This window comes from Nonomuraea cavernae (assembly GCF_040655715.1).
GTDB lineage: Bacteria > Actinomycetota > Actinomycetes > Streptosporangiales > Streptosporangiaceae > Nonomuraea > Nonomuraea cavernae_A.
In genome coordinates this window covers 56,795-105,906 of record NZ_JBFAKL010000029.1, presented here as the reverse complement: position 1 = coordinate 105,906, position 49,112 = coordinate 56,795, and the positions used below count along the sequence as shown (strand labels likewise).

Below are 49,112 nucleotides of genomic sequence, written 5' to 3'. Positions count from 1 at the left end.
GCGGTCTTGACGACCGGGACCGGCATGGTCCCGTCGCGCGCCCACTTCCAGGCGGTCTGGTAGTGGACGCCGTTCCGCCTGGCCCATTCGGAGAGATTCACACACTGATGGTCGCAGATAAGGACTGAGGAACGCTGATGATTTCGCTAGCAGCTAATAACCCTCGCGGCCATGGCGGCGGACCGGGCCGGAGGACTTATCCGGCCCGGTCCAGCCGGTTGAGGATCTCGGCCAGGATGGGCTCGGTGGTGGCGAAGTTCAGCCGGACGTAGGTGTCGCCGCCGGGGCCGAACAGAGCGCCGTCGTTCAGCAGAACCTTGGCCTCCTGTTCCAGCACCTCCGCCATGCCAGGCCGCCCATAGTCGAGCCAGGCCAGGTAGGTGGCCTCCGGAACGCGGTAGCCGACCGCCCGGGGCAGGCGTTCGGCGATCGTCCGGCGGTTACGGTCGAACAGGGCGAGGGTCTCCCGGAGCCAGGCGTCGCCGTGCCGCCACGCGGCGACCGTCGCCTCAACCCCGAACAGGTTGGCCGACCCGTAGACGAAGGGCGGTTGCCCGTCCAGGGCCTGACGCAGCTCCGGCGAGCCGACATGGGCCACCGAGCAGCGGATCCCGCCGAGATTGAACGCCTTGGTGGCCGAGGTCAGGGTGACGGTCCGGTCCGGCAGGATGGTGGCGAACGGGATGTGCTCGTACGGGTCGTACACCAGGTCGGCGTGGATCTCGTCGGAAAGAACCAGCAGGTCGTGCCGCTCGGCGTGCTCGGCCAGCCCTTCCAACTCCTCGCGGGTGAAGACACGGCCCGTGGGATTGTGCGGGTTGACCAGCAGCAGCACCCGGCAGCCCGACAGGTCGGGCACCTCGAACCGCCACGAGTCGCCCTCGGGTCGCATCTGGATGGCGCGAAGCGGGCGCTCCATGGTGGCCAGGGTGCCGAGGAACGGGTGGTAGGCCGGGGTGTGCACGGCCACGCCGTCGCCCGGCCGGGTCCAGACGTGCAGGAGCACCTGGAGCGCCTGGTTGAGATCGGTGTAGCTGCGCACGTGCAGGGGATCGGCTTCCCAGGCGTACCTGGTCGCCATGCGCTCGGCGAACGCCTCGGCCAGGGGGCCGCATTGCGGGCTCATCAGCCAGGTCGGGTAGCCAAGGTCGCCTTCGGCCCGGCGGCGCAGGGCCTGGATGACTTCGGGGGCGGTCGGCAGGTCCATGTCGGCCACCCAGGCGGGGATGACTCCTGGTCCGGCTTCCGCCCACTTCAATCCATCATGTTGTGACTTGAGGTCGTGTAGATGGATTTCGTCGCTCACCCGCTCAGTTTAGATCTCTTGGGCGAGCCGTCCGAGCCGTCCGAGCCGTCCGAGCCGTCCGAGCCGGAGGGCGCCGGTGCGGCGCGGGCGGGGGACGCCGCGCGCCGCGGGAACGACGGACGATCAGAGGCGGCGCAGCACCGCGACGACCTTGCCCAGGACGCTGGCCTCGTCACCGGGGATCGGGTCGTAGTTGGGGTTGTGGGGGACCAGCCAGACGTGACCGTCCTTGCGCTTGAACGTCTTGACCGTGGCCTCACCGTCGATCATGGCGGCCACGATGTCGCCGCTCTCCGCGACCGGCTGCTGGCGTACGACGACCCAGTCGCCGTCGGCGATGGCGGCCTCGATCATGGAGTCACCGGCGACCTGCAGGAGGAACAGGGTGCCCTCGCCGACCAACTGCTTGGGCAGGGCGAAGACGTCTTCGACGCTCTCCTCGGCGAGGATCGGGCCACCGGCGGCGATCCGGCCGACCAGCGGCACGTAGGCGGCCGTGGGGCGGTTGACCGAGGGCGACTCCTCGCTGCCGGCGTCGGGGTCGACCCAGAGCGCGGGCTCACCAGGCAGACGCACCTCCAGCGCACGCGGCCGGTGGGGGTCACGCCTCAAGTAGCCCTTGCGCTGCAACGCCGTCAACTGGTGCGACACGCTGGACGTGCTGGTCAGCTGCACGGCCTCGCCGATCTCACGCATGGACGGCGGATATCCGCGCTGTTGCACCGAGTCGCGAATCACTTCGAGGATCTTGCGCTGCCTGGGGGTCAGCCCCAGGGAGTCACGCCGCCGCACCGCGAGGTCAGTGACCCCGTTAGCGTCATCCCGCTCGCTCATGCTCTTCCTCCTCGCCCGGCCGCCCGCCTCACCGGCGAACCTTCCGGTCCGTGGTCTCCATGTCGCACACAGCGACCGTATCGCTGTTGAAGATCATCTTCAAACAATTGTTCGAGTCTTCCTCGAAAATGTCGGCAGCGTGGTGTACAACATCGTACGGGAGTTCGATCGACACCGTGTTCGATTCGCCGATCTTTATTTGGCCATTTCCCGGGGCCGCGACGGTGTGGGAGGTCCATCCGTGCGAACCGCCAGGATCACAGACCCGAGCAGAGACCACGTCAAGCAACCGGCCGCTGTCGCCGACGTCACCCAGGGCCGTCACGGCCACACAGGCTTTGGACTACGCACGCACGAATTTTCCGGCGACACGCCGAGCGCCGATCCGGACTTCATGCGGTCGCTCACTCCCCATGCCCGACTTCCGCTCCCTGGCATCCCGAACTCGTCCGGGGAGGAATCGTCCGGCGTGGGCTCGTCCGGGGAGGAATCGTCCGGCGTGGGGTTGTGCGGCGAGGGGTCATTCGGCGTGGGCGTGCTTGGCGTGGGGTCATCCAGCGTGGGCTCGCTTGGCGTGGGCTCGTCCGGCGGGTCCGCATCGCTGGGTGACTCTGAAGATCGCCGTGCCGGTGGCGTCGACGGGGCTGGGGTTTCCGGCGATGGCGGTGGTGGAGTCGCGGCCCGTGGTTGCTCGGGTGAGGTCATCAGGGCCGGGTTGAGTGGGGACGCAGAAATGAGGGGTGACGTCAGAGCGGGAGCGGATCGAGCAGGGGGTGCGGGGCAAGAGGGGAGGGGGAAGCGTGGTTTCGCATGATGGGCGAAGGGCGGGGCGCAGATCGACGGGGCCGGGGAGGCCGCAGTTGTGGCTGGTGCCTCCGCCGCGTCCGGAGCCAGGCAGCGAGGACATCGCGCCACACGCCGGGGGAGGGGCGAATCCTGGCGGCCGTGCCCGTGGAGGGGCGGGGCCCGAGGGTGGCGGTTCGGCACGCGGGGAGGGGCGGCAGCCCGCTGCGCGAGAAGTGACGGGCGCCGAGCCGGCGCGATCCCAGAAAGGACGCAGGGCCGGGCGTAGCGGGGGGCGTGCCGCGGACGCGCTGATGCGTACGAAGCGGGGCCCGGCACGCGGCGGCGAATCCCGGCGGAATCTCATGGATGACCTTTCTTCAGGCGATGTCGGGGGCGCGCCGGTGCGTCAGGGTGGGCAGCGGTCGAAAGGATCGCCGCCTGCGCCTCCACGTCGCTTGGACGGGCAAGCTGTCCGGCGAGAGTCCGCCGGTCAAGGTGGCGCGGCCGGCCAGTACGGTGCGGTCCGCTCAGGAGAACCGGTCCGCGACGGCGAAGCGGTGCTGCAAGGAAAGCAGGGGCGCGGGCGAGGATCCGGTCTGCGAGAGGAGGCGGCGCGCGCGTCCGGCTCTCGTCGGAGAGGTGAGACGGGGGGCCCGTCGGGCGCCGGGAGTCGGACGGAGCCGGTGCAGGGCATTCGGCGTCAAGGCGAACCGGGGCGTGTGATTGGTCCCCGTCGGCGAGACCGATCGGGTCGGGCGGGCGCGGCCGAGAGTGGTGGGCTGGGTCGGGCGGGCGCGGCCGAGAGTGGTGGGCTGGGTCGGGCGGGCGCGGCCGAGAGTGGTGGGCTGAGTCGAAGGGCCGCGGCCGAAAGTTGCGGGCCGGGTCGGGCGGGCGCGGCTGAGAGCGGCGGGCGGCGGTTGGTGTCGGTGCCGACCGGCGCGGACCTCGTGGTGAGCGGGCCGGAGAACGGGCGGGAGGGGCCGCACAAGGAGTCACGCAAGGAGTCACGCACGGGGTCACGCACGGGGTCACGCAAAGGCCGGCGGCCGCAGGAGACGAGCCGACGCGCGCGGAGGAGGGAGCGCGGCGGCGGGGGCGAAGCCGCGACGCGCCCGGCTAAGCGGCAGGCGCCGCCCGTGCGCCTGACGCGACGGGGCCGTGCGGTCCTGGTGGTGGGCATGGCGCTGCTGTCGCTCGGCGGCTTCTGGCTCGGCACCAGGACGGCGAGTCACGCGTCCTCGTTGCCCGTGGTGACGGGGCACTCCTGGCAGGCGGGCCTGCCGTGGGTGGACGTGCGCCGGGGCGACACGCTGTGGTCGATCGCCGAGACGGTGGCGCCCGAGTCCGGTGACCCAGGCGCGGTCGCCGAGGAGATCAGGCGGCTCAACCGCCTGCCCGGCTCGTTAGTCCGGCCGGGCACCCGCCTCTACGTCCCGAGCGGCATCGCGGGCTGAGAGCGGGCGCGGCCCGGTGCGGGTCGGCTGAACGGTGTGCAAGCGGATACCGGTGTGAGAGAAGTTCACGAACGTGATGTGAGCCAAGCGAAGTGACGCGTGAACCGACACGCCCGGGTCAGCGAGATGAGGCTGTGCTGATCAGCGAGTTCGGTTGGATGGGTCTGCTCAACTTGCGTTCATGGTCGCGCGCTTCTACCGTTGGACCACAACATCTAGTAGTTACACCGATGTAGTTCACCACACCTTGTGTTTCTGCGACCGCACCATAGCGTGCTATGGGGCGTGCGCGAGCGTTCCGTCGCACATGCTTTACGCCGGTGGTGACCGCGGGTCTAGGAGGCGAAAGCGTGCATTGTCCGTTCTGTCGTCATCCTGACACCAGGGTCATCGACAGTCGTTCCACGGACGACGGAGCCGCCATCCGGCGTCGCCGGACCTGTCCCGAATGCGGGCGCAGGTTCACCACGCAGGAGACCGTACTCCTCATGGTGAGCAAGCGCAGTGGGGTGACGGAGCCGTTCTCGCGGGACAAGGTCGTCGCGGGCGTGCGGCGGGCCTGTCAGGGCAGACCGGTGAGCGAAGACTCGCTGGCCCAGCTCGGCCAGCGGGTGGAGGAGGCCATCAGGGCCAAAGGCGCGGCGGAGCTCCCCTCCAACGAGGTGGGGCTGGCGATCCTCGGCCCGTTACGGGAGTTGGATGAGGTGGCCTACTTGCGGTTCGCATCGGTATATCGCGGTTTCGAGAGCCTGGCGGACTTCGAAGCCGAGATCGAACAGTTGAAGGCGGAGAAGGGGGAGTCATGACGGAGACGGTCAGCGGTTCAGTCGCACGCGGGGGTAAGCGTCCTCGCAGAGGTTTGAAGATGAAGCGGATCTTCACCAAGCCGGGCGTGCACCCGTACGACGACATCGCGTGGGAGCGCCGTGACGTCGTCATGACCAACTGGCGCGACGGCTCGATCAACTTCGAGCAGCGGGGTGTCGAGTTTCCGGAGTTCTGGTCGGTCAACGCCGCCAACATCGTGACGACCAAGTACTTCCGCGGCGCCGTGGGCACGCCGCAGCGCGAGTGGAGCCTCAAGCAGCTGGTGGACAGGGTCGTCGGCGTCTACACCCGGACGGCGGTCGAGCACGGCTACTTCGCCGGCGACGAGGACGCCGAGATCTTCGACCACGAGCTGAAGTACGCCCTCGTCCACCAGATCTTCGCGTTCAACTCGCCGGTCTGGTTCAACGTGGGCACCCAGTCGCCTCAGCAGGTTTCAGCCTGTTTCATCCTCTCCGTGGACGACCAGATGGAGTCGATCCTGGAGTGGTACAAGGAAGAGGGCGTGATCTTCAAGGGTGGTTCGGGCTCGGGGGTCAACCTCTCGCGCATCCGTTCCTCCAAGGAGCTGCTCTCCAGCGGTGGCACGGCCAGCGGCCCGGTGTCGTTCATGCGCGGCGCCGACGCGAGCGCGGGCACCATCAAGTCGGGTGGCGCCACCCGTAGGGCCGCAAAGATGGTCGTACTCGACATCGACCACCCCGACATCGAGGAGTTCATCGAGACCAAGGCGCGTGAGGAGGACAAGGTCCGCGCGCTGCGCGACGCCGGGTTCGACATGGACCTGGGCGGCAAGGACATCGTCTCCGTCCAGTACCAGAACGCCAACAACTCGGTCCGCGTCTCCGACGAGTTCATGCGGGCCGTGGAGCAGGGCGACGAGTTCGGTCTGCGGGCCCGCCTCACCGGCGAGGTGATCGAGACCGTCGACTCCCGCGACCTGTTCCGCAAGATGGCCAAGGCCGCGTGGGAGTGTGCCGATCCGGGCATCCAGTACGACGACACGATCAACGACTGGCACACCACTCCCGAGACGGGTCGGATCACCGCAAGTAACCCCTGTTTCCCCGCCGATCAGCGCGTGGTGACGGACAAGGGCCTCATCCGCATGGACGACCTGGTGGCCCGTGCCGCAGCGGGTGAGACGTTCTCGGTCTACACCAACGATCTGACCTCGGAGGAGGACCCGCAGGACCGTGTCGTCGCGACGAGCCCGACGCGATACATGGTCACTGGCACGAACGAGATCGTCGAGCTGCGCTTCTCAGATGGTTCGCGGCTGCGCTGCACGCCCAACCACCGGCTGTGGACGAAGAACCGGGGATACGTGCGGGCCGACGAGCTCCACGAGGACGACCGGGTGGCGAAGTCCTTCCAGTACGCGCCGCGTTCAATGGCTTCCTGGAACATCCCGTCGCGCGCGCGGGAGAACGGCCGGACGTCACAGCGCGGTCTCAGCGTGCCGGAGAAATGGGACGGGGATCTTGCCCACTACCTTGGGTGGCTGATCGGTGACGGCTGCCTGACCGACAAGGCCACTGTCACGGTTTATGGATCTGCGGAGGAGCAGGCGGAGATCCTGCCTCGGCACAGCCGCCTGCTCAAGCGCATGACAGGCTTCGACTACAAGCCCAGCGTCCAGGACAACGGAACCATGCAGCTCCGTCCTGCGGGTGCGGCGCTTCGCGAGTTCTGTGCCGCCCTGGGGGTGTCCACGGGCAGGTCCGCCGAGAAGTCGATCCCCGATGCCGTATGGGAGATGCCAGACGAGATGCTCGTCGACTTCCTGCAGGGGCTTTTCGACGCTGACGGATGCGTCGTCAACCAAAAGTCCAACGAAAGCCGCTACGTGGGTCTGGGCAGCAGGTCGGAGGAGCTTCTCCTCGGCGTCCAGGAGTTGCTGGCCTCATTCGGCATTGCCAGCAAGATCTACAGAACCGGCACGAAGAAGGACTCGTTCAACTACACCCGCAAGGACGGCACCGAAGTCACGTACGGGTCCGACGGGCCTTCCTACGATCTTCGGATCACCGCCTGGTCCATCAGGGAGTTCGCGGCGCAGATCGGGTTCAGCGTGCCTGGAAAGCAGGCGCGCCTGGAGGAGGTCATCGACACCACGGGCTACTACCGGAAGGACCTCAGTGTCCGGATGGTCTCCCGTGAGCCGAAGGGTTTCGAGACCACCTACAACCTCACCGAGCCGCGTAACCACTCCTACATCGTCGGCGGGGTGGTCGTGGCCAACTGCTCCGAGTACGTGCACCTCGACAATTCATCGTGCAACCTGGCCAGCATCAACCTGCTGAAGTTCCTGAAGGACGACAACTCCTTCGACATCCAGGGCTTCGTCAAGCTGACCGAGCTCATCATCACCGCGATGGACGTGTCGATCACGTTCGCCGACTTCCCGACCGAGAAGATCGGCGAGACGACCCGCGCCTACCGTCAGCTCGGCATCGGCTACGCCAACCTGGGCGCGCTGCTCATGGCGACCGGCCACGCCTACGACTCCGACGGCGGTCGCGCCGTGGCCGGGGCGATCACCTCGCTGATGACCGGCACGTCCTACCGCCGCAGCGCGGAGCTGGCCGGCGCCGTCGGCCCGTACGACGGCTACGCCCGCAACGCCGAGCCGCACAAGCGGGTCATGCGCAAGCACGCCGCCGCCAACGACAACCTGCGCACGATCGGCTCGATGGACGGCAAGATCCACGCCGAGGCGTCCCGGCAGTGGTCGGAGTGCCTGCGCATCGGCGAGAAGAACGGCTACCGCAACGCCCAGGCCAGTCTGCTCGCGCCCACTGGCACCATCGGCTTGATGATGGACTGTGACACGACCGGCATCGAGCCCGACCTGGCGCTGGTCAAGTTCAAGAAGCTGGTGGGCGGCGGTTCCATGCAGATCGTCAACCAGACGATCCCGCGGGCGCTCCGGCAGCTCGGCTACCAGCAGGAGCAGACCGAGGCGATCGTCGAGTACATCGCTGAGCACGGTCACGTCGTCGACGCTCCCGGGTTGCGCGGGGAGCACTACGAGGTGTTCGACTGCGCGATGGGCGAGCGCGCGATCGCTCCGATGGGCCACGTGCGCATGATGGCCGCGGCCCAGCCGTTCCTGTCGGGCGCCATCTCCAAGACGGTCAACCTGCCCGAGTCGGCGACCATCGACGACATCGAGCAGGTCTACATGGAGGGCTGGAGGCTGGGCCTCAAGGCGCTGGCGGTCTACCGCGACAACTGCAAGGTCGGCCAGCCGCTGTCGGCCGGCGGCAAGAAGAAGGAGGAGACCAAGACCGAGGCGCAGCCCGAGGTCAAGGTCGTCGAGATCAACCGCCCGACCAGGCGGCGGATGCCCAACCAGCGGCCCAGCACGACCACCCGTTTCACGGTGGGCGGGGCCAAGGGCTACATGACCGCGTCGTCCTACCCCGACGACGGGCTCGGCGAGGTCTTCCTCAAGATGTCCAAGCAGGGCTCGACGCTGGCGGGCGTCATGGACGCCTTCTCGGTGGCGATCTCGATAGGGCTCCAGTACGGCGTGCCGCTCGAGACGTACATGAGCAAGTTCGTCAACATGCGGTTCGAGCCGGCCGGGATGACCGACGACCCGGACATCCGGATGGCCACCTCGGTGATGGACTACATCTTCCGGCGTCTGGCGCTCGACCACCTGCCCTACGACGAGCGGGCGGCGCTGGGCATCTTCTCGGCGGCCGAGCGCGCCGCGCAGCAGCGCGGCGAGGACCCGGCGGTGCTGCAGGAGCCGGTCGACCGCGAGGCGCTCGCGCAGTCGGCGCCGATCGAGGAGAAGCCGGAGCTGGAGCCGGCCAAGGAGCTGACGCTGGAGAACCACCGGCGCATCACCGCCGACGCGCCGCTCTGCATGACGTGCGGCACCAAGATGCGGCCGGCGGGCAGCTGCTACGTCTGCGAGGGCTGCGGCTCGACCAGCGGCTGCAGCTAGTTTTGGGCTCCAGCTAGATGTGAAATGCCTGGTCGGCAACGGGGTGTCGGTGACATGCTGACGCCCCGTTCACACATCTGGTGCCAGTTGTTGCGCTTGGCGCAACTGTACGGTCGGCCGTGCCGTTGACTGATCAGTACGCGACGTACTTGACGTACCTAAAGTGACGTGGCACCGTGGAGGTGCGTCTCGCTGGGAGGTTCGTCATGACCGCTGTCCACTTCGACAGCTATACAGAAGCTCGTGCACATCTCAAGGCGCTTTTGGATGCGGCCGAGAGAGGTCGCGTGGCAACGGTGCGTCGTGAGTCGGCCGTGACCGCCTTCGTGGATGTTGAAAGACTCCGGCACTACCTCGCGGTGGTCACCCCTTCTCGAGCGCAGGTGCTTCCTGAAGCCGGCGGCTGGTCGGTTTTCATTCCGGGGCTACCTGTCGCCGCGGACGGTGCGACCTTTGATCAAGCCATTGCGGAGATGATCGAGGGCCTCCGTGAGTACGCGGAGGATTGGCAGGGCCATCTGCTCGACGCGCCGAACCACCGCGAGAACTGGGGGCTTGTGCAGTTGATCAGCCTCAGTGATGACGAGCAACTGCGCGAATGGCTGGTAGGGAAGGGCCGGTGAGCTGGCCCCAGCCTGCCCGTGAGCATCACGACCGGTTCTGTCGGATCGAGGGCTGGCGTCTGGTGCGGAACGCCCGGGGAGGAACGGGGACGCACCATGTCACCTACGAGCTGGATCTTTTTGATGGCAGGATTCTGAGAACCCGGATCTCTCATCCGGTCGACCGAAGCACCTACGGCCCAGGCATCTGGAGTCACATACTCCGCGATCAACTTCAGGTGGACGAGGTGACCTTCTGGGCGTGCGTTCAGAACGAGGTGAGACCCGATCGCGGAGCCCCCGAGTTGCCATCGGAGGCCCTGCCCGCAGACCTCGTGTTCATGTTGATCTCCAGGGTGGGTCTTGACGAGACGACCGTGGCGGGGATGAGCAAGGAGGAGGCCATCACGCGACTCCAGAAGTACTGGATCGACGGGGTCTGATCCTGAGGAATACCGCACCTCTCGAATAAGTGCACTGCCCCGTACAGAGCGCGGGATCGCATCTGATGCGTCATTCGACCTGATCCACTGAGGGCGTAGCCGCAGGTCATGGAGGGAGTCCGGCGTCGGCCTGGCTCCCCTCTTCCGATGTGAGGGGGCTTGTCCGGCATAGGCCGACTAACTGAGCAGGCCGCGACGGTAACCCTCACCGACGGCGGCGGCTCGGTCGCGGACGCCGAGTTTGTCGTAGATGTGCAGCAGGTGGGTCTTGATGCTGGCCTCGCTGATGAAGAGTTTGGCGGCGGCCTGGCGGTTGGAGGCGCCGTCGGCGACGAGGGCGAGGACCTGCAGTTCGCGGTCGGTGAGGGCGGCCTTGACCGGTCGGCGTACCTGGCCCATCAGGCGGCCCGCGACCGAGGGCGACAGCACCGGCTCGCCGGCGGCGGCGGCGCGGACGGCGCGCAGCAGTTCGTCGGTGGGGGCGTCCTTGAGGAGGTAGCCGGTGGCGCCGGCTTCGATGGCGGGCAGGACGTCGGAGTCGCCGTCGAAGGTGGTCAGGACGAGGGTCTTGATGTAGGGGTGGGTCTGGCGGAGGGCGGTGATGGCGGTGACGCCGTCCATCTCGGGCATGCGCAGGTCCATGAGGACGATGTCCACGTCGAGGGCGGCGGCGCGTTCGATGCCTTCGCGGCCGTTGGCGGCTTCGCCGGCGACGTCGATGTCGGGTTCGGCTTCGAAGGCGGCGCGCAGGCCGTCGCGGACGATGGGGTGATCGTCGACGATGAGGAGGCGGATCACTGGGGGCCTATCTGGAGGGCGGGGACGGTGGCGCTGACGGCGGTGCCTTCGCCGGGTGTGCTTTCGATTTCGAGGGTGCCGCCGACGCCGCGGACGCGTTGCCTCATGCTGCTGAACCCGAACCCTTTGCCGTTGGGGCTGTCGATGCCTTTGCCGTCGTCGCGGATGTCGAGGAGGACGACGGTGCCGGTGTAGGAGAGGGTGAGGCCGGCGCGGGTGGCGTCGGCGTGCTTGGCGACGTTGGTGAGGGCTTCCTGGGCGACGCGGAAAAGGGTGACTTCGATGGCGGGGCTGAGGGGGACGCGTTCGCCGGTGACTTCGACGTTGAGATCGACGCCGGAGGTCTGAGTCCAGGTGCGGGCGAGGGCGGTCATGGCTTCGGGGAGGTGGGCGTCTTCGAGCTGGTGGGGGCGGAGGGCGTCGACGGAGCGGCGGGCTTCGGCGAGGCTGTCCTGGGCGAGGGTGAGGGCGCGGTCGATGCGGGCGTCGCGGTCTTGGACGCGTTGGGCGGCGCGAAGCTGGGTGATGATGCCGGTGAGGCCCTGGGCGAGGGTGTCGTGGATTTCGCGGGCCATGCGCTGTCGTTCGTCGAGGATGCCGGCGTCGCGGGCTTGGGCGAGGAGGTGGGCGTGAAGCTCGGCGTTCTCCTCCAGGGCTTTTTGCAGGTCGGTGAGTGCTTGGCGGTATTTGCGCTGCCGTTCCTCGATTCTGATGCCGAAGATGTGGCCGCCGCCGATGGTGACGGTCTGGACGGCGATGATCGCGATGTGCAGGACGACGAGCTGGGCGTTCGCCTGGGACCAGTCGAGCGAGGTTCCGTACAGGACGGTGGAGGTGGCGGCGACGGCGGCGAAGGTCCACTTGGAGGGGGCGAAGGAGCTGGCGAGGAAGAAGCCGGAAATGCAGTAGATGAGGAAGATCGGGTGGTGGAAGGACAGGAGCGCGGAGGTGGCCAGGACGCCGCAGAAGTAGGTGATGGTGGTGGCGCGGCGGTTGCGGAGGTCGGCGGGCAGGAGGGTATGGGCGCCGAGGATCCAGGCCAGGGCCAGGGCGGTGAGGGCGAGGGTGCGGGGGATCCCGCCCGCGGGCTGCTCGGGTGAGGTGACGCTGATGGCCAGGGCGGTGGCCAGGGTGAGGTAGGGAACGACCTCGACGAAGATCCCGAAACGTCGTTCCCAGGTGGAGGGCGGGAAGGGGTCGTTCATGGCGCTGAGCTTATGCGCATGGGGATGAGGATCGCGTAGCCGTACATGAGGAGCCCTAGGGTGATCATGAAGATGATGGTCGGCCACTGCCAGACGGGTGGCAGGTGGAGGGCGAGGAACCAGACGGGGTCCTGGACGCCGACGATCTTGAAGATCATGGGGACGATGCCCTGGGGGAAGGTGGGCAGCCAGGCCACGCAGTAGCAGAGGATGACGGCGATGCGATGCTTGAGGGGCAGGTCGGCGGTGGCCTCCTTGCCGGTGGGCTGAGGTGCGGGGCCGTGCTTCATGAGGGTGAGCAGTTCGGTCCCATGGCTTTCGAGCCTGCGGTGGGCGATCTTGCCGAAGCCCCAGACGCTGAGAGCGCCGGTGAGCAGGCCGACGGGGACGCCTGCCCAGGGATGGAGCAGGATGACGGCGGCGGTGGGGAGTCCCATGACGGGGACGGCGATGAGCAAGAGCCAGGCCAGGCCGGTTTCGGCGCTTTCGTCGGCACCGGTGTTGAGCGGGTTGCCGCCGCGCTTGTGGGGGTCGGTGCCGGGGACGAGGGAGGTGACGGCGACGCGGACGATGAGGCCGGCGGCGCCCCCGAGGAGGGCGGGGAGCAGACCGAGGACCCAGGGCCAGGCCCACGTCTGGCCGCTGACGGCGGTGCCGGCGAGGGTCAGGATGGTGGCGGCCGGGCCGACGATGAGCAGCCAGGCGAGCTGGCGGCCGCGGACGTCGGCGCGTTCGGCACCAGGGGTCATGAGGGTGAGCCACAGGGCGGTTCCGTCTACGCCGTAGAGGTTGGCGGAGGTGCCGGCCGCCATGACGATGGCGATGAGCCCGATGAACGGGACCATGATCCATGAGTCGATGGTGACGAGGAGCAGGGGGAAGACCAGGGCGTAGGAGAAGGCGACGCTGAGGAGCTGGATACGGACCAGGTCGCGCCACCAGACGCGTACTTCCTTGGCGGCGACGATGCGGGCGCCGCCGATGGCGGGAAAGGGGCGGGGTGCGCCGCGCCGGGCGGGCACACCGCCGCGGGCGGCCGAGGCGACGCGCCGCGCCAGCAGTGCGGCCCAGGCGAGCAGAAGCAGGGCGATGGCGGCGCCGTTGGCGGCGAGGATGGCCAGGGCGAGCGGCCAGGATGCTTCGACGGCGGCCACACCCCAGCCGGAGGGCAGGACACGGACGAAGGTCTGCGTCCAGATGAGGGTGTCGGTGGCGCCGAGGGCTATGGCGGGGGCCCAGCCGTTGCCGGAGAGGGCCAGTGTGGTTCCCATGACGATGCCGACGAGGGCGGCGGTGGCGCGGGACCGGACGAACAAGCCGAGGGCGGCGACGACGATCCGGGAGAGCATCACCATCGTGGCGAGCGTGGCCAGGGCGGCGGCCAGGCCGATGAGGACACCGGCGGGGCCGTGGCGCCAGCCGTACACGGGCAGGGACAGTAGCGCGAGGAGGGTGACGAGTGGCGCGGGGCCGGCGAAGGCTCCGGCGAGCAGTCCTGCCGCGGTACGGCGGGGCGTGGCGGGGAGCATGGCGAAGTATTCGGGGCGGAGGGTCTCGTCGCCGCCGCCGGTGAAGATGGGGCCGAAGATCCAGCCGGTGAGCCAGACGGTCAGGGCCAGGGGGAGGTAGGCGGGCCACAGGACGGCGACCGCGATCGTTCCGGCGGCCAGGGCGACGCCGACCAGGACGCCGAAAAGCAGATTGGTGGCGCGGTCGCCGCGCAGGGAGTTGCGCAGGAGGGTGAGCCGCATCTGGATCATGATGCGCGCCATGTCGACCCAACTGGGGGTCATGCTGGGGGTCAGGCCGTGAGCCATGCCAGTCCCTCCGTCCCGCGGGTCTGGGCGCCGACGAGGTCGACGAAGGCGTCCTCGAGTGTGCCGGCGCCGCGTACGTCGGCCAGGGGGCCGGCGGCCACGACGCGCCCGTCGGACATGATGCCCACGTGGTCGCAGAGCTGCTCGACCAGGGCCATGACGTGGCTGGAGATGATGACGGAGCCGCCGCCCTCGACGAACCTGCGCAGGATGGCCTTGACGGTGGCCGCGGAGATGGGGTCGACGGCCTCGAACGGCTCGTCCAGGACGAGGAGGCGGGGGGCGTGCAGGAGGGCGACCGCCAGGCCGATCTTCTTGCGCATGCCGGTGGAGTATTCGATGACCAGAGTCCGCTCCGCGGAGTCGAGTTCGAGGACGTGCAGGAGCTCGTCGGTGCGTTCGGCGACGACGGCGGGTGGCAGGCCGCGCAGGAGACCGAGGTAGGTGAGGACCTCGCGCCCGGTGAGCCGTTCGGGCATGGCGTTGCCGTCGGGCAGCACGCCGACGAGCGCCTTGGCCTGGACGGTGTCGCGCCAGACGTCGACGCCGAAGATCTGGGCGCTGCCGGCGTCGGGCCGCAGCAGGCCTACGGTCATGGCCAGCGTGGTGGTCTTTCCCGCACCGTTGGGGCCGACCAGCCCGTAGAAGGATCCGGCGGGGACAGTGAGGTGGACGTCGTCGACGGCGACGTGCTCGCTGAAGGCTTTGCGGAGTCCCACGGTCTGGAGGGCGGGCTCTGAGCGGGTTGACATGCTTCGAGGATCGCGTGGGGGTGTGGGGTGGCGGATCGGCCGAGTGGGGAGCCGGGTGGTGGATTCCGGCATCAACCGATCGGTTGATGCTCATGCAGGGCCGACGCGTGGATGACGGTTGAGATGACGAGCGCCTGGCCTTGGGAAAGGCCAGGCGCTCGGTCGCGGCCAGGTGCGACGGTCAGCGGGTGTCCGGAGACGCGCCGACCGAGGGCCGCTGATTTCGGGACGTGGTGTCACGTGGCGCGTGCCACCTCAGGGACAGCGGTCAGTAAGACCCGTCGGAGGACGGGCTCGACGACTCGTCCTGCTGGCCGTCCTGCTGGCCGTCGCGCTGCGCGCGGTCGTCCTTGCCGTGCCTCTGGCCTTCCTTCCCTTCCCGGTACATGCCCTCGTAGCCCTCGCCTTCGCGGCCCTTTCCGTCGCGGGCGCTCATGTCGCGGATCACGACGGCGGTGGCGGTGTCGTCCTCCACCTTCGCCATGATCGCGACCTTCTGCCCGGTCTTCACGGCGTCGATACCGGCGCCACCTCGGTTGATCCGGGTGTCGTCGTTGACCGTGTAGTCCTTGGTGTAGCCGTCCGCGCTCTTGACGGTGACCGAGTTCTGGCTGACGGCTGTGACCTCGCCTTGCTGGCCGGTGAAGGTCGCGTACCCGCCCTCATCGTTGGGGACGACGAACTCACCGTGGATGGGGAGCTTGTGGAAGCCCCACTTGTGGCCCCGGCCCTTGTCCGACGCCTTGTCGGAAGGCGCCCCGGAGGGAGTCGCCGTCGGTGTGTCGCTCGACGTGGCGGCCGGCGCCGTCGAGGAGGTCGGCGTGGCGGCGGTGGCGATGCCGCCGCCGGTCGCCACCACGAGCGCGGTGGTGGCGATGAGCAGCAAGGAACGGGAAACGCGGTGCCTGGCCGGCTTGCCGGCCTGTGCCGTGGTGGTGCTGTCCGATCCTGGGGTCATCTTTCTTGTCCTCCCGAGCTATGGAATAGGACAAGTGTGCACGAATCGGCCTAAAACGGACGTAAATGCTGTATGTGCTCTGATGGACACCCTGTGTCAGTGAGGTCTCGGCGGGTCGCGCTACAGGCTCATCCCGTGCAGCCGTGACACGCTGAGCCTGATCACCATCCGCCGGTCGTCGACCATCCGGCGCAGGAACGCGGCCTCGTCACCCGGGGCGGCGAACCCCGGCCGCATGGCCAGCAGCTCACGGCCGACCTCGTCGCCGGGCTCGACGGTCACCGGTGACAGCTCGGCCTCGCCCTCGGCCACCCCGTAGGAGCGGAAGCCTTCGCCGGCCACGTAGAGGGCGCTGCGCGGATCCTTGTGCAACTGGCGCACCTTGGGCCGGTCGGCGATCGTCGAGATGCGCACGACCCGCTGCTCGGGGTCCCACGTGTAGCGGACGGTGGACATCTGGGGATGACCGCTGCTCGTGACCGTGGCCAGCGCGCCGAAGCGCTGCTCACCCAGCAGGTGGGACACCTGGGCGTCGGACAGGAAGCCGGGAGGCGGGCCCATGGCCGGTCCTTGGGTCTCCTGTGACATCGGCGGACTCCCCTTTTCGTCACCGGAACCCTACCGGAGCTCAGTCCATGCCCAGCCGGCGCGCGAGAGCCTGCACGTCGGAAATCACCCAGTACTCGGCGAACCTCTCACCCTCGGCCCGCAGGACGTCGTGGCCGCTGAAGGCGACCCGGGTGCCCTCCGGCGCCGTCGCGCCCGGCAGGCCGCCGCGGTAGGAGCCGCCGAACGTCCAGCGGGCAGCCACCCGATCGCCGTCGACGATCGGTCCTACGTCGAGGGTGACGGAGACGTCGCCGAACGGCGCGTGGCCCTGGCGGAGCATCTCGATCAGCTCGCCGGGGCCCATCACCTCCTTGCCGGGCCAGTGACCGACGAAGCCGGGGGTGACGAGGTCGTGGGCGAGCTCGAAGTCGCCATTCCACATTTCGAGCAGCCACCGCTCGTACAGTGTCGCGATCATGCACCGCTCGTACAGTGTCGCGATCATGCACCGCTCGTACCCGCGAGACGCGCGCTCTCACCCGTGGGGGACGGGGATCGCGACCCGCAAGTGACCGTTAAGCGAGCGTCGATGGGGCAGATCCATAGTTGGGGGTCCGAACCGAAGAGAGGCGCCACGATGACAGTCCCCCTACGGCCCCCCACCCTCACCCGCCAGCCCAGCAAGGCGCTGCTGATCGGTCTCGTGGTATCGAGCCTGCTGGCCGTGGTCGTGCTGGTCGTGCTGCTGCTGAGCGGTGGTCCCGTCGGGTTCGGGCTGTCGATGGGGCTGGCCCTGGCGCCGCTGCCCCTGTTGCTCGCGGCCGTGCTCTCGCTCGACCGGCTGGAGCCGGAGCCGAAGCTGCATCTGGCCTTCTGCTTCGCCTGGGGCGCGGGCGTGGCGATCGTGCTGGGGATCGGGCTCACGATCGCCGGGCAGGCGCTGTTCGCCAAGGCGGGCTACGGCGCGCAGGTCGTCAGCACCGTGGGCACCGTCTTCCTGGCCCCGGTGGTCGAGGAGGCGCTGAAGGGGGCCGCGCTCCTGCTGCTCCTGCGCAGGCGGCGGGAGATCGACGGGCTCACCGACGGCATCATCTACGCCTCCATGGCCGGGCTGGGCTTCGCGGCCGTGGAGAACGTCGGATACTACCTACTGAGCTTCACCCAGGGCGGTGTGGGCGCGACCATCCAACTGTTCGTGATCAGAGGGCTGATCGACCCGCTCGGCCATCCCATCTACACCTCCATGATCGGCGTGGCCGTCGCGTACGCGCTGACCCGGCGTGGTCCGGCCCGGTACGCCGTGATCCCGCTCGGCTACCTCGCCGCGGTCCTTCTGCACGGGCTCTGGAACGGCAGCGCCACGACGGGGTCGTTGTCCTGGATCGGGCTCGCCTACCTGGTGATCATGGGTGCGCTGGTCTTCCTCATCATGGTGACCGTACGGGAGCGCAGGCACCTGGTCGCCACGATGGGCGTCCACCTGCCGGCGTACCAGCAGACCGGGCTGGTCACGCCGCCCGACATCGCCATGCTGAGCTCGCTGCCGGGACGCAGGCTCGCCCGGAAGTGGGCCAGGGGCAAGGGGCTGGGCAAGGAGATGTCCGACTACCAGCAGGCGGCGACCGAGCTGACCATGCTGCATCTGCGGGCGGAGCGAGAGGGCATGGACATGGACACGTTCGCGGTCGAGCGCAACGCGCTGCTGGGCGTCATGGCGAATTCCCACCGATGGTGACGGGCGCATCGCATCGGATGTTCCACTCGATTTCCTGACAAGATTGAGCGAACCCCCGAAGGGAGAGCACATGAGCTGGGTGGAGATCGGGTCCGAGGCCGAGCTGCGGGAGCTGCTGGGAGAGGTGAAGTCGCGCGCGGCGACCAAGGAGCGCGTCCGCCTGCACGAGCGTGACAGGCAGTGGCTGGCCGCCTCGCCGTTCTGCCTGATCGCCACCTCCGACGCGGAGGGCAACTGCGACGTCTCGCCGAAGGGAGACCCGGCCGGGTTCGCCCACGTCATCGACGACACCACGATCGCCATCCCCGACCGCCCGGGCAACCGCAGGGCCGACGGGTTCCGCAACATCCTGCGTAACCCGCACATCGGCCTGATCTTCCTGATCCCCGGCCGCAACGAGACGCTCCGCGTCAACGGTCGCGCCCGGCTCGTCCGTGAGGCACCGTTCTTCGACGAGCTGATCGTGAAGGGCCACCGTCCGGACCTGGCGATCGTCGTGGAGATCGAGCAGATCTTCTTCCACTGTGCCAAGGCGTTTCTGCGTTCCTCGCTCTGGAAGCCCGACCGCTGGGAGGCCGACCTGCTTCCCTCGCACGCCCAGTTGATCAAGGACGTGCAGAAGGTGGACGAGACCCTCGAAGAGCTCGAGGACTACTACGGCGAGACCTACGCCAAGCGCTTGTACGGCTGAGCCCCGGCCGTCACAGCCGGGGCTCGGAGGTCAGGCCGCGGGAGGCGGGCCGTCGGGGAAGCGGATCACGTTGCGGCCGCTGTAGGCGCGCAGGTCGACGACCTTGGGATCGGGTGGAATCGGCTGGTGGCGGTCGTCCGTGCGGATGCCCCGGACCTTGTGCCTGGACACGTGTGGCGACACTGCCACAAGCCTCTTCATGTGAGCCCCCCGTGATGTTCTTGTTACCTATGTTATCTACAGATACCCCGGTAAGTTCTGTGTAAGGAGTGTTTCAGTAGGGAAGTCGCCGCCCTGATGGGGACCGCAGGTCCAGGCCCGTGTCGCGGTCCGGACGCCGCTTCACCGTCGGCTTGACGATCCTCACGCGTCTCATGGTCTGCCCCCTCTCGGCGCCTCGGCCTGGGCTCACTGTGCGCCCCGCCGGTTGCCGGGGAGTTGGTGAGCGGTTGCAGCCCAACCTAGTCGGGATCCGCGGCGCCGCTCCATGCATTTCTACGGTCTCGCCGTACGAATCCGGAACGGTCCCGCATCATCGGTCGTTCTCGCCGGGAGCCGTCCCGAATCATCAGCCCTTCCCGCCGGGAGCCGTCCGAATCACGACCGGCGGTCCCGGATCCCGGGCCGTCACGGGCGGCCGCCCGCGGCGGCCCCGGACGGCCCGGGACCCGGCTCAGCCGACGGGGGCGAGGCGGGTGGCGACGCCGATCCGGTTCCAGGCGTTGATCATGGCGATCGCCACGACCAGCGTCGCGAGCTCCTTCTCGTCGTAGTGCTCGGCCGCCTGCCGCCAGACCTCGTCGGGGACGGCCTCGCGGTCGGCCAGCCGGGTGGCCTCCTCGGCCAGCGCGAGCGCGGCCCGCTCAGCCGGCGTGTAGTAGGGCGCCTCCCGCCAAGCGGCCACCGACCAGAGCCGCTCGTCGCTCTCGCCGGCCTTCTTCAGGTCGCGGCTGTGCATGTCGACGCAGAAGCCGCAGCCGTTGATCTGGCTGACGCGCAGCTTGACCAGCTCGATCGTGCTGTGCGGCAGGCCGCTGCTCAGCAGGAAGCCCTCGACGGCGCCGAACGACCGGTACGCCTCGGGCGCCAGCTCGGCCACGTTGATCCGCTGGGACATGACTACCTCCATCGTGTCGTGGTTACAGGGACAGGACGGGACAGGACCGGCGAATGTGACAGTCGTTCCAAGATCTCAACCGACCGGGACCGCCGCGCGTGGACGCCGTGGTGTCTGCTGCCCCGTCGCCGGCTTCGGTGAGTCATCGAGGGGCGCCGCTCATTTCGGTCCGCGCGGCCTGGGGAGTGTTCTGGGCATGACCCGCAGGTGAACCCGGTCCGAATATGGACGTCCCTTGAGGCGCCCTGAGGAAAGCGCACCCGGAAACCGGGTATCTGGTCGGCGAAGCGACCGGACAAAGGGGATCATCATGGCCATCTGCGAGGCATGTGGCAACGACTACGACATGTCCTTCGAAGTGCACGCCCAGGGAGTGGTGCACGTCTTCGACTCCTTCCAGTGCGCCATCCAGACCATGGCGCCGATCTGCGAGCACTGCGGCACCCGGGTCATCGGCCAGGGCGCCCAGTCCGGCGATCACTGGTACTGCGGCGCCCACTGCGCCCGCCAGGAGGGCACCGTCGGCATCGTCGACCGCGTCATGGCAGGGACGTCCGCCTAGAGAGACTCCTCAGCCGGTTTCGCCTCCGTACGCCGAAGCGGTGGGCGCGGAGGGCTTCTCCTGATCGCGCGCAGTGCGCAGACTGGAGGGCGTGGCCGACTTCGAGGTGGTTGTCATAGGTTCCGGGCCCGGCGGGCAGAAGGCGGCCATCGCGGCGGCCAAGCTGGAGAAGAGGGTCGCCATCGTCGAGCGCCGCAACATGATCGGCGGCGTGTGCATCAACACGGGCACCATCCCGTCCAAGACCCTGCGCGAGGCCGTCCTCTACCTGACGGGTCTCAACCAGCGCGAGATGTACGGCCAGAGTTACCGGGTGAAGGACGAGATCACGGTGGGTGATCTGGGGATCCGGACCCAGCACGTGATCGGTCGTGAGATCGACGTGATCCGGTCCCAGCTGGCGCGTAACCACGTGGCGGTGCTCACGGGGTCGGCGCGGTTCGTCGACGCGCACACGCTGGACGTGGTCGACGAGGCTGGGCGCGGGGTCAAGGTCACTGCGGACAAGATCATTGTCGCGACGGGGACGCGGCCGGCGCGGCCGGCGTCGGTGGAGTTCGACGAGGAGACGATCATCGACTCCGACGGGATCCTGCATCTGCAGACGGTGCCGGATTCGCTGGTCGTGGTGGGCGCCGGTGTGATCGGGATCGAGTACGCGTCGATGTTCGCGGCGTTGGGCACCAAGGTGACGGTGGTGGAGCGGCGCGAGCGGATGCTGGACTTCTGCGATCTGGAGATCGTGGAGGCGTTGAAGTACCACCTGCGGGACCTGGCGGTGACGTTCCGGTTCGGCGAGTCGGTGGCGGCGGTGGAGCGGCGCGCGCGGGGCGCGCTGACGTTACTGGAGAGCGGCAAGAAGATCCCGGCCGAGACGGTGATGTATTCGGCGGGACGGCACGGGATGACGGACGAGCTGTGCTTGGAGGTGGCGGGACTGACGGCCGACGCCCGGGGCCGGATTCCGGTGGACGAGCACTACCGTACGGTGGCGCCGCACATCTACGCGGTGGGCGACGTGATCGGGTTTCCGTCGCTGGCCGCGACGTCCATGGAGCAGGGACGGATCGCGGCCCATCACGCGTGTGACGAACCGTTGCCGGGAATCCATCATCTGCAGCCGATCGGGATCTATACGATCCCGGAGATCTCGTTCATCGGGCGCACCGAGGACGAGCTGACCACCTCGCAGGTGCCGTTCGAGGTGGGTGTTTCGCGCTATCGGGAGCTGGCGCGGGGGCAGATCATCGGTGACACGTACGGAATGCTGAAGTTGCTGGTGTCACCCGAGGACCGGTCGCTGCTGGGTGTGCACGTGTTCGGCACGGGGGCGACGGAGCTGCTGCACATCGGGCAGGCGGTGATGGGATGCGGGGGGACGATCGACTATCTCGTGGACGCGGTGTTCAACTATCCGACGCTGGCCGAGTCGTACAAGGTGGCGGCGCTGGACGCGATGAACAAACTCCGGCGCGTCGCCCGCTTCGAACTCTGACCCGGGCCGGGCATCCGTCACACCGGGGCCTGTCGTGCCGGTACGGGTGAGGGCCGCGAGCCCATCACCGTCGCCCGCGACCGCTGGGTGTACGGGGTGCACGAGATCTCGACACCTTATGCTCGGGAGCCGCACATGCGTCTGCTTGGCTGTGTGCATGATCAACAGCGACTCACTGTCTCGGCCTGACCCGATCGCCTATCTCGACCAGGTGGCCGCGAGCGCGGTAGGCCGGGGCTACAAGCGGCAGGTGCTGGAACTACTCGATCTCCAGCCTGGGCAGACCGCGCTCGATCTCGGCTGCGGTCCGGGGACCGACCTGGCGGCTATGGCGACCGCCGTCGCGCCGGCCGGTCGGGTCATCGGAGTCGACCGGGATCCGGTGATGATCGCGGAGGCTCGTGCCCGTTCCGTGGGACAGCCCCTGATCGAGATTCGCTCCGGTGATGTCCATGCGCTGCCGCTGGAGGAGGACACCGTCGATCGAGCTCGCACCGACCGCGTGCTCCAGCATGTGGCCGATCCGGCGCGGGTGCTGGCGGAGTTTCGCCGGGTGGCTCGTCCCGGAGGGCGGATCGTCATGGCCGAACCCGACTGGGAGGGACTGTTGATCGACTCCCTTCAGCCGGCCATGAGCCGGGGACTGAGCCGATTCATGGTCGCCGAGATGATCCGCAACGCGACCATCGGCCGCGGCCTGGCCCGGCTGTGCGAGGAGGCGGGCCTCGTGGTCCGGACCGTGGTGACGGTGGCGCCGGTGTTTCGCGACTTCACGACGGCTGATCACATGTTCGGGCTGCGTCGCAATGTGGCCCGGGCCATCGACGCCGGCTATCTCGATCCCGATGCCGAAAGGTGGATCGAGGACGCCGGCTCTCGGCCGTTCCTGGCCTCGGCCCTGTTGTTCCTGGTGGCGGCTGAGATTCGCGGGTGATGGCGGATTCGTCCCACTGCTTCTGCCGGCCGTGGTGGCTGTGGTCCGGTGCGTGAGCCGGCGCACGCGCGCGGTCTCGCCGCGACGGCCGGGGTTACGCGAAAGCCGGTGCGGCCCAGGCGACGCGGACGAAGTCGTCCGTGGTGACCTCTTCGGTGCTGCGGACCATGGTGACCTTGAGCCGGATGCGGGTGCCTCCGGTGACCGTCACCTTGATCGGCTGCGGGTTCTGGTAGGTGGCCGTGGCGGAGGCGAGCTTCGAGCCGTCCACCGCGAGCACCTCGAAGCGCACCTGGGCCGTCGTGTTGGGCGACAACCGGTCGATGCCGGCCTGGGCGGCGAACTCGCGCGCGCTCGCCGGGACCAGGTAGTCGACGTGTCCCGTCGCGGCGCCGGCCCAGTTGATCCTGCAGGTGAGCGCGGGTAGCTGGGCGCCGCTGCTGTCGAGCGAGACCGACGTGTCGTACCAGGAATTCGAGCCGTCGCCCGACACGTAGCAGTCTTCGTGTGAGACGGCGTTGGACGTGGTGAGGGCGACGCCGGGGCCGGTCGTGTCGACGGGAGTGACGGAGGTGATCGGCGGCGTCGCGGTCACCGTCGTGGTCGCGGTCACCGTGTGCGTGACGGCGGCGTTGGGGGCGATCGCCTGGGAGATCCCGGTCGGCGCGAAGCGCACCCCTATCACCGCCACCACCACGGTCGCCACTCCCGTGATCAGGGCGGACATGATCGTGCCGCGCGCGCTGATCCGGGCGACCCGGATCTCGTGTCCCTGACCGGCGACGCCGCCCGCCGAGGTGTTCCGTGCCATCAGGTGGCCTTTCGCTCTGCCTTTTCCGCGCCGGTCCCGTGGTATTACCAGAACCTTTTCGTGGGCGCGAATTTAATGCGCGGAACAGGCATTGCGCAGGCGAATCTCGCCATTGTCATCGAGGCGCTATGTATTTCGTTTCAGTTGCTTCGCCGAAAGATTTCGGTTAAATCGGATTTATGCCATTAATTTCGCATAACCAGTCCGGGCGCTGACGGCGAGTTCCTGGTTCGGTCCGTAGTCCAGGGAAGCGGCCTCCGCGATCCCCTGCTCGGCGACCGGCCGGACGGTGGAGAGCGACCGGGAAGCCGAGAGGTCAGTCGTCGGCGGGGCTGCGGCGACCGCGGGCCGGTGGCTTCTTGCGGCCCGCCACCAGCGTGTCACCCGGCGACGCCGAGGCGGTGGGCTCCTCGGGCGGTGTGGCGTCACCCGTACGGCGCGGCCGGGGATGCGGCGCCGTGTCCTCCAGCTTGGCGGCCTCGGTCTTGGCGCTCTCGGTCTTGGCGGTCTCGGCGTCGTCGGGCTTCGGCGAGGCGGTGGACGCCTTGCCGCCGGACGGCTTGCTCCCGGCCGGTTTGCTCCCGGACGAGGTGCCGCCCGACGGGCGCGCCGGCTTCGGAGCGCTCAGGGGTGAGGGGACGTCCGGATCGCGGAGCGAGGCGATGACCTGGTCGGCCTCGGATTCGGCGGCGAACTCGCTGGCCGCGGCCGACTCCCTGCGCCGGATCACCACCATGTGGTCGACCGAGATCCGCCCGGCGCCCACCACGGCGAGCAGCAGCGCCGCCGCGCCCAGCAGAATGATCTCGTTCAGGGTGATCGGATTGAGTGGCGGAGCGACCAGGAACACCGCCAGCGCCTCGGCGAACAGGGTCAGCCCCACGACCGACACGGCCAGCCCGGCGATCAGCAGGGCGCCGCCGATCAGCTCGGTGAGCATGGTCACCGTGGCCCAGGCGCCCGGCGCGGGGGCTCCCTGCCGCGCGAACTCCTCTCCGGTGGCCTTCAAGCCGATTTCCAGCTTGTTCCAGCCATTGGCGAAGAAGATGCCGCCCACGCCTACGCGGGCGACTAACGCGGCAAGATCACGGAGGGCTTGTTTCACGGTTGATGCCTGCCCTAATCGGGACATCACACACCTCAATCACGGCGGAGCAGCATGGCCACGGCGATGGCGGTCAGGCTGAGGAGGACGACGCTCACGACGACGGTCGTGTGCAGGGCGTTGACGAAGGCCCATCGGGCGGCGTTGAGCAGCGCGTCGCCCGCGCTGCCGCCGATCTCGTGCGCCACGTGGGCGGCTCCGGCGAGTGACTGCCTGGCCTGGTCCATGCCGCCGGCGGGCACGCCGGGCACGGCGGTCAGCGCGGGCGCGTACGCGATGGTGGTGATGGTGCCGAGCACCGCGACGCCCAGGCCGGCGCCCAGCTCGTAGGCGGTCTCCTCGATGGCGGCCGCGCCACCCGCGTGGGACTCGGGTACGGAGGACATGATCGTGTCGGAGGCGGCCAGGAGGGCGACCTGCACACCGAAGCCGATGCCCACGAAGCAGACCGCGAGCATCACCGGATGGCCTTCGACGCCCCAGGTCAGAGTCGGGGTCAGGGCGACCGCGACGAGCCCGAGCCCGCCGCTCATGGTGGCCCGCAGGCCGATTTTGGGCAGGAAGTGGGCGGCGGCCAGGCCGCCGACGACGGCCGAGACGACCAGCGGCAGCATCCTGAGCGCCGCGCGCACGGGGCTGTCGCCGAGCACGAGCTGGAGATACTGCGCCAGCATCAGCTGCAGTCCCACCAGCGCGAACACGCCCAGCAGCACCCCGGTCACGCCGGTGCTGAACTCGCGGTCGCGAAACAGGCGGACCTCCAGCAGCGGCGAGGTGAGCCGGGTCTGCCGCCGGACGAACCACACGAGCAGCGCCACGCCGCCCAGGAAGATCGAGAAGGACGCGCCGAACGGCATCAGGCTGCCCGATCCGGCCTCCTTCAGCCCGAACGCCAGCGCCAGGATGCCGAACACCGACAGCGCCGCGCTCAGGCCGTCCCACGGGCGGTCGGCCCGCTTGCGTGACTCGGGCAGCAGCCGGACGGCGGCGGGCAGCAGCACGAGCAGGATGGGCACGTTGACCAGGAAGACGGCGCCCCACCAGATGCCCACGAGCAGCCCGCCGACCAGCGGCCCGATCGCGGCGCCGGCGGCGGCGACCGCGCTCCAGACGCCGAGCGCGATGGCGCGCTCGCGCCGGTCGGTGAAGACCTGGCGGATCAGGGAGAGCGTGGCCGGCATGATCATCGCGCCGCCGACGCCCAGCAGCGCCCTGAACACGATCAGCGCCAGCGGTGTGGGGGAGAAGGCGGCGGCGGCCGAGGCCACTCCGAACAGGACGAACCCCGCCAGCACCAGCCTCTTGCGTCCGTAACGGTCACCCAGGGCGCCGAACATGATCAGCAACGGCGCCACGACCAGCGAGTAGACGTCGATGATCCAGAGCAGTTGCACCGCCGACGGCTCCAGCGCCGAGGTCAGCGCGGGCACCGCGATGTGCAGCACCGTGGCGTCGACCGTGATCAGGAGCAGGCTCAGACAGAGGACCAGGAGGATGGACCAGCGGTTGTCGTGCTCTCGCTGAACCGCGCGCCGTGCGACGGGCGCGGCCTGTGTGACGGTCATGGGCCTCCTCGCAGGCCGATCCGGTCACTACTGGCCCGCACGTGCTGGTGGTCACGGCCCGCGCGTCGGAACTCGTGGGCGGGCGACCGGCTCCCTCCTCCGAGCTCCTCCGCTCTGGCCTGCGTGGCAGCTTAAGCCATGCCATGCCCTTGGTATAGCGGTATGGACGCATCGAGCGCCCCACCGCCACCTCTCTAGAGAGATACAGCCATATGTCGGCACCTATCCAACCTTCGTTGACCAGCCGATCATGGACAGAGTGGGTACCGGCCCAGGCGATCAGTACCGCCCTGACCACAGCGACGACCACCACGACGACAAAGGCGACGACAACTCCGAGCGATCCTCGCGTGACTGGTGCCAGGAGGCCGTCACCCGCCTCGACGCGGGACGCCCCGAAGACGCGCTGACCGCCGCCCGCCGGGCGGCCGATCTCGACCCGTTCAGCGAATGGGCCCACCGCCTGATCAGCCTCGCCTTCGAACGACTCGGCCGCGACGCCGACGCGCTCCCGCCCGCGCGGGAGGCGGTGCGCCTGGCCCTCGGCTCCTGGCCGGCCAGGGTACGGCTGGCGGCGGTCCTGCGCCGGCTGCCCGGTCACTGGGACGAGGCCCTCGACGAGGCGGCCCTGGCCCGCCGCTTCGCCCCCGAGCAGCCCGGCCCGTACGTCCTCGACGGCGACCTGGCCCTGCTGCGCGCCGAGCACTCCCGCGCCGCGGCCGCCTACCGGGCCGCACTCGACCTCGACCCCGGACACCCCCAGGCCCGCGTCAACCTGGGCCTCACGCTGCTGCGCTGGGATCGCCCCCGCGCCCATCACGACCCCGCCTGGCCGATCGAGCCGCGCGAGACCGGCCGGGCCAGGCGCGCGCTGGAGGTGTGGTCGCGTCAGGCCCGCCTCCTGGTGGCGCTGGCCACGCTCGCGGTCGCGGTGGCCGCCCTCGGCTTCGACCGTGGGGCCGAGGCCCAGCTGGGCGGGTTCGCGGTGCTGGTGCTGCTGGTCCCGCTCACGCTCGGGCAGGCCCGCCGGGTCAGGGTCTGGTCGTACGTGCCGGGCATGCTCGGCCGTGACCCCTGGCTGGGCACCGCCGTGGTGTCGGCGGTGGCGTCGGTGGTCGCGTTCGCCGCCTGGCTGGGCCTGGCCGCGGTGCCGGGGGTGCCGCCGTCGTTCGACCCGGTATGGGCTGGTCTGGCGGCCATCGCGGTGCTGGGCTGGCCGATGCTCGCCGCCCTGCGCGCGCTGGCCGAGACCTGGCGCGGCCGCCCGCTCCGGGCCCTGACCGAGTTCACCCGCGCGGCGGGCGAGCGCACGGCCAGGCGGAACGCCGGGGTGGCGCTGTGGATCGTGCTCGGCCGCACGTGGTCGGTGCTGGTGCCGCTGCTGCTCGGCGCGCTGGCCGTGGAGCCGCGGGCGGCGCTGCTCGCCGTGGCGGCGCCGTACCCGCTGGTCGGTTCCTACCGGCGGGCCAGGTACCGGGAGGACAAGTGGCTGGCGGCGGCGACGCTCCTGGTCGCGTTCGCCGCGGCGGCCTGTGCGGCGGGCGGGACGCTGGGCTCGGCGTGGGGCTGGCGGGCGGGCCTGGGCGCGCTGGGCGCGGTGGCGATCGTGTTCGCGCTGCGGGCCGTGCGCGCGTGGTGGCGGGGCGCGCCAGGCCCCTGGCGCGCGTCCCTGATCATGTGCGACCTGCCCGCCGGCGCCGAACCGTCCGTCGAGCTGACCCCCGGGATACGGCAGGCGTTCGCGTACGCCAGGAACGTCGTGCTGACGTACGGCGACTCCCTGGGACCCCGGGTGGTCGGCGCGGTGGCGACGGTCGGGCCGTCCGGCGAGCTCAGGCTGATCGCCGAGACGGAGGCGTGGGAGGCGATCGAGACCGACCCCCGGGTGGCGGTGTTCGCGGCGGACCCGCTGCAACGCCGGTTCTGGGTGGAGGTGCGCGGCATCGCGCTGGCCGACGGCGACCTGCTGCGCGTCACGCCCAAGCAGGTGCTCATGGGTGAGTTCCCTGGGCGGCACCAGCGCCGCTAGCTAGAGTCATGTTCTATGCGAATCCTCCGCACTCCCGACGAATGTTTCGCCGCCCTGCCCGACTTCCCCTACGAACCGCGATACGCCGAGGTCGACGGGCTGCGCATGGCCTGGGTGGAGGACGGGCCGTCCGACGGCGAGCCCGTGGTCCTGCTGCACGGCGAGCCGAGCTGGTCGTTCCTCTACCGGCACGTCATGCCGGAGCTCGCGGCGGCCGGGCTGCGCGCCATCGCGGTCGACCTGGTGGGGTTCGGCCGCTCCGACAAGCCGGCCGAACCGGGCGACCACACCTACGCCCGGCACGTGGAGTGGACGCGGGCCTTGCTGTTCGACGCCCTGAAGCTGACCGGCGTCACCATGGTGGGCCAGGACTGGGGCGGCCTGATCGGGCTCAGGATCGCAGCCGAGCACCCGGAGCGCATCGCCAGGATCGTCGCCGCCAACACGGGCCTGCCGACCGGTGACATCCCCATGCCGGAGGTGTGGCACCGGTTCAAGGACGCGGTGGTCGACTCGCCCGCCCTGGACATCGCCCGATTCGTCCAGTCGGGCTGCAGGACCACGCTCTCGCCCGAGGTGCTCGCGGCCTACGACGCGCCGTTCCCCGACGAGTCGTACAAGGTGGGGCCCAAGGCCCTGCCCGGCCTGGTGCCGATCACCCCGGACGATCCGGCGGCGGCCGCCAACCGCGCGGGGTGGCAGGTGCTCACCACCCTCGACCGCCCTTTCCTGGTGGCCTTCTCCGACTCGGACCCGATCACGGGGGGCATGGCCCCGATCATGAAGCGGACGATGGCGGGCGCGGCCGGGCGCGAGCACCCGGTGATCGCCGGCGCGGGCCACTTCCTCCAGGAGGACGCGGGCGCCGAACTCGGCCGCCACGTAGCCGCATTCGTCAGTGTCACCTAGCGTGTCAGGTCCGCCCAATCGTTGGTCCGGTGCGATATAACCGGGGGCGGACCGGGGAGGCGTGATGCGTGAGTCCGACAGGGCCCAGGCCGCGGGGCGGGCCGCGGCCCGGGATCTGTTCGAGCGGGTGCGGCTGCGCTATTTCCGCCTTCCGCCGGCCGTGCGGCGGGTGATGTACATCTCCGCGCTGATCGGCGCGGTCGGGCTCGGCGCGGCCTTCGGCTGGGACCTGCCCCAGACCTTCGTGATCGCGCTGCTGGCGCTCGCCTTCGTCGCGCTCACCCTGCGCTTCCCGAGGGCCGCCGCGACCACGCTGGTGGTCGGCGTCTGGGTCGTGGTGACGATCGGGGTGTCGGGGCTGCTCTTCCCGGCGGGGTCGGCGCTGCTGCTCGCCCTGCTGGCGGTGCCGGTCGCCGCCGCCGCGCACCTGATCCGGTGGGTGACGCCGTGGCTGACCGCCCTGCTCGCCCTCCTGCCGGCCGGCCTGCTCGCCGCCGCCCTCTCCCTGGTCTCCGCGACCATCGCGGTCTGGGTGGCGTACGGCGTGGCGGCCGCGGCCCTGCTCTACCGGTTCCTGCTCGCCCGCCGGGCGCGGGCCGAGCTGACCGTCCAGGAGCAGGAGCAGCTCCGGATCCGGGTGCGCGAGGGCATGCCGGGGGCGCCCTCCGACAGGACGCCCCAGCCGCCCAGCATCTCGGTCGAGGAGGCGCTCAGCGAGCTGGAGAGCATGATCGGCCTGGCCCCGGTCAAGGAGCAGGTGCGTTCCATAGCCGCGTCCATCGAGGCGTCACGGCTGCGCGCCGAGGCGGGCTACACCGCCGGCCCGCCCACCCGGCACTTCGTCTTCGTCGGCCCGCCCGGCACCGGCAAGACCAGCGTGGCCCGTACGGTCGCGAAGATCTTCTACGCGTTCGGCCTGCTGGAGACGCCCTACGTGGTGGAGGCGCAGCGGGCCGACCTGGTGGGCGAATTCCTCGGCGCGACGGCGATCAAGACCAACGAGCTGGTCGACCGGGCGCTCGGCGGGGTGCTGTTCATCGACGAGGCCTACGGCCTGGTCATCTCGTCCGACGGCCAGCCCGACAGGTTCGGCGCCGAGGCCGTGCAGACCCTGCTCAAGCGGGCCGAGGACGACCGCGAGCGGCTGATCATCATCCTGGCCGGCTACGAGCAGGAGATGACCTCCTTCCTCACCTCCAACCCGGGCCTGGCCAGCAGGTTCGCCACCCGGGTGCGCTTTCCCAGCTACTCGCCCGGCGAGCTGGCCGAGATCACCGCGCTGCTCCAGCGGCAGCGGGGCGACACGATGTCGGGCGAGGGCGAGACGGCGCTGCTCGGCCTGTTCGAGGACGTGCAGCGGCGCGGGCTGGTCGACGAGCTGGGCAACGCCCGGTTCGTCCGCAGCCTGGTCGAGGCCGCCGCGCAGGCTCGCGACGTGCGGGTCGTGGGCGCGGGCGGCACGCCGACCACCAAGGACCTGGTGACCACGACCACGCCCGACGTGACCAAGGCGTTCAACGAGCTCACCGCGCGCTTCCGCGGCTACGAGGCCACGCCCACGCTGGAGGAGGCGCTGGCCGACCTCGACCGGATGGCCGGCCTGGCGCCGGTCAAGCGGCAGGTGCACGCCATCGCCGCGCAGCTGCAGGTGGCGCGGATGCGCCAGGAGCGTGGGCTGCCCACGCCGCCGCAGATGCGCCACTTCGTGTTCGTCGGGCCGCCCGGCACCGGCAAGACCACCGTGGCCAGGGTCCTCGGCCGGGTCTTCGCGGCGCTCGGCCTGCTGGCCCGGCCCGACGTGGTCGAGGCGCAGCGGGCCGACCTGGTCGGCCAGCACCTGGGCGCGACGGCGATCAAGACCAACGAGCTGGTCGACCGGGCGCTCGGCGGGGTGCTGTTCATCGACGAGGCCTACAGCCTGACCAACCCCGGCTACTCCGGCGGCGACGCCTTCGGCGCCGAGGCCGTGCAGACCCTGCTCAAGCGGGCCGAGGACGACCGCGACCGGCTCGTCATCGTGCTGGCCGGCTACCAGAACGAGATGGACGCGTTCCTGTCCACCAACCCCGGGCTGGCCAGCCGGTTCAACCAGCGGGTGGCCTTCCCCAGCTACTCACCGGCCGAGTTGTCGGAGATCGCCGTGCTGCTCGCCGACAAGTCGGGCGACCGGTTCGACGACGACGCGCTGCGCGACCTGGACGAGGTGTTCGCCTGGGTCTGCGACGAGCGGCTGATCGACGGGCTGGGCAACGGCCGGTTCGCCCGGTCGCTGTTCGAGCGCGCGGCCATGCGCCGCGACGTGCGGCTCGCGGCCCTGGCCGGCAAGGGTGGCGCCACCACCTCCGCCGAGCTGACCACGATCACCAGCGACGACGTCCGCACCGCGATCGACGAACTTTCCGGGCGCTGACCCGACGGTTCCGTGCGCCGTCCCCGTGCCATGGTGTAGCAATATGACTACGCACCGTGCGCGGGAGGGGGGTCGATGGCCGGATTCCTGGCGCGCAGGCTGCTCAACTACCTGGTGCTCGTCGTCGTCGCCTCCAGCCTCGCCTACCTGCTGGCGGCCAGTGCCCTCGACCCGCGCTCCAACTACGCCGACCGCACCCCCAAGCCGCCGCCGGCCGTGGTCGATGCCCAGCTCACCGCGCTCAACCTCAACGACCGCACCCCGCTGATCCAGCGTTACGCCACCTGGGCCGCCGGGGTGCTGCACGGCGACTTCGGCAAGAGCGTCACGGGCACGCCGGTCAACGACGACCTCGGCCGGCGGGCCGGCGTCACGGCCCGGCTGGTCCTGCTCGGGCTGGCCTGCGGCAGCCTCGCCGGGGTGCTGCTCGGCGCCTACGCGGCGGTCAGGCAGTACGGATGGTTCGACCGGCTGTCGGCGGGCGTGTCCTTCGTGGTGCTGGCGGTGCCCGTCGTCGTGCTGGCCAACATGCTGATCCTGTTCGGCACCTGGGCCAACGCGAACGTCTTCGGCCGGCAGGTGTTCCTGGTCAGCGGCGAATACAGCGTCGGGCTCGACACCGGGTTCTGGGGGAGCGCGCTCGACCGGGTCCAGCACCTGATCCTGCCCACGGTCTCGCTGTCGCTCGGGCTGGTCGCGGTCTTCAGCCGCTACCAGCGCAACATGATGCTCGACGTGCTCGGCGCCGACTACGTTCGCACCGCCATGGCCAAGGGGCTGAGCAGGCGCCAGGCGCTCATCAGGCACGCGCTGCGCACCGCGCTGATCCCCGTGGCGACCTACTTCGCCTTCACCTTCGGCACCCTGCTGGTCGGCGCCACCTTCACCGAGAAGATCTTCGGCTGGCACGGCCTGGGCGAGCAGCTGATCAACTCCATCTTCACCAATGACGTCAACACCGTGGCCGCCATCTCCTTGCTCGCCGCGATCGCGGTGCTCTGCGCCTCCCTGGCCGCCGACCTCATGCACGCCGCCCTGGACCCACGGGTGAGGGCGGGATGACCCTCTCCGAGGAGGAGCTGGGCGAGGAGCTGATCGGGGCCCGCGAGTCCAGGGCGCCGTCCCGGGTCCGGATCGTCGCCAGGAGGTTCTTCGGGTCCCGGCAGGGGCAGGTCGGCTTCGCCGTACTCGTGCTGATGTTCCTGCTGGCGTTCGCCGGGCCGATGCTCAGCCCGTGGTCCTACACCGACAAGGACTTCACCGCGTTCCTGCAGCCCCCGTCGGCCACCCACTGGTTCGGCACCCTGCAGACGGGCGCCGACGTCTACGCGGTCACACTGCGCGGCATGCAGAAGTCGCTCATCGTCGGCCTGCTCGCCGCCCTGGTGTCCACCGCGCTGGCCGCCGTGGTCGGTGCCTTCGCCGGCTACTTTCCGGGCTGGCCCGACCGGGCGCTGTCCTGGGTCACCGACCTGCTGCTGGTGCTGCCCGCGTTCCTCATCCTGGCGATCATGTCGCCGCTGTTCGGGGCCGGTAAGTGGGTGCTGTTCGTGATCATGCTGGCGCTGTTCCTCTGGATGGTCACCTCCAAGATCGTCAGAGGGATGACCATCTCGCTGAAGCGGCGTGAGTTCATCCAGGCGGCCCGGTTCATGGGCGTCCCGCCGATCAGGATCATCTTCCGGCACGTGATCCCCAACCTGTCGTCGCTGCTGATCGTCGACGCCACCCTCAACGTCAGCGCCGCCATCCTCACCGAGACCTCGCTGTCCTACTTCGGCTTCGGCATCCAGCCGCCCGACGTCTCCTTCGGCACGCTCATCGCCGACGGCTCCAGGACCGCCGTCTACGCGCCGTGGACGTTCTGGTTCGTCGCGGGGCTGCTGGTGATCACCGTGCTGGCGGTCAACCTCATCGGCGACTCCCTGCGCGACGCCTTCGACCCGACCTCCGCGAGGCGGCGATGACCCCGGTCCTCGAAGTCGCGGGCCTCAGCGTCTCCTTCGGCCCGGTGCCCGCCGTGCGCGGAGTGAGCTTCGAGGTACGCCGGGGCGAGGTGCTCGGCATCGTGGGGGAGTCCGGCTCCGGCAAGTCCGTCACCTCGGCCGCGATCATGGGTTTGCTGCCGCCCGGCGCCACGGTCACCGGGTCGGTGCGGCTGCACGGCAGGGAGCTGATCGGCGCCCGCGAGCGCGACCTGACCGCCCTGCGCGGCAGGACGATGTCCATGGTCTTCCAGGACCCGCTGTCCGCGCTGACCCCCGTCTACCGGGTGGGCGACCAGGTCGCCGAGGCCGTCCGGGTGCACCAGCGGGTCAGCCGCGAGCAGGCCATGGTCAAGGCCGTCGAGCTGCTCGACCTGGTCGGCATCCCCAACGCCGGACAGCGGGCGCTGGCGTTCCCGCACGAGTTCTCCGGCGGGATGCGGCAGCGCGTGATGATCGCGATGGCCATCGCCAACGACCCCGATGTGATCATCTGCGACGAGCCCACGACCGCGCTCGACGTCACCATCCAGGCGCAGGTGCTGGAGGTGCTGAAGAAGGCCCAGCGGGAGACGGGCGCCGCGATCGTGATGATCACGCACGATCTCGGGGTGGTGGCCGGCTTCGCCGACCGGGTGCTCGTCATGTACGCGGGCCGGGTCGTCGAGGCGGGCGACGTCGACGACATCTACTACCGGATGCGGATGCCCTACACCGCGGGGCTGCTCGGCTCGATCCCGCGGGTCGACCAGGGCGGGCGCCCGCTGGTGCCGATCGAGGGCACCCCTCCGTCTCCCGCGGCGCTGCCGCCCGGGTGCCCGTTCGCGCCACGCTGCCCGATGCGGATCGAGGCCTGCGTCCACGGTGAGCCGCCGCTGTTCGACGTGGGCGCGGGCCACGGGGCGGCGTGCATCCGGTGGGAGCAGGTCCGGCCGAGCACCCTCGGCGAGCATCCGCCGCCCGCCCCGAGGCCGCCGCGCGGCGAGCCGGTGCTGCGGGTGGACGACCTGGTCAAGGAATACCCGCTGATGCGGGGCTCGGTGTTCAAGCACCGCGTCGGCACGGTCCACGCGGTGGCCGGGATCAGTTTCGACCTCCGCGAGGGCGAGACGCTCGGGCTGGTCGGCGAGTCGGGCTGCGGCAAGACCACGACCCTGCTGGAGATCCTGGAGCTGACCAGGCCGCAGCGGGGCCGCATCGTCGTGCTCGGTCACGACACCGCCCGGCTGGGCGCGGCCGAGCGGATGGCGATCCGGCGTGACATGCAGGTCGTCTTTCAGGACCCGCTGGCCTCGCTCGACCCCCGCATGACCGTCTACGACCTGCTCGCCGAGCCGCTGCGCACACACGCCAGGGGCAACCCTGGCCGCCGGATCGGCGAGCTGCTCGCCCTGGTCGGGCTCGACCCCTCCCACGCCGCCCGCTACCCGCAGGACTTCTCGGGCGGGCAGCGCCAGCGCATCGGCATCGCCCGCGCCCTCGCCCTGGAACCCAGACTGCTGGTGCTCGACGAGCCGGTCTCGGCGCTCGACGTGTCGATCCAGGCCGGAGTCATCAACCTGCTCGGCTCGCTGCGGGCCCGGCTCGGCCTGTCCTATCTGTTCGTGGCGCACGACCTGGCCGTGGTCCGCCACATCGCCGACCGGGTGGCGGTGATGTACCTCGGCAGGATCGCCGAGATCGGCGACGTGGACGCGGTCTACGGCACCCCGATGCACCCCTACACGCAGGCGCTGCTGTCGGCGATCCCGCTGCCCGACCCCGCCCGCGAGCGCTCGCGCCGCCGGATCCTGCTCGAAGGCGACCTGCCCAGCCCGGCCGACCCGCCGTCGGGCTGCCGGTTCCGCACCCGCTGCCCCAAGTTCCGGGCGGAGCTGACCGGCGAGCAGCGGGTCCTGTGCGTCGACGTCGAGCCCGAGATCCGGCCGCTCGGCGCCGACCAGGGCGTGGCCTGCCACTACGCCGAAAAACTCGAAGTCGTCTAGACCAGGAGGAATTCCTTGAAGAAAGCATCACGTCTGGCCGTCGCCATGGCCGTCGCCGGCTCGCTGTCGCTGACGGGCTGCGGGGGCGGCACGGGCGGCTCCGGCGGGCCGGTCGGCGGGGGTGACGCGCGGACGCTCAAGGCGTACGACATCAACCCGCAGCCGCGCGACCGGATCAGGGAGGGTGGCACGCTGCGCTGGGGCATCAACGAGTTCCCCGCCCAGTGGAACCGCAACCACGTCGACGGCAACCTCGCGGTGGCCGCCATGATCAGCAACGCGCTGCTGCCCACGCCGTTCCTCTCCAACGAGAAGGCGGAGATCGCCCCCAACCCCGACTACCTGCTCAAGGCCGAGGTCACCGGCAACGAGCCCAAGCAGGTCGTCACCTACACGCTCAACCCCAAGGCCAGATGGTCCGACGGCAAGCCCATCACCTGGGCCGACTACCAGGCGCAGTGGCAGGCGCTCAACGGTCGCGACCCCGCCTTCCACATCGTCTCCTCGACCGGCTACCAGGACATCGAGCGGGTCGAGCGGGGCAAGGACGACCACACGGTGGTCGTCACCTTCGCCAGGCCGTTCGGTGACTGGCAGTCGCTGTTCGGGCCGCTGCTGCCCGCCGCCACCAACAGGACGCCCCAGGCGTTCAACGAGTCCTGGCTGAACAAGATCCCGGTGACGGCCGGGCCGTTCGCCTTCAAGGGCTTCGACCAGACGGCCAAGACCATCACGCTGGTCCGCGACGCCAAGTGGTGGGGCGAGCGGGCCAAGCTCGACCGGATCATCTACCGCGCCTCGGAGCAGGACTCCCTGATGGGCGCGTTCGGCAATGGCGAGCTCGACATCACCGACGTCGGCCCGTCGGCGCCCGACTACGCCCGCGCCAGGTCCACTCAGGGAGCCCAGGTGCGGCAGGCCGCCGGCCCCGACTTCCGCCACTTTACCTTCAACGGCTCCAGCGAGCCGCTCAGGGACGTACGCGTGCGCCAGGCGATCCAGCTGGGCATCAACCGTGACGCCATCGCCCAGTCCGACCTGGCGGGCCTCGACTGGCCGATCACCCCGCTCAACAACCACTTCTTCATGAACACCCAGGAGGGCTACCAGGACAACGCCGGCGACCTGGGCGTCTACAACCCCGAGCGGGCCAAGCGGATGCTGGACGAGGCGGGCTGGAAGCTCACCGGCCAGGTGCGGACCAAGGACGGCAAGCCCCTCGCCCTGCGGTTCGTGGTGCCGTCGGGCGTGCAGACCAGCAAGTCCGAGGGCGAGCTGGCGCAGAGCATGCTCGGCCAGATCGGGGTCAAGGTGTCCATCCAGGCGGTGCCCAGCGACGACTTCTTCACCAAGTACGTGATCCCTGGCAACTTCGACATCACCCCCTTCGCGTACATCGGGACCCCCTTCCCGGTGTCGAGCAGCTACGGCGTCTACGCGAACTCACCCGATGGCAAGAACTGGAACGCCAACTTTGGCCGCACCGGCTCCGAGGCCATCGACCGGGCGATGAACAAGGCGAGCCAGAACCTCGACCCCGCGCAGGCGCGGGCCGACGCCAACGCCGCCGACAAGCTGATCTGGCAGGAGGTCAACGTGCTGCCCCTCTACCAGCGGCCGCAGTTCGTGGCGGTCAAGCAGTCGCTGGCCAACGTGGGCGCGCGCGGCTTCTACGACCTCCGTTACCAGGACATCGGCTTCACCGGCTGACGCCCCAGTCTGGCGGCGCGGTCTGTCGGCGAGGTCAGATAGAAGTGACGGGTGACCCTTCAGCTGACATGGCCGCAGATCCTTTCCTGGCGGCTGCGGAGACAGTTCGTGAGCGGCTCTGGCGGCACCGACGCGGTCTCGGTCGTCCGCAGGTTGTGCGGCGTCCAGACCCAGGTCGCCTCCTCGGCCCAGCTGGCCGTGGCCCTCAGGAGCGCCACGCCCGGCCCCGGCGCCGTCGACCGGGCGTTGTGGGCCGACCGGAGTCTGGTCAAGACCTGGATCATGCGCGGCACCCTGCACCTCCTGCCGTCCGACGAGCTGGCCGGCTGCTGCGCGGCCCTCGCCACGCTGCGGTTCTGGGAGAAGGGCTCCTGGCAGCGCGGCCACGGCGTCACCGCGGCCGAGATCGAGGCCGTCATCGAGGCCGTGCCCCAGGCGCTGGGAGAGCGGGCGCTGACCCGTGACGAGCTGGTCGACGCCGTCGTCGACGTCACCGGCGACGCCCATCTGAGGCAGGCGCTCACGTCCGGCTGGGGTGCCCTGCTCAAGCCGCTCAGCCGCCTCGGCGAGCTCTGCTACGGCCCGCCGCGCGACGGCAGGGTGACGTTCACCGCGCCCCGTCACTGGCTGCCGGGCTGGCCACCGGTGCTCCCGCCGCAGGAGGAGGCCGGTGTGCGTCTGGCCCGTGCCTTCCTCGGCGCCCACGGCCCGGCGACGCCCGAGATGTTCGACAAGTGGCTCTTCGGCGGCATCGCCAAGAAGGCCGTGCTCAAGGCCTGGTTCCTCGACCTCGGGCCCGAGCTGACCGAGGTCGAGGCGGATGACGGCCGCCGATTGCTCGCCCTGACCGAGCACCTCGACGACCTCGCCGCCACCCGGGCGTCCGGCGAGACGCACCTGCTGCCGGGATTCGACCAGTTCATTCTGGCGGCCCCTCGCGACCTGGAGCCGCTCATCCCGGCGGCCGTCAAGGCCAAGGTCAGCCGTCAGGCCGGGTGGATCTCTCCTGTGGTGATCCACGAGGGCAGGGTGACGGGCGTCTGGGAGCGCAAGGGCGGGCAGATCGGCCTCGACCTGTTCGCGCCGGTGCCCGAGGGCGCCCTGCGCCGCGCCGTCTCGCGGATCGAGTCCCTTCTCGCCGCCGTGCCCGACGAGCCATGACGGTGGGTCCGGGCACCGGGAGCTCCCGGCGGGAGGTGGAGTTCTGCGAAGCTTGGCGTATGTCGCGCCCCTTCTCGCAGGTTGACGTCTTCACCGCCACGCCCTACTTCGGCAACCCCCTCGCGGTCGTCCTCGACGCGGACGGCCTGAGTGCCGAGCAGATGCAACGGTTCGCCCACTGGACCAATCTGTCCGAGACCACGTTCGTGCTGCCGCCGAGCGTGCCCGAAGCCGACTACCAGGTCCGGATCTTCACCCCCTTGTCCGAGCTGCCGTTCGCCGGTCATCCCACACTCGGCACCTGCCACGCCTGGCTGGAGGCCGGCGGCACCCCCAAGGACGACGCCGCGATCGTGCAGGAGTGCGGCGCCGGGCTGGTGCAGGTGCGCAGGACCGACGACGGGCTCGCGTTCGCCGCGCCGCCGCTGAGACGGTCGGGGCCGATCGACGAGCCGCAGGTCAGGCACATCGCCGAGCTGCTGGGCGTCGGCCGCGACGAGATCGTCGACGCCGAATGGGCCGACAACGGCCCCGGCTGGGCGGCCGTGCTGCTCCGTGACGCCGACGCGGTGCTCGCGCTGCGGCCCGGCCGCGTCGACCTCGACCTCGGCGTGGTGGGGCCCTACCCGCCCGGATCGCCGCTCGCCTTCGAGCTGCGGGCGTTCTGCCCGTTCGAGGGCGGCACGGTGGAGGATCCGGTCACCGGCAGCCTCAACGCCTCCGTCGCCCAGTGGCTGCTGCGCACCGGCCGCGCCACCGCCCCCTACGTGGCCGGCCAGGGCACCGTGCTCGGCCGGGCGGGCCGGGTGCACGTCTCGGCCGACGCCGGCCAGACCGTCTGGGTGGGCGGCTCCACCGTCACGTGCGTCAGCGGGCAGGTCGAGCTGTGAAGCGCACCTCGTCGCCCGGGCACAGCTGGGCCGCGATCGAGAGGTCGGCCGCCGCGACCACGCCGATCACGGGATAGCCGCCCGTCGGCGGATGGTCGGCCAGGAACACGATCGGCTGTCCGCTCGGCGGCACCTGGACGGCCCCGGTGACCATGCCCTCGCTGGGCAGTTCGCCCTCCCGGGCCCGCGCCAGCTCCCGGCCGCGCAGGCGTACCCCCACGCGGTTGCTGTCCTGGCTCACCTCGTACGGCCGCGCGCACAGCTCGGCGAGCGCGTCCGGGACGAACCAGTCGTCGCGCGGCCCGGGCAGCACCCGCAGCACCGCCGGGCCGGGGGAGCGGGCCGGCGCCAGGTCGACGGAGATCGGCGCCGCCGCGCCGACGGCGCCCACGGGCAGGACGGTCCCCGCGCGCAGCGGCTCGGGACCGAGCCCCGACAGCGAGTCGGTGGACCGGCTGCCGAGCACCGGCTCGACCGCGATGCCGCCGCGCACGGCCAGATAGGTGCGCAGCCCCCGGGGCGGTGCGCCGAACAGCACCTCGCCCCCCGCCGGAACCCAGAACGGGACCCGCATGCCGGAGGCGGCGCCGCGGCTCGTCAGGGGGCAGGGCGCGCCCGTGACGGCGACCCACGCGCCCGAGCGGAACACCAGCCGGGCCCCGCCGTAGGTCAGCTCGATCCCGGCCGCCCCCTCGGGGTTGCCGACCAGGCGGTTGGCCAGCCGCAGACTGCCCGCGTCGGCCGCGCCCGAACCGGGCACCCCCAGGTGGGCGTAGCCGCGGCGCCCCAGATCCTGGACGGTCGCGTACGGGCCGGGCGCGAGCACCTCGATCATGCGCGCTCGAATCGCACGCGGATCCCCGGCCGGAACGGCGACGGCGGATCGGCGCCGGTGTCCCACACCCGCACCGAGGTGCGGCCCAGCAGCCGCCACCCGCCGGGCGAGGCGCTGGGGTAGACGGCGGAGTAGGGCCCGGCGACGGCCACCGAGCCGGCGGGCACCGAGGTGCGCGGCGTGTCCAGGCGCGGCAGGTGGAGCGCCGGATCCAGCCCGGTCAGATAGGCGAACCCCGGAGCGAACCCCAGCCACCCGACCACCAGCTCCCGCCCGGTGTGCCGGGCGATCACCTCCTCCACGGACAGCCCCGCCAACGCCGCCGCGGAATCGAGATCCGCTCCGTCATAGACGACCGGAATCGTCACCACGTCCTCCGGCGCCGGTCGCGAGGGCGTGCCAGGCGTCTGCTCGCGCGCCTCGGCGAGCAGCTCATCCAGCCGAGCCCGTAGCCGGTGCTGGTCCGCTCCGGGGGCCACGACCAGCACGGTCTCCGGCCCGGGCACGATCTCCACCACCCCTTCGGGACCCCGGGCGCGCAGCACGGCGTCGAGCCGGTGAGAAACCTCCAGCGCCCCCGTCTCCACGAGCAACGCGTGCTCGCCGGCCGTCCGGATCACGCCGCCACCCCGCGTCCTGGGCGCGACGGTCACGCGAACGCCTGCAGAACCACACCCGCCTCCAGCAGCCCGTCTCGTACGGCCTGCGCCAGCACCACGGCGCCGGGGGTGTCGCCGTGGACACAGATGGAGCGGGCCGAGACCGGCACCGGGGTGCCGTCGATCGAGGTCACCGAGCCCTCCACGGCCATCCGCACCGCGCGGGCCGACACCGCGGCCGGGTCGTGGACGAGCGCCCCGGGCTCCCGGCGTGACACCAGGGCCCCGGCGGAGGTGTAGGCGCGGTCGGCGAACGCCTCCGCGATCGTGGCCACGCCCTCGGCCGCCGCCGCGCGGTGCACGACCGAGCCGGGCAGCGTGAGCACCGGCAGAGACGGGTCGTAGTCGACCACCGCGTCGACGAGCGCCGCCGCCTGCACCTCGTCGCGGCAGACGCGGTTGTAGAGCGCGCCGTGCGGCTTGACGTAGGAGACCCGCCCGCCCATCGCCCGGGCGATGCCGTCGACGGCGGCCAGCTGGTAGAGCACCTCGGCGCAGAGCTCCTCCGGCTCCATGTCCATCTCCCTGCGCCCGAAGTGGGCCAGGTCGCGGTAGGACACCTGGGCCCCGATCGACACGCCCCGGTCGACGGCCGCCGCGCACGCGCGCCTGATCGTCACCGGGTCGCCGGCGTGGAAGCCGCAGGCCACGTTGGCGCTCGTGACGATGTCGAGCAGCGCGAGGTCGTCGCCGAGCTCCCAGATGCCGAAGCCTTCACCCAGGTCGGCGTTGAGGTCGATCACCATGGGTCCATCATGACGGCACGGTCACCTCGGCGCGACGAAGAGCGTCTGAGTCGCCGTGCCGACCTCGCCGCTCTCGTCGTACAGCGTGGAGCGGGTCAGGCCGCGGCCCGCCGGCCCGATGACGGTGGTGGCGTCCATGCAGATCCACTCTCCGGCGGGGGCGCGGAAGAGGGAGATCGTCAGGTCGACGTTCACGAACAGGTGGGTCTGGAAGTCGAGCGCGTGGCTGATGCCGTTGCCGCTGTCGGCGAACAGCGCCAGCCGCTCCAGCGGAGTGATCTCCTCGCCCTCGACCAGCGGCATCGAGACGTGGCCCCAGACCGTGGCGGGCCCGGTGACCATCGGCCCGCCGGTGACGAACCGCCAGTCCAGCGCCCTGCCGTAGCCGAATCCCGAGCCCAGCCACGAGCTCCGGTCGGCCTCGGAGCGCGGCGGGACGGGCGCGGGCGGGGCGGCGACCGGCGTCACGGGCGTGGCGGACTCCCGGATTCGCCAGGCGGTGGCGCGGCAGTGCTCGCGGTCGCCGGACCAGACGCTCGCGGCCAGGCACTGCACGCGCTTGCCGTCGCGGATCACGTCGGTGCGCAGTTCCAGCTCGCCCACCGGCACCGGGCCGAAGACGTCCACGACCAGGCGCGACAGCTCCAGGCCCGGCCTCGGGGCGGTCTGGGCGAGCTCGTGGGTGATCAGAGCGGTGACGGGGCCCATGTGCTGCGTGGCGGGATCCCACGGCCCCTGGGTGTGCTCCGACGCGAGGTAGCGGCCGGTCGCCAGCCGGGTGTACATCGACATAGAACGAAATTCTACGGCGAGACGGGAAGCGGGGGCGTGCCTAGATTTCGTCGGGGATGTCGGCGATGTCGTCCAAGGCGGCGGCGAGTTCCTCTGGGTCGCCGCCGATGCGCTCGGCGATCTCGATCAGAACGTGCAGCACGTCGTGACGGTCGTGGCCGAGGTCGAGCAGGCGCTGCGCCGCCTCCCACAGCTGCGGCGGGTCGCCCACCCACAACCGGCTGGCGATCTCCTCGTGCCAGGCCAGATGCTCCTCGTCGGCGGCGCCGACGTGGTCGATCTCCAGCAGGGTCCGCCGGTCGGCGTCGTCGGCCGGGTTGAGCCGGTCGAGGTCGACGCCGTTGTGCACGCCCTGCAGAAACGGGAACGCGAAGACCCGCCTGGCCAGCGCCGACAGGTCGCCGTCGGGCAGCAGCCGCTCCAGCAGCGGCCGGTCGAGCCCGAACGACGTCGGATCGCGGTAGGCCTCGGGAAACTTGCCGATCGCCTCCCACACCGCGTCGAGCGTGGCCTTCAGTCCCCGCTCGGGCAGCCCCGTGCGCCGCGCGGCGAAGCGTGCCCAGGCCGCCAGCACGTGTGGCATGGCCTCCTGCTCGGCGACGCTCAGCATCACCTTGCGCGGCAGCCAGTCGAGCAGGAAGGTCTCGCATTTGGTGGGGCTGACCCGCAACGGCCGGCTGAAGTCCTGCTCGCAGCCGTAGTCGATGATGTGGTCGGCGCAGCGCGAGGCGGCCGACGGGTCGGACAGGTGCTCGGCCGCGTCGGAGGCGAGGAACTCGGCGGCCAGCATCGCCCGCCGCTCGCGGCTGTAGGGGGCCTCGATGTGCAGCGGCGCCGGACGTTTGCGCCCCGGCGGCAGCGCTTTGAGCCGGGCCCGCGCGAACGCGTGGTAGGCGCTGTAGCTATCGCTGACCGGGGGAGGGGTCTTCGGCTCCCGGGTGGCCTTCATGGCCGACTCCAGCAGCGCCCTGGCCTGCTGCGGCTCGATCTCCTCGAACAGCAGCATCGCGTTGCCTGCCGCCTCGGCCCGCGCCTTCTCGATCAGCATGTCGACCTGGGAGGAGACCCAGGCGTCGCGCGCCATGCCGGACATGTTGTGGTCGACGACCATGACCAGCGCGTGGCGCTCCTGGCCGGCCTCGGCGGCGGACTCCTCGCCCCACCGGTAGGCGAACGTGCAGATCACCGTGTCCTGGTCGCCATAGGCGTCGCGGGAGACGTAACAGCCGGTGGGCTTGACCGCGCCGACCCGGTCGGCCCAGCCGGGCCTGGCCACGCCCGACTCCATGAGCGCGAGCGCCGCGCCCTCCGCCTTGGCGCCCTGGCGGGCCGTACCGAGGTAGGCCAGGCAGATGAGCAGGGTCAGCGACGCCGGGCTGCCCGCCTTGGCGGCGTAGTCGACCAGGCCCTCGCCGAGGACCTGCTCCACATCACCGCCCCTGACCCGCCGGCCCCACCAGGCGCCGATCATGTCGGAGACCATCAACTCCGCGTCCAAGGGGCTGCGCACCGCGAGCAGCTCGCGAGCCGCCTGCACCATCTCCTTGAACACATCGTCTGGCGGGGTGCTCTCCCGGGGATCTCGTCGGTGTCGGCGCACGCCCTCACTCTCTCGCATTCCAGGCGTAAACGGTGCGTAGAACGCGGCCTGGTGACCCCGATGTTATCGGGGAGTTCGGGGCGGAGGTGCGGAGTTGACGATCGCGAGCAGGTGCTCTCGCGCGATGCGTTCCACGATCTCCGGTGTCGCCGTGATGCCAAGGTGCTGCGCGCACGCGCACACGTCGGCGACGCAGCGGTCGATCGTGTCCACGGGCACGGTCAGGAACTCTTCGGCCAGCCTGTGACTGACCGGCTCCCTGAGAAAGCGTGTGGCCAGAGCGAGCATAGATGTGAGATTCCTCTGGAGGCCCGGGGCAAACCCCCAGGAATGGACGCAGGGCGACTTGCGCTCTCATTCCATCTTTTCTCGGGCCGGTGTCAAGCCTCCACAACGGTTGTGTTCGCTTCTCGGCAGGTCCTTTCGTGCGAAGCTGTTCCCATGCGCATCCAGCTCGCCCAGCGGACCGAGGCCGACGACCTGCTCGGCCGCAGTCCGTTCGCCCTCCTCGTCGGCATGCTGCTCGACCAGCAGATCCCGATGGAATGGGCGTTCACGGGGCCCCACACCATCTCCGAGCGGCTCGGACACGACCTCACGGCGGAGGAGATCGCCTCCTGCGACCCCGAGGCGTTCACCGCGCTGCTGGCCGCCAAACCCGCCGTTCACCGCTATCCCAAGTCGATGGCGGCACGGATCCAGCAGCTGGCCGCCTACCTCGTGGAGCACTACGACGGCAAGGCCGAGCGCGTCTGGACCGAGGCCGCCGACGGCAAAGACACGCTGAAGCGCCTGATGGATCTTCCGGGGTACGGCAAGCAGAAGGCCCAGATTTTTTTGGCATTGCTCGGCAAGCAATCGGGGTTCCAGCCGCCAGGATGGCGCGAGGCGGCAGGACCTTATGGCGAGGAGGGTTCTCTGCGTTCGGTCGCCGATGTGGTCGACGCCGAGACGCTGGGTCGCGTACGGGCCGCCAAGCAGGAGTCGAAGCGAGCGGCGCAGGCCAAGTAGCCTGATCTTGCTGCGCAATGTGGAGCGATTTTGACAGGATGCGTTGACCGTATGGCGGCCGGGGCTTCCGTCCGCGCCTGCCCATCGCCGATGATGTACTGCAGGATCCGGTCGCCCGGAGCTGCGCTACGCCGATACACAGTTATGGAGATGTGCCGCGTGGGAGACCCTGGCACGCGACGGAGGTGCCGACCATGAGCGCCGAGACCTCCGTTCCCCGTCCACGGGAGTCGGATGTGGACGTCTCAGACTCCGCCCTGTTCAAGGGCATGTTGTCGGAGGCTGAGTTCGCCTTCGCCTTCTTCGACGCCGATGGCCGCGTCCAGCGGGTCAACGACGTGTTCACCGACGTGGTCGGCGTGCCGGCCGAGCGGCTCGTGGGCCGGGTGCCGATCGAGTCCCTGGCGGCCGATCTCAGCCAGCTCATCACCCACGCCGTGCAGGGCGTCATCGAGAGTGACGCCCCCGTCACCGAGGGCCGCGTCCGGGTCCGCTCCGCCGAGGGCGACACCCGGCACTGGTCGCTGTCGTTCTCCCCGGTCCACGACGAGGCGGGCGAGCTGCGGGCCATCGCGCTGGTCGGGCTCGACGTGACCGAGAGCAGGCAGACCGAGGAAGACCTGCGCCGCAGCGAGGAGCGCTACCGCTCGCTGGTGGAGGCTCAGTCACAGCTCGTCTGGATCACCTCGCCCACCGGCGCCGTGGTCGAGGACGCGCCGCAGTGGCGTGCCATCACCGGCCAGGGGCTCGAGGAGTACCTCGCGCACGGCTGGCTGGACGTGGTCCATCCCGAGGAGCGCCAGCAGACCGAGGACGCCTGGAAGGAGGCGCTGCGCGGTCGCACCATGTTCGAGTGGAACTACCGGGTGCGCACCCGGGCCAGCGGCTACCGCCACTTCGAGGTGCGCGCCGTCCCGATCATCCGGCACGGCCGGGTCGTCGAGTGGGTGGGCGCCAACACCGACGTGACGCCGCAGCGTGAGGCCGAGGAGATGCGCGGCAGGCTGACCGACCAGCTCGGCGCCGCCGCCCTGCGCACGGCGCGGCTGCAGGGCGCCACCGCCATACTGGCCGAGGCGCTGACGGTCGAGCAGGTGGTGCAGGTCATCATCGACGTGGGCCGCACCGCTCTGGCCGCCGACCGTTCGGCGGTCGCGCTCCTCGATCCCGATCGGGCCGCGCTCAAGCTGATCAACGGCGAGGGCGTCCCCGAGGCGTCGGGCGCCTCGGGCGAGGAGATTCCGCTCTCCCACTCCAGCGTGATGACCATGGCCGTCAACAGCCGCCGGCCGGTGTTCGCCGAGTCGCCCGACAGCCTCCGGTCGCAGCTGCTCGACGCCGGTGGCGACGAGCAGGTGCTGGCCAACTACCTCGCCCACACCGACGAGCGGGCCTGGGTCGGTCTGCCGCTGCTCGCGGCGGGCCGGGCGCTGGGGGCGTTGCGCTTCTCGTTCACCCGGCCGCAGAAGATCTCCCAGGAGGACGGCGTCTTCCTGGAGGCACTGGCCGGGCAGTGCGCGCTGGCGGTCGAGCGGGCCACGCTCTTCGAGCGCGAGCACCGCACCGCCGAGACGCTCCAGCGTAGCCTGCTGCCCGACCGCCTGCCGGTGGTCAAGGGCCTCGAACTGGCCCAGCGCTTCCGCTCCGGCAGCCGTCACGTCCAGGTGGGCGGCGACTGGTACGACGCCTTCGTGTTGCAGGACGGCCGGGTCGCGGCGGTCGTGGGCGACGTCATGGGCAAGGGCGTCAAGGCCGCGGCCGGCATGGGCCGCATCCGCAACGCCATGCGGGCGCTGGCGCTGACCAATCCGCCGCCCGCCGCGGTGCTGACCGGTCTCGACCGGGTCTTCGACGCCACCGAGGAAGAAGAGCAGGTCACGACCCTGGCGTACATGGTGGTCGAGCCCGTCACCGGGGAGGGCACCCTCGCGCTCGCCGGTCACCCGCCGCCCGTCCTGGTCTCGCCGCAGGGCACGGCCATGCTCTGCGAGGCGCAGCCGGGCACCCCGCTCGGCTGGCCGACCAGCCGCCGTCAGTTCCGGTTCGTGGTGCCTCCGGGACACACCGCCGTGCTCTACTCCGACGGACTGGTGGAAAACCGGAAGCGTGGCTTGGACGCGGGACTCGCGGAAATTTGCAGTGTTGTGACCGAAGCGCCACCAGAGGTCGTCAGCAATCCACACATGTTGCTGGACTTTCTGGTTGATCGGATGTTGTCGGGATATGAACAGGATGATGACGTTACCGCCCTGGCCATCCACGTGCCGCCCGCCACGAAGAGTGACTGAATGAAACAGTCATAAGGGTTGCTTTCGGGTATCGGTGGCGCGCTTACGTACGCACTACTGTCCGGGTCAGCCTAGGGTGGAGGACAACCGCCGGGAGGTGGCCGTATGAAGTGCATGGTCGTGCCAGAATGCAGGGCAGGTCCGTAGCGGTTCGCACGGCCTCGCCGTTCTCCGAGAGAGGCAACAGCCCCCCAGCGGGCATCTGGGTCCATTGTCGCCACGCGTTCGTTCGAGAGGTGTTCGTGTCGCCTGCAAGTTCGACTCGCTCGAAGCCACAAGAGCTGAACGAGCCCGTCATTCAGCGACTGCTCGAGCGTGGGCGCTCGCAGGGTTTCCTCGAGTCTGAGGATGTCCGCCAGGCCTTCGAGGAGGCGGACATCCCCATGTCGCACGCCGCCGCGTTCTTGCGGAACCTCAGCAAAGAGGGCGTGACCGTGGTTGTGACCGCCGCGGATTCGGCTGCGCCGAAGAAGTCTCGTGGTCCAGCAAAGCGCCGCACCGCTGCCCCCGTCAAGACCAAGGCCGCAGCGGCCGCCAAAGAGCAGCAACCTGAGACCGTGACCGCGGTCGTCACCGCCGAAGCCGAGCCCGCGCCGAAGAAGCCGGCTCCCGCCAAGAAGGCCGCCCCGGCGGCCAAGAAGGCGGCACCGCCCGCCAAGAAGGCCAAGCCGGACAGTGCTGGGCCTGCCGAGACCAAGCCGAAGGATCCCGAGGCGGCCGACGACGAGGACATCGAGCTCGACGCCGACGTGGAGCTGGAGGACCTCGAGGACATCGTGGTCGTCGAGGAGGACGAGGTCGTCGCCGAGACCGAGACCGACGACGACACCGACGACGAGCCCAAGGCGGCCGAAGCCGCCGCGGTCGCCGCCACCGAGAAGAGTGAGGACGAAGTCCTCATCCTGTCCGACGACGACGATGACGCCCCGGTCGCGCAGGTCGCCGCCGCCGGCGCCACCGCCGACCCGGTCAAGGACTACCTCAAGCAGATCGGCAAGGTCCCCCTGCTCAACGCCGAGCAGGAGGTCGAGCTGGCCAAGCGCATCGAGGCCGGCCTGTTCGCCGAGGAGCAGCTGGGCGGCGGCGAGACCGACAGCCTGCCGGTCGACGTCCGGGCCGAGCTCGAATGGATCGCCGAAGACGGCCGCCGGGCGAAAAACCACCTGCTGGAGGCCAACCTCCGTCTCGTGGTCTCCCTGGCCAAGCGCTACACCGGTCGCGGCATGCTGTTCCTGGATCTGATCCAGGAGGGCAACCTCGGCCTGATCCGCGCGGTCGAGAAGTTCGACTACACCAAGGGCTACAAGTTCTCCACCTACGCCACGTGGTGGATCCGGCAGGCGATCACGCGTGCCATGGCCGACCAGGCGCGCACCATCCGCATCCCGGTCCACATGGTCGAAGTGATCAACAAGCTGGCCCGGGTCCAGCGGCAGATGCTGCAGGACCTCGGCCGCGAGCCCACGCCGGAAGAGCTGGCCCGTGAGCTGGACATGACCCCCGAGAAGGTGGTCGAGGTCCAGAAATACGGTCGCGAGCCGATCTCCCTGCACACCCCGCTGGGTGAGGAGGGCGACAGCGAGTTCGGTGACCTCATCGAGGACTCCGAGGCCATCGTGCCGGCCGACGCCGTCAGCTTCACGCTGCTGCAGGAGCAGCTGCACTCCGTTCTCGACACGTTGTCGGAACGCGAGGCGGGCGTCGTGTCGATGCGGTTCGGCCTCACCGACGGACAGCCGAAGACCCTGGACGAGATCGGCAAGGTCTACGGGGTGACGCGTGAGCGCATCC

The 49,112-nt window shown here is 70.1% G+C and carries 43 protein-coding genes (1 of these 43 cut by a window edge); 22 read left to right on the top strand and 21 right to left on the bottom strand.

The features are described from left to right. Window positions 1–196: 196 nt before the first annotated feature. The 3 genes from AB0I38_RS32935 to AB0I38_RS32925 all read right to left on the bottom strand — a co-directional run bounded on the left by AB0I38_RS32935 (window position 197) and on the right by AB0I38_RS32925 (window position 2,465). Window positions 197–1,306 (bottom strand): MalY/PatB family protein, encoded by a 1,110-nt coding sequence (locus tag AB0I38_RS32935; RefSeq protein ID WP_358489193.1) that lies wholly within the window; start codon window positions 1,304–1,306, stop codon window positions 197–199. 123 nt (window positions 1,307–1,429) lie between these two features. Then, window positions 1,430–2,140 (bottom strand): transcriptional repressor LexA, encoded by a 711-nt coding sequence (gene lexA, locus AB0I38_RS32930; protein WP_358489185.1) that lies wholly within the window; start codon window positions 2,138–2,140, stop codon window positions 1,430–1,432. Between the two features lie 28 nt (window positions 2,141–2,168). After that, window positions 2,169–2,465 (bottom strand): hypothetical protein, encoded by a 297-nt coding sequence (locus AB0I38_RS32925; protein WP_358489179.1) that lies wholly within the window; start codon window positions 2,463–2,465, stop codon window positions 2,169–2,171. A gap of 1,597 nt (window positions 2,466–4,062) precedes the next feature. Between AB0I38_RS32925 and AB0I38_RS32920 the strand changes: the two genes are divergently transcribed. The 5 genes from AB0I38_RS32920 to AB0I38_RS32900 all read left to right on the top strand — a co-directional run bounded on the left by AB0I38_RS32920 (window position 4,063) and on the right by AB0I38_RS32900 (window position 10,217). Further along, entirely contained in the window at window positions 4,063–4,380 is a 318-nt protein-coding gene (locus tag AB0I38_RS32920; RefSeq protein WP_358489177.1) for a LysM peptidoglycan-binding domain-containing protein, read from the top strand. A 350-nt stretch (window positions 4,381–4,730) separates the two neighbouring features. Then, window positions 4,731–5,186, top strand: coding sequence for a transcriptional regulator NrdR (gene nrdR / locus AB0I38_RS32915; protein WP_185087106.1), 456 nt, complete (start codon window positions 4,731–4,733; stop codon window positions 5,184–5,186). 59 nt (window positions 5,187–5,245) lie between these two features. Next, window positions 5,246–9,172, top strand: coding sequence for a vitamin B12-dependent ribonucleotide reductase (locus AB0I38_RS32910; RefSeq protein ID WP_436838798.1), 3,927 nt, complete (start codon window positions 5,246–5,248; stop codon window positions 9,170–9,172). Window positions 9,173–9,378: 206 nt separating this feature from the next. Then, window positions 9,379–9,795: a prevent-host-death protein gene (locus tag AB0I38_RS32905; protein WP_358489160.1), complete on the top strand. Its 417-nt coding sequence runs from the start codon at window positions 9,379–9,381 to the stop codon at window positions 9,793–9,795. Beyond that, complete coding sequence (locus AB0I38_RS32900; protein WP_358489155.1) at window positions 9,792–10,217, top strand: cytotoxic translational repressor of toxin-antitoxin stability system; 426 nt, start codon at window positions 9,792–9,794, stop codon at window positions 10,215–10,217. The genes AB0I38_RS32905 and AB0I38_RS32900 overlap by 4 nt, the downstream gene beginning before the upstream one ends. Window positions 10,218–10,394: 177 nt before the next feature. On the opposite strand, the gene AB0I38_RS32895 is transcribed toward AB0I38_RS32900, so the two are convergent. From AB0I38_RS32895 to AB0I38_RS32865, 7 genes are all read right to left on the bottom strand, one after another. Then, window positions 10,395–11,015, bottom strand: a complete 621-nt coding sequence (locus tag AB0I38_RS32895) for a response regulator transcription factor (RefSeq protein ID WP_358489151.1) — start codon at window positions 11,013–11,015, stop codon at window positions 10,395–10,397. After that, window positions 11,012–12,220: a sensor histidine kinase gene (locus AB0I38_RS32890; protein ID WP_358489145.1), complete on the bottom strand. Its 1,209-nt coding sequence runs from the start codon at window positions 12,218–12,220 to the stop codon at window positions 11,012–11,014. Before AB0I38_RS32890 ends, AB0I38_RS32895 begins: the two co-directional genes overlap by 4 nt. After that, window positions 12,217–14,037, bottom strand: coding sequence for a hypothetical protein (locus tag AB0I38_RS32885; RefSeq protein WP_358489135.1), 1,821 nt, complete (start codon window positions 14,035–14,037; stop codon window positions 12,217–12,219). The genes AB0I38_RS32890 and AB0I38_RS32885 overlap by 4 nt, the downstream gene beginning before the upstream one ends. After that, on the bottom strand, window positions 14,022–14,789 hold the full coding sequence (locus tag AB0I38_RS32880) for an ABC transporter ATP-binding protein (RefSeq protein WP_358489132.1): 768 nt from the start codon (window positions 14,787–14,789) through the stop codon (window positions 14,022–14,024). Before AB0I38_RS32880 ends, AB0I38_RS32885 begins: the two co-directional genes overlap by 16 nt. A 268-nt stretch (window positions 14,790–15,057) precedes the next feature. Beyond that, the gene (locus AB0I38_RS32875; RefSeq protein WP_358489125.1) at window positions 15,058–15,747 is read right to left on the bottom strand and encodes a hypothetical protein; all 690 of its coding nucleotides are present in this window, start codon (window positions 15,745–15,747) and stop codon (window positions 15,058–15,060) included. Between the two features lie 120 nt (window positions 15,748–15,867). Continuing rightward, entirely contained in the window at window positions 15,868–16,335 is a 468-nt protein-coding gene (locus AB0I38_RS32870; protein ID WP_358489121.1) for a pyridoxamine 5'-phosphate oxidase family protein, read from the bottom strand. A gap of 40 nt (window positions 16,336–16,375) precedes the next feature. Then, entirely contained in the window at window positions 16,376–16,801 is a 426-nt protein-coding gene (locus AB0I38_RS32865) for an ester cyclase (protein WP_358489112.1), read from the bottom strand. Between the two features lie 132 nt (window positions 16,802–16,933). On the opposite strand from AB0I38_RS32865, the gene AB0I38_RS32860 reads away from it, so the two are divergent. Both AB0I38_RS32860 and AB0I38_RS32855 read left to right on the top strand, forming a co-directional pair. Next, window positions 16,934–18,031, top strand: coding sequence for a PrsW family intramembrane metalloprotease (locus tag AB0I38_RS32860; RefSeq protein ID WP_358489104.1), 1,098 nt, complete (start codon window positions 16,934–16,936; stop codon window positions 18,029–18,031). A gap of 70 nt (window positions 18,032–18,101) precedes the next feature. Next, entirely contained in the window at window positions 18,102–18,722 is a 621-nt protein-coding gene (locus tag AB0I38_RS32855; protein ID WP_358489099.1) for a pyridoxamine 5'-phosphate oxidase family protein, read from the top strand. Between the two features lie 30 nt (window positions 18,723–18,752). Here the strand turns inward: AB0I38_RS32855 and AB0I38_RS32850 are convergent, their stop codons facing one another. After that, window positions 18,753–18,923, bottom strand: a complete 171-nt coding sequence (locus tag AB0I38_RS32850) for a hypothetical protein (RefSeq protein WP_358489093.1) — start codon at window positions 18,921–18,923, stop codon at window positions 18,753–18,755. Window positions 18,924–19,395: 472 nt separating this feature from the next. Further along, entirely contained in the window at window positions 19,396–19,839 is a 444-nt protein-coding gene (locus tag AB0I38_RS32845) for a carboxymuconolactone decarboxylase family protein (RefSeq protein ID WP_358489089.1), read from the bottom strand. 310 nt (window positions 19,840–20,149) lie between these two features. On the opposite strand from AB0I38_RS32845, the gene AB0I38_RS32840 reads away from it, so the two are divergent. From AB0I38_RS32840 to AB0I38_RS32830, 3 genes are all read left to right on the top strand, one after another. Continuing rightward, window positions 20,150–20,401: a hypothetical protein gene (locus AB0I38_RS32840; protein ID WP_358489085.1), complete on the top strand. Its 252-nt coding sequence runs from the start codon at window positions 20,150–20,152 to the stop codon at window positions 20,399–20,401. A gap of 91 nt (window positions 20,402–20,492) precedes the next feature. Beyond that, on the top strand, window positions 20,493–21,896 hold the full coding sequence (sthA, locus tag AB0I38_RS32835) for a Si-specific NAD(P)(+) transhydrogenase (RefSeq protein WP_358489080.1): 1,404 nt from the start codon (window positions 20,493–20,495) through the stop codon (window positions 21,894–21,896). A gap of 211 nt (window positions 21,897–22,107) precedes the next feature. Further along, complete coding sequence (locus tag AB0I38_RS32830) at window positions 22,108–22,830, top strand: methyltransferase domain-containing protein (RefSeq protein ID WP_358489071.1); 723 nt, start codon at window positions 22,108–22,110, stop codon at window positions 22,828–22,830. A gap of 94 nt (window positions 22,831–22,924) precedes the next feature. Here AB0I38_RS32830 and AB0I38_RS32825 read toward each other — a convergent pair whose 3' ends face one another. The 3 genes from AB0I38_RS32825 to AB0I38_RS32815 all read right to left on the bottom strand — a co-directional run bounded on the left by AB0I38_RS32825 (window position 22,925) and on the right by AB0I38_RS32815 (window position 26,311). Continuing rightward, window positions 22,925–23,641 (bottom strand): NPCBM/NEW2 domain-containing protein, encoded by a 717-nt coding sequence (locus AB0I38_RS32825; RefSeq protein WP_358489066.1) that lies wholly within the window; start codon window positions 23,639–23,641, stop codon window positions 22,925–22,927. Window positions 23,642–23,957: 316 nt separating this feature from the next. Then, window positions 23,958–24,746, bottom strand: coding sequence for a DoxX family protein (locus tag AB0I38_RS32820; protein WP_358489057.1), 789 nt, complete (start codon window positions 24,744–24,746; stop codon window positions 23,958–23,960). A gap of 35 nt (window positions 24,747–24,781) precedes the next feature. Then, complete coding sequence (locus AB0I38_RS32815; protein WP_358489050.1) at window positions 24,782–26,311, bottom strand: MFS transporter; 1,530 nt, start codon at window positions 26,309–26,311, stop codon at window positions 24,782–24,784. 259 nt (window positions 26,312–26,570) lie between these two features. Here AB0I38_RS32815 and AB0I38_RS32810 point away from each other — a divergent pair, with 259 nt between their 5' ends. From AB0I38_RS32810 to AB0I38_RS32770, 9 genes are all read left to right on the top strand, one after another. Then, entirely contained in the window at window positions 26,571–28,340 is a 1,770-nt protein-coding gene (locus AB0I38_RS32810; protein ID WP_358489045.1) for a tetratricopeptide repeat protein, read from the top strand. 15 nt (window positions 28,341–28,355) lie between these two features. Further along, window positions 28,356–29,249, top strand: a complete 894-nt coding sequence (locus tag AB0I38_RS32805; RefSeq protein WP_358489041.1) for a haloalkane dehalogenase — start codon at window positions 28,356–28,358, stop codon at window positions 29,247–29,249. Window positions 29,250–29,313: 64 nt separating this feature from the next. Continuing rightward, window positions 29,314–31,659: an AAA family ATPase gene (locus tag AB0I38_RS32800; RefSeq protein WP_358489035.1), complete on the top strand. Its 2,346-nt coding sequence runs from the start codon at window positions 29,314–29,316 to the stop codon at window positions 31,657–31,659. 75 nt (window positions 31,660–31,734) lie between these two features. Continuing rightward, on the top strand, window positions 31,735–32,721 hold the full coding sequence (locus AB0I38_RS32795) for an ABC transporter permease (protein ID WP_358489029.1): 987 nt from the start codon (window positions 31,735–31,737) through the stop codon (window positions 32,719–32,721). Next, a complete protein-coding gene (locus AB0I38_RS32790; RefSeq protein WP_358489023.1) occupies window positions 32,718–33,626 on the top strand; it encodes an ABC transporter permease in 909 nt (302 codons plus the stop codon). The genes AB0I38_RS32795 and AB0I38_RS32790 overlap by 4 nt, the downstream gene beginning before the upstream one ends. Further along, on the top strand, window positions 33,623–35,629 hold the full coding sequence (locus AB0I38_RS32785) for an ABC transporter ATP-binding protein (protein WP_358489019.1): 2,007 nt from the start codon (window positions 33,623–33,625) through the stop codon (window positions 35,627–35,629). The genes AB0I38_RS32790 and AB0I38_RS32785 overlap by 4 nt, the downstream gene beginning before the upstream one ends. 15 nt (window positions 35,630–35,644) lie before the next feature. Beyond that, entirely contained in the window at window positions 35,645–37,339 is a 1,695-nt protein-coding gene (locus AB0I38_RS32780) for an ABC transporter family substrate-binding protein (protein WP_358489011.1), read from the top strand. 108 nt (window positions 37,340–37,447) lie between these two features. Next, complete coding sequence (locus tag AB0I38_RS32775; protein ID WP_358489006.1) at window positions 37,448–38,500, top strand: winged helix DNA-binding domain-containing protein; 1,053 nt, start codon at window positions 37,448–37,450, stop codon at window positions 38,498–38,500. Window positions 38,501–38,559: 59 nt separating this feature from the next. Then, complete coding sequence (locus AB0I38_RS32770) at window positions 38,560–39,390, top strand: PhzF family phenazine biosynthesis protein (RefSeq protein WP_358489001.1); 831 nt, start codon at window positions 38,560–38,562, stop codon at window positions 39,388–39,390. On the opposite strand, the gene AB0I38_RS32765 is transcribed toward AB0I38_RS32770, so the two are convergent. From AB0I38_RS32765 to AB0I38_RS32740, 6 genes are all read right to left on the bottom strand, one after another. Next, window positions 39,368–40,225 (bottom strand): biotin-dependent carboxyltransferase family protein, encoded by an 858-nt coding sequence (locus tag AB0I38_RS32765; RefSeq protein ID WP_358488992.1) that lies wholly within the window; start codon window positions 40,223–40,225, stop codon window positions 39,368–39,370. The two genes, AB0I38_RS32770 and AB0I38_RS32765, sit on opposite strands and share 23 nt — an antisense overlap. After that, window positions 40,222–40,845, bottom strand: a complete 624-nt coding sequence (locus AB0I38_RS32760; protein ID WP_358488987.1) for a 5-oxoprolinase subunit B family protein — start codon at window positions 40,843–40,845, stop codon at window positions 40,222–40,224. The genes AB0I38_RS32765 and AB0I38_RS32760 overlap by 4 nt, the downstream gene beginning before the upstream one ends. 29 nt (window positions 40,846–40,874) lie before the next feature. Continuing rightward, the gene (locus AB0I38_RS32755; protein ID WP_358488982.1) at window positions 40,875–41,630 is read right to left on the bottom strand and encodes a LamB/YcsF family protein; all 756 of its coding nucleotides are present in this window, start codon (window positions 41,628–41,630) and stop codon (window positions 40,875–40,877) included. A 21-nt stretch (window positions 41,631–41,651) separates the two neighbouring features. Then, entirely contained in the window at window positions 41,652–42,422 is a 771-nt protein-coding gene (locus AB0I38_RS32750) for a thioesterase family protein (protein WP_358488977.1), read from the bottom strand. 40 nt (window positions 42,423–42,462) lie between these two features. Further along, window positions 42,463–43,962, bottom strand: a complete 1,500-nt coding sequence (locus AB0I38_RS32745; RefSeq protein ID WP_358488973.1) for a hypothetical protein — start codon at window positions 43,960–43,962, stop codon at window positions 42,463–42,465. Window positions 43,963–44,085: 123 nt separating this feature from the next. After that, complete coding sequence (locus AB0I38_RS32740; protein WP_189127215.1) at window positions 44,086–44,310, bottom strand: hypothetical protein; 225 nt, start codon at window positions 44,308–44,310, stop codon at window positions 44,086–44,088. Window positions 44,311–44,463: 153 nt separating this feature from the next. Here AB0I38_RS32740 and AB0I38_RS32735 point away from each other — a divergent pair, with 153 nt between their 5' ends. From AB0I38_RS32735 to AB0I38_RS32725, 3 genes are all read left to right on the top strand, one after another. Further along, window positions 44,464–45,033 carry an HhH-GPD-type base excision DNA repair protein gene (locus tag AB0I38_RS32735; RefSeq protein ID WP_358488967.1) on the top strand — a complete coding sequence of 190 codons (570 nt, stop codon included), beginning with the start codon at window positions 44,464–44,466 and terminating at the stop codon, window positions 45,031–45,033. Window positions 45,034–45,227: 194 nt separating this feature from the next. Further along, window positions 45,228–47,321, top strand: coding sequence for a SpoIIE family protein phosphatase (locus AB0I38_RS32730; RefSeq protein ID WP_358488963.1), 2,094 nt, complete (start codon window positions 45,228–45,230; stop codon window positions 47,319–47,321). 242 nt (window positions 47,322–47,563) lie between these two features. Then, window positions 47,564–49,112, top strand: partial view of an RNA polymerase sigma factor gene (locus AB0I38_RS32725; RefSeq protein ID WP_358488957.1) — the 5' portion only. It continues 77 nt past the right edge of the window; the window shows 1,549 of its 1,626 coding nt (coding positions 1–1,549); its start codon is at window positions 47,564–47,566; its stop codon lies beyond the right edge, outside the window.

Coding starts and splice junctions, on each gene's coding strand:
- lexA (WP_358489185.1), bottom strand. CDS start 2,140: ATGAGCGAGCGGGATGACGCTAACGGGGTCACTGACCTCGCGGTGCGG.
- AB0I38_RS32910 (WP_436838798.1), top strand. CDS start 5,246: ATGAAGCGGATCTTCACCAAGCCGGGCGTGCACCCGTACGACGACATC.
- AB0I38_RS32905 (WP_358489160.1), top strand. CDS start 9,379: ATGACCGCTGTCCACTTCGACAGCTATACAGAAGCTCGTGCACATCTC.
- AB0I38_RS32890 (WP_358489145.1), bottom strand. CDS start 12,220: ATGAACGACCCCTTCCCGCCCTCCACCTGGGAACGACGTTTCGGGATC.
- AB0I38_RS32885 (WP_358489135.1), bottom strand. CDS start 14,037: ATGGCTCACGGCCTGACCCCCAGCATGACCCCCAGTTGGGTCGACATG.
- AB0I38_RS32880 (WP_358489132.1), bottom strand. CDS start 14,789: ATGTCAACCCGCTCAGAGCCCGCCCTCCAGACCGTGGGACTCCGCAAA.
- AB0I38_RS32875 (WP_358489125.1), bottom strand. CDS start 15,747: ATGACCCCAGGATCGGACAGCACCACCACGGCACAGGCCGGCAAGCCG.
- AB0I38_RS32870 (WP_358489121.1), bottom strand. CDS start 16,335: ATGTCACAGGAGACCCAAGGACCGGCCATGGGCCCGCCTCCCGGCTTC.
- AB0I38_RS32865 (WP_358489112.1), bottom strand. CDS start 16,801: ATGATCGCGACACTGTACGAGCGGTGCATGATCGCGACACTGTACGAG.
- AB0I38_RS32860 (WP_358489104.1), top strand. CDS start 16,934: ATGACAGTCCCCCTACGGCCCCCCACCCTCACCCGCCAGCCCAGCAAG.
- AB0I38_RS32855 (WP_358489099.1), top strand. CDS start 18,102: ATGAGCTGGGTGGAGATCGGGTCCGAGGCCGAGCTGCGGGAGCTGCTG.
- AB0I38_RS32850 (WP_358489093.1), bottom strand. CDS start 18,923: ATGAAGAGGCTTGTGGCAGTGTCGCCACACGTGTCCAGGCACAAGGTC.
- AB0I38_RS32845 (WP_358489089.1), bottom strand. CDS start 19,839: ATGTCCCAGCGGATCAACGTGGCCGAGCTGGCGCCCGAGGCGTACCGG.
- AB0I38_RS32840 (WP_358489085.1), top strand. CDS start 20,150: ATGGCCATCTGCGAGGCATGTGGCAACGACTACGACATGTCCTTCGAA.
- AB0I38_RS32825 (WP_358489066.1), bottom strand. CDS start 23,641: ATGGCACGGAACACCTCGGCGGGCGGCGTCGCCGGTCAGGGACACGAG.
- AB0I38_RS32815 (WP_358489050.1), bottom strand. CDS start 26,311: ATGACCGTCACACAGGCCGCGCCCGTCGCACGGCGCGCGGTTCAGCGA.
- AB0I38_RS32805 (WP_358489041.1), top strand. CDS start 28,356: ATGCGAATCCTCCGCACTCCCGACGAATGTTTCGCCGCCCTGCCCGAC.
- AB0I38_RS32800 (WP_358489035.1), top strand. CDS start 29,314: ATGCGTGAGTCCGACAGGGCCCAGGCCGCGGGGCGGGCCGCGGCCCGG.
- AB0I38_RS32795 (WP_358489029.1), top strand. CDS start 31,735: ATGGCCGGATTCCTGGCGCGCAGGCTGCTCAACTACCTGGTGCTCGTC.
- AB0I38_RS32790 (WP_358489023.1), top strand. CDS start 32,718: ATGACCCTCTCCGAGGAGGAGCTGGGCGAGGAGCTGATCGGGGCCCGC.
- AB0I38_RS32785 (WP_358489019.1), top strand. CDS start 33,623: ATGACCCCGGTCCTCGAAGTCGCGGGCCTCAGCGTCTCCTTCGGCCCG.
- AB0I38_RS32770 (WP_358489001.1), top strand. CDS start 38,560: ATGTCGCGCCCCTTCTCGCAGGTTGACGTCTTCACCGCCACGCCCTAC.
- AB0I38_RS32765 (WP_358488992.1), bottom strand. CDS start 40,225: ATGATCGAGGTGCTCGCGCCCGGCCCGTACGCGACCGTCCAGGATCTG.
- AB0I38_RS32755 (WP_358488982.1), bottom strand. CDS start 41,630: ATGGTGATCGACCTCAACGCCGACCTGGGTGAAGGCTTCGGCATCTGG.
- AB0I38_RS32750 (WP_358488977.1), bottom strand. CDS start 42,422: ATGTCGATGTACACCCGGCTGGCGACCGGCCGCTACCTCGCGTCGGAG.
- AB0I38_RS32745 (WP_358488973.1), bottom strand. CDS start 43,962: ATGGTGCAGGCGGCTCGCGAGCTGCTCGCGGTGCGCAGCCCCTTGGAC.
- AB0I38_RS32740 (WP_189127215.1), bottom strand. CDS start 44,310: ATGCTCGCTCTGGCCACACGCTTTCTCAGGGAGCCGGTCAGTCACAGG.
- AB0I38_RS32735 (WP_358488967.1), top strand. CDS start 44,464: ATGCGCATCCAGCTCGCCCAGCGGACCGAGGCCGACGACCTGCTCGGC.
- AB0I38_RS32730 (WP_358488963.1), top strand. CDS start 45,228: ATGAGCGCCGAGACCTCCGTTCCCCGTCCACGGGAGTCGGATGTGGAC.